This is a genomic window from Ruegeria sp. HKCCA0235A (assembly GCF_013033235.1).
Lineage (GTDB): Bacteria > Pseudomonadota > Alphaproteobacteria > Rhodobacterales > Rhodobacteraceae > Ruegeria.
In genome coordinates, this window is sequence record NZ_WQDQ01000014.1 from 57,672 (window position 1) to 104,359 (window position 46,688).

Sequence of the window (46,688 nt, forward strand, 5' to 3'; positions counted from 1 at the left end):
AGAGGCGTAAATTTTGCCATCCTGATACCACCCGACGGTCAACATTAGATTGCGCAACAGAAACAGTCCGGCGATCACCGCAACAGCTGTTTGTTGTGATCGCAGCCTGGCACTGGGATTCAGCGACAAGCTGGCGGCCAGAAGGGCCAGCATCAGAAGCGGGATCCGTTCACTCAGATGTCCGACGCCGAACAAGTTCGGAGGGATTATCAAGATCAGCAAACCGCACAGCGCCACGGCAAGCTTCATACGCCGGTCGATCCGCCATATCCCGGTGATAAGGCCACCGATCAGCACACCCCATAACAGGAGGCCAAAACCCCAGTCGAATGTGCGCCATGTGGATTCAGCCACGCGCAGGAACCCGTCGACGCGCAGATAGGCCTCGGTGCTCAGACGCGCCCATAATGTTCCTTGCTCGGCATGAGCCAGTAGGTTCGAGACAGGCGTGGCGACGCCTCCACTTGCGGTTTTCGTTTGCAGGAAGATCACGGCCGGTGCGACGGCGATCAATGCAAGCCTTGCGGCTTTGCGCATCAAAACCGACAGCCCCGGATAGCCTGATCTGAGCGCAAGCGACAGTTCGACCATGCCCAGCAGCAGCCCCCACAGCGCAAAGGCCAGACCGTGAATAAAGAAAAGAAGCAGCCCCAGACAGGCTGTAATGGTCAGTTGCCGGACGGGCCGGTCCTGTGCCGCAATCCAATAGCCGGTTGCGCCCAGCAGAACCCCCAATCCAAGCAGAAAATTCGAAAACCCCCAGATCAGGATGTGGTTATACGCGACCAGACCGGCCAGAAACACGGTCAGCACCGAGAGATGCCCATGCAGAACACGTGACAAATACAGGATACCCGCAAACGGGGCCGCAATGATCAGACCGGCGATCAGCTTAGCACCCAAAAGCGGGGGCAGCACTTTCATGACACCTGTACCCAGAACATCCAGCCCGAGATTGGGCAGCAATTGCCAGGCGGCCTCATAGTTCTGTTGCAGTATGGCCGAGTCCGGAAGATTGGCCAGAATGTAATAGCGGGCGATATGGGCGTAGAAATCCGTCAATGGCAGAACGGGTGTCACGCATAGAGGAATGAGGCTGGCAAGCAGAGTCAGTGCCAGAACTGGTCGCAGAGAACGGCTTTGGGATGTCGTAATCATTTCTGCCGCAGGCACTTTTCCAACCACACACTAAAAACTAAAAAACTGTTTCATCAGGTATCAATAACACATCATTATGCAATCTATTTTTCTTGCCGCAGTCCCTCGAAACCCGTCCACGACGATCTGGCGTCAAAGGCTTGGAAGCCCAAACACTGACCTCCCTTCTTAAAATGGTACAAAACGCGGCAGACGGTTCAGGCTTGGTTCCATGAACCTCTGCAACCTTGCATCCGCATCCGCTTCGGTTTCACCGGGCAGGATGGGGGTCACAAACCGGACCAGAGCGCCATCGGTGCGCCCCATGGTGAAGCCGTCCTGAATGACGCTCATCTTGGCGCGGAAATCATTGACCATACGCTTGCCGCGCTGCTCGAACCAGTAATAGACCAGCTGTTTTGACAGCTCTTTCTGGATCACGGCGCGGTTGACCGTAAAGCTGCCATAAGGCGTGTTGCCCGGGTTGATCTCATAAGGTTCAAGGCTGAAGATTTCCCAGCCGCCCACCGGCAGGCACACTTCGGGCGAATGGATGCCGTCGCCGTCGGTCTGCTTGTCGTAAAAGGCCACGAACATGTTCACGAAGTCGCCCGATCCGGTATTGATATAGGTGGCATTGAGGTAATCGCTGGCCCCCAGAACCTGTTCAACCTGTGGATCCAACGTGGTGGGCGACCCGGACCAGGGGCCAAGCTGCCGTGGATAGAGAACAAACGGGTCACGTTCCACAGGCCGCACTTCGGAAGCGGGCCGCAGGGTCCAGGCGGTTGAAACCGCAAGCGTCAGAAGGGCCGCAACCGCCAGCGCCACCGATGCGCGAATGCCAAAGATACGCAAGGCAACAGAACCCAGCCCCTGGGTATCCAGATCAATGGTCTCGGCAAAGGGTTGCGGATTCGGCGCCAGGCGCTGCAAGCCGATGGCCATCAGGAACAGAATGGCGACGCAGAGCAGGAAGATGATCCAGCCTTCAAAGAAATGCATGAAGCCTTCAGCCTGCTCTATGCCGTGCTGATTGACCAGCACGCCGATCACGCCAATGCGGATCGAGTTCATCAGCACGGTCAGAGGGGCGGCCGAAACCAGCAAAACCACCTTGTGCCAGATCGGGCCACGGTAAAGCAGGGCAAAGAGATACGAGAAGCTCAGGATCGGGAACAGATAGCGCAGCCCGGAACAGGCCTCGGCCACCTGCAGTTTGTAGACCCCCAGATCGATGATGTTGCCTTCGATGAAAACCGAAACACCGGCCATCTGCACGAACCAGACGCCCAGCTCGGACGAAATCCATTGCAGGAAGATCGTGAGCTTCCAATAGACGAACTGCGGCAGTGGCAGCATAAACACCAGATGCAGCACGGGAAGCTGGTGGTATTTGCCCCGCTGCCAGCCGAACACGGTCAGCATGACGCCGCCCACCCAGATGATCATGGCATAGGTGACGATATCGGGAATACGGGCCAGGTTGCCCAGAATGGCAATGAGCAGGGCCGCGGCAATCACAAGCACGCCCGGCCAGCGATCATGCACAACCGGGTTGGGGGGCGGCATATCCCGCAATTCACGCAGGAACAGATACAGCGAGATGATCGGGATCAGCGGGCCATGGCTGTATTCGGGGGTGCTCCAGGCGGCGCCCAGAGACACGATCCCGATCCAGAAGACGGGTACCGATCCAAGCAGCAGCAGGACAAACCAGAACAGCCCGACGGTGTTCATGACCGGCAAGCCTCTTCTGGCCGCTTCAAGGATACTACTGCGGCTGTTTTTCGAATCGAGGTGATGCATCACGGTCCATCATGCACAATAAGGTGCGGCCTGAAATTATGACGGCTCAAGCTCCCGCTATTTTGATCCGTTTTCGGGACATTGGGCGCGGGATGTCCTGATTGTCGATATCATGAACCGCGTGAATGAACGTCAGGGTTTGAGAGAAAAGCGCCGGCCCAAAGTCAGAAAGACCGAGTTTGAAGTTGCCTTAAAGCCGTTCTGATCGTCCATTTCATATTGGTACCCCACGTTTACGGCCCAGTCTTTCGTGACCGCCCGTGTATAGGACGCACTGAACGTACCGCGCTGGCGCGGGTTGGGTTGACCGGTTCCCTCGTCTTCCTGGTCGATGTAATCGATACTGAAAGACAGCCCCGATACCGGGTTGATGAAATAGTCATATGTCAGAAACACCAGTGTTTCGCGTGTTTCTATGCTCTGCGTACTGGTGCCGACCCGGCGTTGCACCGTTGCCCCGATCCGGGAACTGGCCAGCTGATAGCTGTAGTCGAGCTGCCCGATCGGTGTGACTTCGTCGAATGGTCCTCTGGTCAGGCCCACGTTGAAGCTCAACACGCCGTTGGCGCGCTGAAAACTGCGGCCGGCCGTTGCGTTTATCCGTGACCCATTGACCCCGAATGTCTGGTCAATCTGAAAATCCGCCGAGCCGTCTGGCAGGGTTTTGCTCCATGCGAAATCCCAGACGAAATCCTCGGTTACGGTGTTTGTATTGGTTGTGCGCTGCGTGTCATCCACCTGACTGTAACCGATATTCGCACTGACGGTAGTGACAGGGGATACGTCATAGGTCCCGCCAACTGTCACAACCGTCGTTTGCTCATCGGTTCGCACGTTGTCCTCTGCCGAGAAATCAGTGTAGCCGAGACGCAAGTTGGCCTGAAAAACCGGTGACACCCGCAATGTCGTGATCGCCGTGTAATTGCTTGACTTGTTGTCGAACAGGTTCGGATCGATTGTGTTTGTATAAGTGCGTTCGCTATAGCTGTAGATGAATTGGAACCCGATTGGATCATTCAGGCCGGTTTGCCAATTCAGGTTGCCCAAGGAGTTGACCTGATCCCCGATGGTTCCGATCACATCGGCGGCATCAATTCTGCCATCCAGATTGGTGTCGGTCAGTGAACGATTAAAAGCCAGATCCTGTTCGCGGTAATCCAATAGCAGGTCAAGCTGGCTGTTCTGGCGCGACCGCTGATACGACAGGCGGGCAGACGGGTCCGCAAAGCTGGAATCCGTCCCGATAATCGGCTCATTGGCGATCCGGTACAGTCCGGAAAGGTCAAGAGCCAATCTCGAATCCGAGGTCTGCTTCAGAATACCCAATGCCAGCGTATTCTCCCACCAGGTCGTGGACCCAAGCGAAGGATCGGTCAGGCGAAGATTGCTGTCATGTCTGAGCGACGAGAGATAATCTAGGGTCACACTCAGGCCGGTCCCGGTCCCAATCTGCTGACCGGTCGGCAGGCCGACCCTTCGGGCCGGGTTTCGTTGTGCCCGTTGTGCGATCAGTTGCTGGCTGGGTGTCTGCTGCACAACCGTCGGTGCGACGGTTGTCTGCTGCACGGATGTTTGCTGTGTCGAGGTTTGTGTTTGCTGCGCAGTCGTTTGCTGTGTCGAGGCCTGCTGCCCGACAGCTGGTGTAAACGAACTTATGACAGCGATCCCGCCCCCCAGAATGGTGGACAGCCTGCTCCTGGATTTCCCCACCTGTATCAGCCCCTATTCGAACAAGCGGCGTGCTGGTACGACAACAACGTCTCCGGGTCTAAGCACTGTATTGCCTTGGATGCCACCGCCCGAGCCTTTGTAGTTATAGGTGTATTTTCTCATCACGCCTGTTTTACTGTCAGCCCGGCGCAATTCGATGCGCTTGCGAGCCGCGAAATTGGTCAGGCCACCGGCCTGAGCCAAAACCTGGAGAATTGTTGTGCCTTCGGTTGCCAGATGCTTGCCGGGCACATTGACCTCACCCATGATGAAAACATCGATGGTTGGTCCGGATGCGGCCTGTCCGCCCAGAAGCGGCGGCGGAGCCAGCGACGCCACTGAAATAAAGACTGTCGGCGGCGTATTGAAATTCGAGGCCAACGCCGATGAGAGCGACGCGCTTAATCCGCTGGTCGACTGACCGGCCGCACGGATCGAACCGGCAAGCGGAAAGTTGATGGACCCGTCCGGCAGAACCAGAATGGTCCGATTCAGGGTGGGATCTTCGAGAACTTCAACCTGCAGCGCATCACCCGGTTGGATTTGATAGGATTGCGCCCATGATGCGGTGGCCACGATCATGGTAATGACAAGTGCGGTCAAGGACCCGATGACTGTACGCATATTCAAATCTCTCACTTTTTCCTACTTATGCCTTCTCACAAGCTGCAAAACAATCAGCAGGGAGTCTGATACATACAAGATGCGGCAGAAATGCAGCGGCGGCGCGCGTGCACTCTGTGCGCTTACTGACCTGCGTTGCTCATCGTGACCAGCCGTTCGATCTCGGCCTCTATGGATGAGGCAATCTCAGCCGAGGCTGCCCCGGTCGCTTCAGCTGCACGAAAACTGCGCAAAGCTTCTTCGTGCCGGTCCAGAGCGGCGTATGTTTTGCCCAGATGGTACAAGACCAGAGGATGCCCAGAGAAAACCTGTGCCGCAGATTCCAGGTACTGGACGGCCTCTTCATAATTGCCGACCTGATACGCCACCCAGCCATAGGTATCTTGAAAGGCGGGCTCTTGCGTGCCCCGCAGACGCTGCGCCAAAACATGCGCTCGTTGCAGGCTTTCGGCATCGTTGCGCTGGGTTGTCAGCAGGCTGGCAAGGTTGTTGGCAACCAAAATCGACTGGCCACTGAGGGGGTAGAGCTTTTCGTAAACGGCAATGGCCTGCTCCATATCGCCGGCCTGTTCGTGAAGCGCTGCCTGCACAAATAGCAGATCGGGATTTTCGGGCAGGGCAATCAGTGCCTCGGCCAGGACATCCTGGGCTTTTTCGATATTGCCACGCTCGGCTTCCAGCATGTGAAGCGCGACCCATGCCCGTGTTATGTCAGGGCGCTCATCGATGATCGCGCGATAAATCTGTTCGGCCTTGTCAAGTTCCCCTTCTTCCGCCAGCGCACGTGCCTTTACAAAGCGCAATGGCAGGGAATCCGGGGTTTCCGTAAGTTTCTGATCGATCCGGGCAAAGGCTTCTTCGTGTTTGTCCTGAGCCAGCATCAGTCGGATAACCGCGATATCAGCGGGCAAGCCGAATTGGGGATCTGCGGCCAATTCGTTGAGAAATTCCATCAGGTCGTCAGAGCGGTTCTGGGAGGCCAGCATGTATGCCCTGAGCTCGTTCGAAAGGCGTTGCGCGTTGGGGTCTGTCAGCGCTTCGAGCGACTTCAGAACAGCTTCAAGGCGGTCCCAATCCTGCTGACGCATATAGGTTTGGGCAAGCAGAGACAGCAGGTCCGGATTTTGCGGGCTTTTGCGCAAGGCATCCAGCAACACGCTCTGGGCAATTTCCAAGTCATTTTTTGACAGCAGATATTGACCATAGCGCGCAGCCTCGGTTCCTGCGTTCTGGGACATCTCCGCAGCCAGGGCAAGCATTTCGCCCATCAGTTCGCGATCGCCGTTGCGCTCGTGAGCATTGGCCATAAGGGTCATCAATTGCGGATCGCGGGGGGTCTGGCTCAGGGCTTCGCGCAGCAGGATAATCGCATCACCGGTCTGATTATCCTCAATCAACCAGGCAGCCTTGAACTTGAGCGCCCCCACCTGTTTCGGATCTTCTTCAAGAATCTTTTCGACCAAAGCGCGAGCTTCTTCAGATTCCCCCTCGCTGAACAGCATCCGGGCAAATTCTACTTCGTTTTCCCGGGTTTGTGCGGTTCGCTCTGCATCTGCCAGAAGATTGCGCATTTCAGAAAGCGCGGTTTGCGTGTCCCCGCTGTGAAATTTCAAAGTGGCCCGCCATGCGCGGAGCTTTGCGGCGTTTGTACTATCCTGCGCGATGATTGCATCAATTTCGTTGATAGCGGCTTGGGGACCGCGATGGTCGTTCAGGAATGCAATAAGGCGTTGAGTTGGCATGTGATCTTCGGCCTGAGGGTCGATCTTCCCGCGCAGAATATCCTCAGCCGCATCCAGCTCGTTCCAGTCGATGTAATGCTGAACCAGCATCGCCTCGACGCCCTCATCCTCGGGGTAAAGCTGAAGCATGCCTTTGAGCTGCAACGCTATCTCTTCGTGTTTGTTCTGAGCCTGTAGGGCACGCAGTCGGATCGCGTACAAATTGTCCTGCTTCGGCACTACGGCCAGTGCGGCATCAATCTCGTTGACCGCATCATCCCAGAGTTCGTTGCGGACAAGCCAGTCGATCACGATTTTCCGCGCGCTCATCAGATCGGGTTTTTGGTCGATCATTTCGCGTGCGGTCCGAATGATGGAATCCGTTCTGGCCACATCCCCGTTACGGATCGAGTCGGTATAGGCCAGGCTGTTATTGATGGACTCGACCTCTATATTGTCGGGTTCCAGTTCGGCGGCTATCGCACCATGGCGTCCGACAGCGTCCCAGTTGCCCAAGTCAAACGCCATCTCGGCCAGTGCGAAGTGGCTTTCGAAATTGTCCGGGTATTGTTCGACCAACAACAGGTACTGGCCGAATGCGACTGGGATGTTCTCTCGATCACGCTCAAGCCGGGCATAGGTCAGGCGCGCCTCCTTGTGCTGGCCGTTCAGTTTGAAGACGTTGCGGAATTCGACCAGAGCGCGCTCGACGTCGCCCTCTTCCAGCAAGGCCAGCCCGGCCTGATAATGTTTCTCGGCCCGCTCTTCAGCGGTGTCACAGGCACTCAGGAACAGGAACGCAGCACACAGAAGCGATGCAAGACGTGGGAGACGAGAAAAGACGGACTGGTTCATGGGTAGGTTTCCACACGATCTGGGCGCAACAAGGATACAGCCATCCCAAAAGGCTACAAAATGACCGTTTCAGCAACCGGTCCCGCGCAGAACCGCAAAAATTGTCCGAAACAGGATATGCATGTCCGTCTTGAGCGACATATCCTTCCAGTATTCCACATCATGCTGCGCGCGCTCGGCGAATGTCGAGTTATTCCGGTTGGAGACCTGCCATGAGCCGGTAATCCCAGGGCGCATTCTGTAGTACATGTTGTTTGGATAAAGCTCTTTCTGGCAAACCATCATGGGGCGGGGGCCAACCACGGACATTTCGCCAACGAAAACATTCCAGAATTGCGGCAACTCATCCATCGAGGATTTGCGCAGGAATGTCCCGAACTTGATGATGCGCGGATCATTCCGCAGTTTCTGGTCGCGATTCCATTCCTCACGGGCTTCAGGGTTTTCTTTCAGATGTTCTTGCAGCACATTTTCGGCGTCATGCACCATTGTGCGTAGCTTGATCATCTTGAACGCCTTGCCGTTCTTGCCCAGCCGTTCCTGCCGATAAAACGGAGTCACGCCCTGGAATGCCAAAAATGCGGCCAGCATAAGAACAAAAGGCACAACGAAAGGTGCTGCTAGCAAAGCGAACGCAATGTCAAAAAGACGCTTGCCCACACTTCTGTACACCCCTCGACACGGCAACGGAGTGGGTACAACAGAAATACCGGAGTAGCCCGCGCCAGCGTTGGCCACTTCTTTCGAATGACTTGTCACTATTTAAACCCCCAACACACACAATTACTCACGAACCACTCACCAAACTTACGAACCGAACACGCTCGACCTCAACCACATATATTTAAAATCTTATATTTTTATACCACTTCGACCCTGCACTTACTCACTTGCGAGGCCGCTTTCCCGTATCCAACTGTTAACAAATTCCACCTGCCTTGCAAAACATTAATGCTGGCGAACGTGTTCTCTGGTCGCTGAATACAGGTGCTTTTTTACAGTATCGTGAAGATGCGATCAGCTGATTGGCCGCAAATTCATGAACTTTCGTTTCCCTGTGGGACACAATGGGCGAAAATTTCACCCTTTAGGTTTGATTTCCGCCCTTAGAATCTTTTTTAATGTGTGATCACATCAGGTTCTGGTCGCCTCTTTTTTGGTCAACCTAATAAGGACACAACGGAAACAATCGCACCGATCACTTCAGATTGAGAAAGCGGGAAGGTCAATTCACCGCGTGTGCAGTTTAGTGGTGCCTGCTATCTTGATTTTGTGACAAACTAGTACCCAAGTACTTTTTGTTTATGTGATGTGTTCGTTGTGTAAGGGATTTCTGGTGGTTCAGAGTATGAGTTTGGATAATCTCCAGGGGGCCAGTACGAGGTTTGACAAGGCAGAAGGCAACCGAGGTGCAATGGCGTCCAGCGACGGGTTTTATCTAGATTATTTCGGGCTTGACCGACGGCCCTTCACGCTGCTTCCGGATCCCGGATTCATGTACTGGTCGCCGCTGCACAAGCGCGGTTACTCGGTCCTGCAATTCGGCATCATGAGCTGTGCGCCCATCACCGTGCTGACCGGGGAAATCGGGGCCGGGAAAACCACCCTGATACAGCATCTCCTCAGCGAGATGGAGCAGTCGATCACGGTTGGGCTGATTTCGAATGCGCAGGGCGGTCGCGGAGAGCTGCTGCAATGGGTCCTGCACGCGCTGGGTCTGCCGATCGAGGCGGATGCAAGCTATGTACAGATATTCCGGGCGCTGCAGGATTTCCTGGTCGCGGAATATGCCGAGGGCCGGCGGGTGGTTCTGATCTTTGACGAAGCGCAGAACCTGACCGTCGAAGGGTTGGAAGAAATCCGGATGCTGACCAATATCAACTCGAATACGGATGAGCTGATTCAGCTTGTTCTGGTTGGTCAGCCTGAATTGCGCGACATGGTTCTTGATCCCAAGATGCGCCAGCTGACACAGCGCGTTGCCGCAAGTTTTCATCTTGAACGGATGGATGAGTCTTCGGTCAAAGCCTATATCAGACATAGGATGAAAACGGCTGGCGGTTCAGGCGATGAGTTCACCGAAGAGGCCTGCAAGCAGATTTTCACACAAACGCGCGGTGTTCCGCGACTTGTAAATCAGTTCTGCGACTTTGCCCTGCTTTATGCCTGGACGAATGAGGCCGAGAAAGTGGATGAAGAGGTTGTGGAGCAAGTGGTCAAAGATGGCGTGTTCTTTGGCGGAAACTCACTCGAGAAGGAGCTGACAGTCTGATATGGGCCCGGTTCGCTATTACTTTTCCATTTTCCTGAGGCGGTTTCCGTATTTTCTGATCGTCGCGCTCATTGTCTCTGTGGCATCGATCATCATAGCACGGGCGCTGCCCCCGACCTACCTGTCTCAGATGCGCCTGATCGTGGAATCGCCCCAGATTCCAGGCAGCCTGGCCGCGAGTACTGTGACCACACCTGCAGCAGAGCAACTGCAGATCATCGAACAGCGCCTGCTGACCCGGCCGGTCCTTCTTGATATCGCCCATGAATTTGAGGTTCTGCCTGATCAGGACGAGGCAACCCCCGATCAGATCGTCAACGCCATGCGCAAGAGCACCTCGATCTGGATCACCGGGGGTCTCAATCAGGCCAATCTGATGACAATCACCTTCGAGGCGCGCAGTGGCCAGATTGCGGCAGGTGTGTTGAACAGATACCTGACGGAAATCCAGAAGCTGGATGTCACCTATCGCAAGGAACGGGCCACAGATACCCTGGCTTTCTTCGAGCTCGAAGTAGAACGGCTGAGCGACGAGTTGAGCCGGCGCAGTGCCCGTATCCTTGAGTTCAAGAATGAAAACTCCAGCGCCTTGCCCGACAGCCTGCAATTTCGGCTGGCGCAGCAGGGGGCATTGCAGACCAATCTTGAACAGACGGATCAGCAGATATTTTCGCTCAAAGCGCAGCGCGAAAAGCTGGTCAATATCTTCAGTTCAACCGGTCAGGTTGTCGGGGTATCCCAGCAGAACCTGTCCCCTGCGCAACAACAGCTGAGCCAGTTGCGGAATCAACTGGATAATCAGCGTGTGATTTATTCCGAAAACAACCCTCAGATTAAGCTGTTGCAAGCCCGGATCGAAAAGCTTGAGGAAGTGGTTGCCGCCGAACAGGCAACAAACCCAGCCCCGGTTGATGTACAAACAGGCAACTCGGCCCTTGATCTGCAACTGGCCCAGGTCGACTCGCAGATTTCGGCGTTAGAGGATCAGAAACGGGTTATGGAAGACCGTCTTAACGCTCTGACGTTGACCATCGATCAGACGCCGGCCAATGCCATCACACTGTCTGAACTGCAGCGCGAACATGACAACATCCAAACCCAGTACAATGCCGCAGTCAGCCGTCTGGCCGCAGCCTCGACCGGGGAACGGATTGAGGTCACGTCCCAAGGGCAACGTATTTCCGTCATTGAGCATCCCTCTACGCCAAGCGAACCTTCGAAACCCAACCGCCTGATGATTGCCGGAGGGGGATCGGCCTTTGGTATCCTGCTGGGGCTGGGGCTGGTGGTTTTGCTGGAGGTCCTGAATCGGTCCGTGCGTCGGCCCGAAGACCTGATCAACAAGCTTGAGGTCTGGCCGATCGCCACTATTCCCTATGCTCCATCACGCGGTGAAGTGTTGATGCAGCGCGCGGTATGGGGTGGGATCATACTGGCTATTCTAATCGGAGTGCCAGCCGGGGTCTGGGCGGTGCATACCTATTACCTACCCCTCGATCTTATTACCGAGAGAGTGATGGATAAACTGGAGACATACTGGTGAGTATTGTTTCGATTGATTTGGTGAATGTGTGATGGACCGTCTTCAGAAAGCGATTCAAAAGGCGCGCGAGGAACGGCAGAGCCGCGAAAGCCCGCCGCCGGTCATGGAACAACCGCCCCGTCACGCCCCGTCAGAAGACGCTTGTGACGCCCGGTGGCAAAGCGTGCCCGAGATACAGATCGACCCAAAGCTCGCAGTGCGCAACCGGCTTGCATCGCTTGCTGGCGGCGGAGACGCCACCCCCTATGACATGTTGCGGACCAAGATGCTGCAACAGATCTTGTCCAACAAATGGCGCAGGGTGGCATTGACCTCCCCGTACAGCGGGTGCGGCAAAAGCACGACGACGGCCAACCTGGCGTTCAGCCTGGGGCGGCAGGAAGATCTGCGGACGATCGTGATCGATTTCGACATGCGGCGCAGGGGGCTGGCCGAGATTCTGAAGCAAACCGGCAACCACAGCATGGCCGACGTCATTCAGGGGTCGGTGCCGTTTCACGAACATGCGCTGCGGTATGGCAAGAACGTGATCTTCGGGCTGAATTACACGCCCACGCGCAATCCGGCGGAGATCTTGCAAAGCCGACGGGCAATCGAATTTCTCGAACAGCTTGAGGCGGATTACAAACCCGACGTCATTCTGTTCGACACGCCCCCCCTGATGATGAGCGATGACAGCCACGGCTTTCTCAGGAACGTCGATTGTGCCCTGCTTCTGGCGGCCGCCGAAGAAACCAGCATTGACCATATTGACGTTGCCGAACAGCAACTGGCGGAACTGACCAGCGTCATGGGGATCGTGCTGAACAAATGCCGATACATCAGCGGGACGTTTGGCAATGAGTACGGATCCTACTGATACGGCCCCGGCCGATGCGGTGATCATTCCCCATTACAACGATTTGCCCCGGCTGGAACGATGTCTTCTTGCCCTGAGAGAGAACGATCTGACGGCAACTGAAATCGTTGTCGTTGACAACAACTCTCCGGTTTCGCTGGATACGATGCGCCAGGCCTTTCCCGAGGTGCATTTCGTGGTGGAAACCCAAAAGGGCGCGGCCCATGCCCGCAATCGCGGAGTTGCAGAAACCAGGGCGCCCCGACTGTTTTTCATTGACGCCGATTGCGTACCCGCGCCGGACTGGTTGAGCGTCGGGCGTCAGGTCGCGGATCAGGCCGATCTGATTGGTGGCCGGGTAGATGTCTTTGACGAAACCCCACCCCCGCGCAGCGGCGCAGAAGCGTTCGAGGCTGTTTTTGCATTCAACTTCCGCAGGTATATCGAGGTTCAGGGGTTTTCCGGCGCCGGCAACCTGCTGACCCGACGCGATGTGTTCGATGCAATCGGCGGGTTCATCAACGGTGTCTCGGAAGATCGGGAATGGACCATGCGCGCGGTCGCGCGCGGTTATAGCCTGATCTACCGGGACAACTTTCGTGTCAGCCATCCATCCCGGCAGAATTGGCCCGCGCTCAAGGCCAAGTGGCGGCGCACGACACAAGAGGCGTATCTGTTGCACGGCACCAATCCTGGCGCACGTCTACGGTGGGCAATCCGTGGGTTGGCCATGCCCGCCAGTGCGATCGTGCATACACCAAAGGTTATCTCCAGCGGCAAACTGGCCTCGGCAGGCGAAACCTGGCGCGCGATTGCCACGTTGTTCCGGCTCAGATGTCAGAGGATGATCTGGATGCTGCGCCAAGCTGTGGGTGGCAACATCTGATCGGAGCAAAAGAAAAGGGACCGTGAAACGGCCCCTTGTCTGTCAGGTTTGTGTGTAGCTCAGGCAGCCGCCCTACGACGGCGCGTCAGGGCCAAACCGCCAAGTGCGGTCAGAAGCAGCAGACCACCGGCTGGCAGCGGAACCGGAGCCACATCGAAATCAAATGTAACCGGCACCGGCTTGCCACTGGCATCGGTTGCCCCTGTAGAGTTGGCCCAGCTAAACACCAAATTCTGGCTCAAGGTGTTCGGGCTGACGCTGCTGAACAGCGTGCTGAGTGTCGTCTGAACACCACCCAGAACCGACGTCGATGCCAGCACGTTGGCCGGATTCAAGGCGTCGACCCAGCTCACCGTCAGACCTGTGAACGTGCTCAGCAGATTGATGGTGATCGAAGCGTTCGCAACACCAAAAAGAGGATCAATCGGCGACTGGAAGTTGATCATGTAAGCCCCGGGTCCACCCATCGTGGAAACGGTACCGGAGAAGAGCGTGTCGGAGGTGATGTCATATCCACCCCCCGGCAGAGGACCACCACCCGCTGACACCGAGGTCAGAGCGCTGGCCGATCCGGCCATCATCACAGCAGTAGCAAGCCCCGCCGCCATCATTTTAAAAGTTCTAAACATACAAAGTCCCACCTTTGATTTTTATACACACAACCCGCTCGAAATCTCGGCAGGGCACCTACTGCAATCATTAATAATTCATTTCTATTTGATTGCGAAGGATTTTTCGCTGGATTGTGGCTTTTTCTGGGCGAAAGACCACTTTCGGGGGCACAATAAATGGCTGAAATTCAGTTTGTTTCTCAATCGTGAACCGGAGTCACCCGAATAAGGCGAATCTACGTCTTGAAGACATCGCGGATATTCAAGGAGTCCAAGATGTTCTGATAGCCCCACTTAGGTCATACTGACAAATGGCGAAATGCGAGCCCTGATAATATCACGCAGGCCCTTTGGCATTTCGCTTGCAGGACCTGCCGGCTATGAGCGTGCCGCAACAAGCCTGCCGTTACGAAATTCCTTGCGCAGATGCTGGGTGTCAATGCCTTCGCATCATCCGCGGCAACATCGACAGGCCTCGAACAGAGTCGCAGCAACCTCCAGATGCACCAACGCATCTACTTGCGAGCGAAAGGAAAAAGTGGTGTTTCGATGGTGCGGCTCATTGACGGATTTATAACATCCCACGGTAGATCGAATTTGTAACACAACCACCTTATCCTGTCATACTCTCCAATAGGACGCCGGGGATGATTTTAGAAATCCGTATTTTCTAAAATTGTCCTCGGAACAGTTTTGCTCTAGGAGGCCGAAAAAAGGGTCTCGCGCCTTTTTTAGCCAGCAGGCGTAAGTGCCGATGGACCGGCGCAAGGCAATCACGCGCCGCATGGGTTGCCCGAATAGCGTTCGTCACATGCCCCGCTAAAGTTCATAATGGAAATTTCTGCGCGTTTCAGCGCGCTCGATTTCACGCCTGGTTTTTGGACAGCGCGCCACGTGCGGCGCATACGTCTCCCTTATCAACTGTAACAAAGTGTCCGAGAATCCGGGAAAGTGCTGCGCCGTCCTAGGATCAGGACCCATTGATTTCAGCCGCTGTCTATGATTCATCACGTCCAAAACAAGCGGTGAACATGTCTGGCCGCACAACGAGAAGATGGCGCGCCTGATAGGCCGCACCAAGGGTGGCATGAACACGAAACTGCACGCCATCTGCAACAGCCAAGGGCGTCCGCTGAACCCACATCATCACCGCCGGACAGGTCAGTGATTATGTCGGTGTGCTTGCCTTGCTTGGTACCGGACATAGAAGACGACTGCGAACAGGATCACGCCGCTCGGATATTGTGCACCTTTGAATGAGGTCATGAACTGGCTTTCGACTTGAAAAAACAGAAGATCAGTCACCCGCTGGCGGCGCGAGCGTCAATGGTCAAAAGTTTGCAACACAACCTCCTTCAACGCATCTGGCAAACTCCGGCACAAATGAGTAGAAGCGATCTTGTTTTTTAAGTTATGGAAGCCGCTGCATGGAACATCTTTCGTCCCACCACAGCCAAGTGGTCAATGTCCAGCGCCCAAAGTACTTTGTGGACATTTCCGGCACCCTTGAACATTCGAAACGAAGCGATTTTCTGACAGGCATTCAACGAGTGGTGGTGACGGTGGCAGCGCAGCTTGCAACCAAGCTTCCTCCGGAGCAGTTGTATCTGTCCTGGTGCGACAAAGAGACGAAAACGTACCACTGTCTCCGTTATGATGCGCTGTCGAAGGATACCGGCATCCTGACGGCCCCGATCCTGCGCAGGCACTTCTTTCCGGAATTGGCGGTCCAAGACCTCGACTCCCTGCTGGGAAAATACAGCAAGCGCCCTCTCAAGCGGCGGTATCACATCGCGCGTCTCGACCTGCTTGCACGCAGGGGGGACGAACGGAGTTTTAAAAAGCGCGGCACAACCCTCAAGGAATGGGCAGAATTGCGCGCCAAAATGAAACAGGCGGCGGATCTGCGCAAATCGGGTCAGCCTTTCGCCGATATCTACGCCCCCCGCGATCATGTGCTGCAACTGGATCTGGCCGTGCAGGACTGGCAAATGCGAATCCTGGCCGAACTGGGGCAGCTTGAGGTGATGAAACATCTGCTGATCTACGATCTGATCCCGCTCGACGTCCCTCAAGTGGTCAGCGGGGACGCGGCGCGCAACTTCCTGTCCTGGCTGGACGAGGCGGTGAACCATGTCGACGCTTTCCTAGTCATCTCCGAGTTTTCGCATACGAAGTTGAAAGAATATCTGGAGAAGACCGGACGCCCCGGGCGCATCACGACCCTGCCCCTGGCGCAAGACCGCCTGCCTTTGCCCAACACATCGAAAGACGAAGACGACGATCCTGTCTCTCGCCAGATGGCGGAATTGTATCCTCTGGCCAGCCGGCTTCACGGAAAGGGGCACGAGGAAACCGAGCTGTTCTGCCGACCCTTTGTGATCTGCGTCGGCACCATCGAGGCGCGCAAGAACATCTGGCGCATCGCCATGGCCTGGAAGCAATTGGTCGAGGAAGGAGAGCGCGACGGCAAACGGGAAATACCCACTCTCGTGTTCGTCGGAAACACCTCGCACATGCCGAAGGATTTCAAGCAATTCATGGAAGGCACCGGGGGGTGCCACGGCTACATCCGCATTGTTTCCGGACCGTCGGACGATTTTCTCGAATTGCTGTATCAGCACTGCCTGTTCAGCGTTCAGGTCAGCCTTGCCGAAGGCTGGGGGCTGCCTGTGGGCGAATCCCTGGCCTATGGCCGCACTGCGCTGGTGGGGCGTGCCTCTTCCTTGCCAGAGGTCGGCGGGGATCTCGTGGAATATTGCGACACCGAAGACATAGACAGTATCGCCGATGCAGCCAGACGCCTGCTGGACGCCGATCATAGGGCAGCGCTCGAAGCGCGGATTTCTGAGGCAACGTTGCGCAGTTGGAGCGATGTTGCGGATGACTTGCTGCGGTTTGTCGAAGCGGACAAGGTGCAGGTAGCCCGCCTGCCTCAACAGCAACCCTCTCAACAGTAATCCTCAAAAAGGCAGATCGACATGTTTAAATCACGGAAGAAAAAACGCGCAGCCATTGAGGCTGCTTTCAACAAGACCATCGACGCGGCGGCCTCGCAGGCGGCGACACAAGCTGCAAGCGAAGCCATACAGCCGGACAGGGTGAATGCCGTGCTTCACGATCTGGTGGCCATGGTCAAGCCCGACGGCCAGCCCAACATCAACGCCTTGTGGCACGAACTCAAAGAGCTCAACGCGATCAAGTGGTCGGTCAAGCAGCAGGGTTACGCGATCGGACGGCAGGTTTTCGAGCATACCAAGACACTGCCCGTTCCCGACAAGCCAGAGGCATTCACGCTGGACTGCAAGCCTTCCACACAGGCGGATGTTCAATCACCCTGGTTCCTCTATTGGATGGACCAGTTGCAATCCGCCCCGCTGCCGCATCGCAAACTTTGGGAATTCGCCTGGATTCTCCAGAATCTGCACGGCCACGGGAAACTGACTGCGGGACAGCGCGCATTAGGGTTCGGATGTGGCACAGAGCCATTTCCATCCTACTTTGCCAACCTGGGGATCGACGTTGTTGCGACCGATCTCGCCCCCGAGGAAGTCCATGGTCGCGGCTGGGCCGAAACCGGCCAGCACACCGCGAGCCTGGATGCCATCTATGAGGCAAAACTGGCCCCGCGCGAGGCCTTCGACCGTCACGTATCGCTTGATTACGTCGACATGAACGACATCCCGGCAAAATACGACGGGCAGTTCGATTTCTGCTGGTCCATTTGCGCGCTGGAACACCTCGGTTCGATCAAGAACGGCCTCGACTTCATCGAAGCATCGCTCAACACGCTCAAACCGGGCGGGATCGCGCTGCACACGACGGAATTCAACTATACCGAAATCGATCTCACCACGGATAACTGGCAGACCGTCCTGTTCCTCCGCCGTGACTTCGAAGCGCTGGCAAAACGGCTGAACGAAGCCGGGCACACGGTTGCTCCTTTGAACTTCGACGTAGGTCACGATCCGCTGGATTGCTTTGTGGACCTGCCGCCTTTCGAGTTCGATAAATTCATGAACTACCAGCCCGACGATTCCAGTTACCGCGAAGGTCACCTGAAAACGAGCGTTGATGGTTTCCCGTCAACCTGCTTCGGCTTTGCCGTACAGAAGAAGGCATAGCCCTGAACTTGTGGCCCGCAGGCATCGCATGAGTGTCTGCGGGCAGTACCAGGGTCAGGATGCATTGATTGCGTAATCCTGACCCCAACTCTGCACCCCATAAAAGCCCGGCCGCCATGACGATGTCTGCGCATGCCATCCATCTGTCAGCCGCAGGGCTTAGGGTCGTCTACCCGGCACAACTGCCGTTCACTATTCCGCGCCCCCGTTCAGGGCGCCCTTGATGCGCACGGCTTTTGGCAACGCCTGATAAGCCTCGCTGCACATCCATGTGTAGAAAACCAAATGTGGGACTGCGTCGTCCTGCATGACCCAGTTGCGGAACATGCGACGTGGCGCACCACTGGTGTGAAACAGAATACGCCGAAAGATCTTCTTCGGTGTGCCTGTTCGGTCAAAAACCAGCATTTCCCACCAAGGGCGCGGACGCCGTTTCATCAGGTCGGACACGACCTCATAGCGCTGCTCAACAGCGCGGCAATGCGCCGAAAGGTCGTTCAGCACCTGACGGTGCCGTTCCACTTCTGCCAAGGCCTGACGCGTGCTGTTCGGCGTGTATTGGTCGATGGCAACATTCAGGGGCGGGAAGAAGCGTTCCGCAAGCTCTGATTTTTCCTCCGCGACATAGTAGCGGTTCAATCCGTCGAAATAGGCGAATTGGTATCCCGCCTCCAAAAGCAGAGGATCCCATGCATGGTGGTTCTGCTCCGTGCTCAACGGCACAACGGCCTCTGCCACAACGATCCAGGGGCGGTGGCGAGTCCAGTCCGCACTCCGGATCACGGCCTCTTCAGCGCCTTCGACATCGATCTTCAGGAAGTGCACCTCTTGCCCTGCGGGAACATGTGCATGCCAGATATCCGCCAGTCGCCGGGTCTGAACCTCCAGCGCTTCGACATCCCAACCCTTGTCGGCATGGGTCTCGGCAATGTCTTTGACAAGCGTCGTCAGCCCCGTATCGCGGAGCAGGTTGAGCGTCAGCGTGCCTTCTGTATCACTCACGGCGATATCGAGATTTATGTCGCGGGGGCGCAGTTCCTGCAGGCGCGCAAAAGCATCGGGGTTGGGTTCCAGGTTGATACCGTTCCAACCCGCATCATAGAAGATCTTCGTTATGGACTCTTCGACGGGGTCAAAGGCACCAATGTCGATGTAGAATCCCGCCTCCACTCCTTGCAGGGTACGATGCAAAAGGATGTCTTCCGCGCCGTGCGAATGGGACGATATGATCTCTGTCATGTCACTGAGTCCGCCTGTCTGTTGCTAGTGTTTTGAGGACGTTTTCCGTTTCGAATCCTTTACATGGTTTGGATACTTTCGAACAGGGACAGAAAACTTGTTCTGCCACGCTGCACGGTGGGCTGGCTTGGCGCGACGCAGATTGTATCGGGTGGCATCTTCTTGCGCATCCGTTCACCGCAAAGCACAGACATGCGACCGCGCGTTCTTGAAGCGGGAAACAGTGGGGTCTGAGCCCCAAGAGAACACTGATCGAGGTCATTTTTAAGGGAGTGATTTCAAGCTGAGTTTTGGACAATACTCATTTTCCTGGTGTTATGCATTCTATATTGCCTATTTTGGTTTTTCATTATTAAACTCGATAAGTACCCCTTATCATGTATACTTGATTTCCGCGCAAAACCGGCCCAGATTAGAGGCCATGACCACCCCTGCCCCCTATCTCCCGGCCACCTCCCCTGCCCTGTCGCAGGCGGATCAGGACGCGTTGACAGACCTTTATGTGCGCGGCACACCCGCCAATACCCTGCGCGCCTATGAGCGCGACCTGCTCTATGTGACCGCCTGGAAAACCGCCCGCTTTGGCACTGCACTGGACTGGCCGGAATCCGAGGCCACCGCGCTGGCCTTCATTCTCGATCATGCCCGTAGCCTGGGGGATGCACCCACCGACGATCCGGCGCGTCAAACAGCTGAGGCGCTCATTGCGCAAGGGGTGCGCAAGTCGCTGGCCTGCCCTGCCCCGTCCACGCTGGATCGGCGCATCGCCTCCTGGCTGGCGTTTCACCGGATGAAGAACCTCGCCAGCCCGTTTGAGGCGCCGCAGGTGAAACAGGCCCGGTCCAAGGCGCGGCGCGCGGCGGCACGCCCCCCGGCTCCAAAATCCGCCCACCCCATCACCCGGGGCGTGCTGGAACAGCTGCTCGCCACCTGCCGCGGCACCCGTCGGGACTGCCGCGACCGCGCCATCCTGATGCTGGGCTGGGCCAGCGGCGGTCGGCGCCGGTCCGAGATCACCGCCCTGCGACGCGAGGATGTGTCCTGCAAAGAGTTCGAAGACAAAGGGCTGATCTGGATCTCATTGCTGGAAACCAAAACAACGGCAAAGGGCGAGACACCCCGGCTGGTCCTGAAGGGACGGGCCGCGCAGGCGCTGATCCACTGGATCGAGGTAGGAGAGATATCGGACGGGCCATTGTTCCGCCCCATCTCCAAGGCGGACCGGGTGCTGAACCGCCGCCTGTCGCCAGATGCGATTGCGCAGATCGTCAAACACCGGCTGAAAATGGCCGGGCTGCCCGAAGATTTCGCCTCGCCTCACGGGTTGCGATCAGGGTTTCTGACACAAGCCGCCTTGGACGGCGCACCGATCCAGGCCGCAATGCGCCTGTCCCTGCACCGCTCCATGGCGCAGGCACAGAAATACTATGACGACGTCGATATCTCTGAGAACCCGGCAACCGATCTGTTGGGGTGAGCCCGCTTCAAGCCCGGATTATCACAATCCCCTGCTGGCACCGTGAGATTCTACAAGATTTTTTTATTGCATCACACCCCTGCCAAATGGAACCCTGATCACAGGTAAGTACAGGTGTTCTGTTTATGTTTGAGATTTTGTTGCGCGGTATTTCAGTTGTCTTGCTGCTCTTTCTGCCAGGTGCCTGGATTGCGTTCTCCCGATTGCTTCGAAATGTGGACATCTGGGATCGTTTTGGTGTTTCGTTTGCTCTTTCGATCCCAATGTCTTGCGCCCAATACCTGGCGCTGGCCTATGCAGGTATGGGAACGGGCACGATCCCCTGGGCCATCCTGACAATAAACTTGGGATCCATTTGGTTCATCATGCGATCCTGGCAGTGGGTACCGCTCCAGAACTATCGCCTGATTATTCCATCGACATTGGTGTTGCCGCTTATTGTACTCGTCGTACATGCAAATGCGCCCTACGTTTATCAGTGGTCACATACATTTTTACACGCAGATTTAATCTATGCCCTGATAGAAAATCCAACAGCACCAGAAGAATGGCAATTGGCCGGGCTGGGCACGGGATATCCATGGTTTGGCCATCTGCAAAGGGTCTTGCTTGGGCAGGTTCTCGATCAATCGCCGATAAATGCATATTTGTGGATAAACCCGGCAATGGCATTTGGCTTTGGCGTTTTGTCCATTCTCGTCGTTAGGTCTGTCGGCGGTGGCCCTGTGGCAATGCTGCTCGCCCCGATCCTCGCAGCCTTATCCACAAACCCGATCGGCGTGCTTGGCAGAGCAATTTCTTCGTCTCTCTGGAACGGGGCCGAGCGTTACCATCATTTCATCGGCGACGCGCGCTACGATGCTACAGGCCTGAAATTCCTGTTTCTGAACACAAACCAGCTTGGGTTGATCCTGATGCTGGCAATGCTGCTGACTATCCTGCGCTCGGCAACCAATTCCAGCCCCAAGACGGCTATTCCGCTTTGGATTTTGTTCCTGGTGGGTATCGGGTTGGTTTACCCCCTTTATCTTCCGGCAGCAGCGACATTTCTTGGGGCCGCTGGCATTATGTGGGTTCTGGATCAAACACAGACTATGAAATCGCGCCTGAAAAACGTCTCGCTCTTATACGCTTCCGTCTTGCTGGGAACGGCCTGCACCTATTTCCTGGTGACGGCCCAGACAAGCGATCGCGTGGCAGGAGCCGGGATTGAGCTTCATGTTCCCGGTCAGATCTGGCGCCATGGCGTGGCCGCGGCAACCGGGCTTTTGATTCCTGTTGCTGCATGGGTGTTCGCACTGATGAACCGGGGCATCATGCCGCGTGAACAGCTTACTTTCCTGACTCTCGCGGCATTCGCAGCAGGTTCCATGGCGGTGCTTCTGCATGTTCCCAACTTTCGCAACGAATACAAATATGTGATGGTCGCCTCCCTATGCGGCCTGCCTTTTGTCGCCTTGTGGTCAGAGTATCTTTGGCGGAAATCGAAACGACCCTGGGCGCTAGGCGCACTTCTTCTTCTGATAGTGGCCGGGGGTTTTGCGACCGCCTATCCCAGAACCAAAATGTATGAACCGCCGTTTCAGGTAACCTTTTCCGGTGAAGATCAAAGGCTGACAGATGCAGAGGGCCTGGGGGATGCTTTGGCCGTCATACGTGACCGAACCGAACCGGGCATACCTACATTGGTCGCTGCCACACCCCTGCACATCACGCCGTTCACGCGCCGTCCGGTTTACATCCTATACGATGACGACACCTACTTGACAGGCCTGGGAATGAAGACTGGCTATCTGCTGCAAGATGTCAAAGGATTTGATCCGGCTTTGCTGACGTCCAGGCAAAACCGTCTGGACGCATTTTTCAACAGCGAAGTATCACAGGACCGGGAACAGGCTTACAGTCTGATCCGTAGCGAGCTGGGCGAACCGTTTACGGTTTTGTCGGACAATGTTCATCAGCCTGCATTGCTGTCTTGGATGGACAGCCGCGGCGCTGAGCTTCTGCATGCCGGCCAGCGTTACTCAGTTTGGTATCTTGAATGACAGGCGTGGCACGGAACTGCCTGAGGCGGGCACAACTCCGTCGGCTTGCATGCTCCAGATTTCAAGTCGGCCCGGCGCAAAGCTTGCAAGCCGTTCACGCTGTTTCGCGCGCGAAACATCATGTACCGCGCGCGTGCAGCCAGGCTTTCAGCTCCGCAAGAAATGTCTCGGACATTCCCTCGCCGGACAGGGTGACCTGTGCACCGTTTCGACTCTGTTTCAACTGAATGCCGCCGAATGTCTCTTTCAGGGGGGCCTTTGCAGCAGGTGGGTTTTCCCCATTCGACCCCAGGCCGCTCACTGCACGGGTCAGAGCGGAAATCTCGGCTTCCCCGCTCTGAGGCGCGGCCTTCCGCAGAGCGGTGGTGATCAAGGAAGCTGCTTTTGCCTCCTCTTTCAAAACTTTCGCAATCGACAGCCCCAACCGTTCAGGAATAGATGACGCAAAGCGCAGATGGTCATCCAGGGCGTGATAGATCGCGATGAACGAGCCGATCTTGGATCGCTTCGCCCGGCTGGCCGATGCGAACAAACCACGCAGGGCAGCGGCTTCATCCGGGTAAACGCCCTGCTCTGCCGCGCGCGCCACGATCCGGGCGCGCTCGTAATAGCTCAGCCCGACGCGGATTTCATTTTCCTCGACCATGGCCACATAGGCATCAGATGCGCTCTGCGGCTGCCTGAGGAACGCACGCACGGTCTCAAAGCGGGCCTCGCCCGTCTGCTGCGCCAAAGCCCGCAGCGCTGTCAGACGCCGCCAGCCCGAGATCAACCCGTAACGCCCGCCCTCCAGTTCCACGACCTCGATCGGGGTTTGCTGCCCGCGGGTCTTCAGGCTTTCCTTCAGCGCCTCCATATCCGCGTCATCTGCCGCCATGCGATCACGCACCAAATAGGTTTCCTCGATGGCGTCCAATGGCAGATCCTGCACCAAGCGCCCTTCGGCCCGCGCGGCACGCAATTCTCCGGACAGCTCTTCCAGCGCCGCCTGAGCCGCCGTGGCCCCGGCCACCTGCGCAACCGGCGGCGTGGTCCGGGGGGCGTCTGTGGGGAACATCGGGTTCACCCCGGGGGCAGGGCGGTTGTCTTCCAGATAATCCGGCCGGGCAGGGGTCAGTCGTTTGCGTTTTGCCATTGGTTTCTCCTTTTCCTGCGCGGATCAGACTCGGTTTCGGGACGTGACAGGCGTGTTTCGCGCGCGAAACATCGCGCTCAGAGCGACAATTCCGGTGTTCCCGCCTCTTCGGCCTGCCGGGCCCGTTCTTCGCCCCGCCAGACGCCGATCAGCAGCTTCTTGAACGAAGCATAGGTGGCATCAAAGGTTTCCCGCCCGCGCACATAGGTCTCGCGGTTGAAATCGCGGTAATCGGCCTCGTAGATACCGTTGACCTGTTCCCCCGCCTGACCGATCAGCGCCGTGTAGCCCTGCCAGTGCGGCGACAGGGTCCGGCCCAGATAGGCCTGCATCAGCCCGGCCAGCTCCGCCTGCTGGCTGCCATCATAGCGGGTGATGATCGTGCGCACCGCATCCCACTGAAACGCCATCTCGGGCCGCCCCAGGGCGCGGGCGGCCATGTTCTCGCCATCCTCGATGGACTGGAAGGTGGAATGCAGCATGTCAAAGAAGCGCCCCGTGGAGTCGAACTCCAGGAACGAGGCCCCCATGGGCACCAGAAGGATATCCGAAGCCGCCAGCCCGTTGATCGTCAGATAGCCAAGGGCAGGGGGGGTATCGATGAAAATGATATCGTAATCGTCCAGCACCCCATCCTCGTCCAGCGTATCCGTCAGCGCATCCCACAGCTTCCAGCTGCGGCCCTGCATCCGCCAGACCGGGATCTGGAATTCCGCCCAGTAGAGGTTCAGCTGCGCTCCGATCAGATCGATATTCGGCCAGTGAGTGGTTTGGATCAGATCGCGGCTGCGGGTCTTCAGCGCCTCGGACAGGGTATCATCGATCGGATGCGGGGCCTCACCCCGGTCAAGACGCCCCTGATTGTCGCGGCGCAGATGGGTGGCGTAGTGGCGGGCGAGCAAGGGGAACACCGTCTGCCATTCATCGCTGACTTTGCCGCCAAAGATCGACGTCATCGAACCCTGGCTGTCCAGGTCGATGACCAGTACCTTGTAACCGTCCAGAGCCGCCGACATGGCCAGATGCGCGCAGGTCGAGGTTTTGCCAACACCGCCCTTGAAATTGGCCACGGACACGATCTTGGCGGGCAGACCCTCGGGGCGGTAGGGGCGGTATTCTTTTGCCTTGGATCCTTCCGAGGCGAAATGTGCTCGCAGCCGCAGAACCTCATCCAGCGTAAACCACTTGGCACCGCCTTCGGTTTCGGACTGCCCTTGGGGCAAATCCGGATTGCCTTTCAGGACCCGGCGAAAATGAGCGGGCGCGACAGGGATCAGATATTTGGTGATTTCCCAGGTCGAAAACAGGCGCAGCTTTTTCTGACCGTTTTCTTCCAGCCCCCGGTTCGCCAGGTCGCTACGCCCCCGCGCACAGGCATCCGCGATTTGCGAGAACTCATGTGTTCCAGTTGGGTCGCCCAGTTCAGCATAGGCCAGATCCGGGTCGATATTGAAATACGGGGGAAGCCCCTCGGACGTTGCTGCTCGCATTGAAATGCTGCCTATGTGCTATGTTTTCGTCAATATATCACAAAAGGAGGCATGTGAAAGCATTATGAGCACAAAACCGGATTTTCTAAGCAAAATTAAAGGGTAGAAAGCCTTCGAGACGCTGCTTTTGGGCGTATAGCAAAAAAATGTTCAGTTAGAATCCTGTTATCTTATCAGTTACGGCTGAATTTGAGTTCTATTAAGTATAAGAAAAAAAAGAGGTTTTTGTATTTCTCGCAGATCACAGTGAATCTGATCCCACGATAGGGTGACTCTGATCCCACGTTGCAGTGACTCTGAACCCACGTTCCGGCGGCTTTACGCCTCCTGTGGATAACTCTACGGTGAGCGTCAATAAAACCACGAACAAAGATTCGGGCAGGACATATGGGCAGGGCAGTATGAGCGGGTCAGGGGCGTTGTTGCCTGACCGGCACCCAACGGGCGATTTTTTTGTATGCGATATCTTCGATGCGCTGCCCAAGACAGATATGGGTTCGATGGAGCATCCTATGTTTTCGCTCTCGACCCGGCCGGACCGGCGCATCCTCAATTACGAACATAACGGGGTCCAGATCACGGTGACGCCTTCGGTGCGCGGTCTGGCGACGATCCACGACAAGGACATCCTGATCTTTTGCATCAGCCAGCTGATGGCGGCGATCAATGCGGGCCGGACGGTCAGCCGGGTGTTGCATCTGAAGGCGCATGATCTGCTGGTGGCTACCAACCGCGAAACCAGCGGTGACGGTTACAAGCGTCTGCGCGAAGCGTTCGAGCGGCTGGCCGGCACAAGGATCACCACTAACATTGTGACGGGTGAAACGGAAACCACCACGGGGTTCGGCCTGATCGAGAGCTGGGAAATCGTGCGTCACACAAGGGCGGGGCGGATGGCCAGCGTCAGCGTGAAACTGTCGGACTGGCTGTTCCGCGCGGTGCTGGCGAAATCGGTGCTGACCCTCAGCCGCGATTACTTCCGCCTGCGCAAACCGCTCGAGCGGCGGATTTATGAGCTGGCACGCAAACATTGCGGGCGTCAGCCCGAGTGGCGGATCTCGGTCGAGGTGCTGTTGAAAAAGTCCGGCTCGGCCTCACCCCGGCGGGTGTTCCGCAAGATGATCCGTGACATGATCGCAGCCGATCACCTACCCGATTATGAGATGACCGAAGAGCCGGACGACCTGATCCGGTTCTCGCGCCGGGGTCAGGTGGTCGAGGGGCCGGACAAGCCGATCCTGCCGCCGCAGGCGCTGGAGGAGGCCAGGGCGATGGCGCCGGGCCGCGATGTCTATGCGCTGGAAGCGGATTGGCTGGCCTATTGGGCTGCATCGGGTCGCCCACAGATCAGAAACCCGCAGCGGGCGTTTCTGGGCTATGTGGCCAAAAGGGTCGCCGGACGGGACTAGGCGCTTAGCTGGAATAGGCGGGGTTTTGTTTCTGCACGCGTGTCTTCACGATTTTGACAGCGCCGATAACAATGAGGGCGGCAATGATGAACAGCCAGCCGAAGAGGATGTAGCTGCCCAGAGCCATCAGGATGGACGCACCGGAAATCAAAGCAAACCCGCCGGCGCACAGGCCAACTAGAATGGCTATCCCGATAATTCCAATCATCTTCTCCAAGTCCTCCGGCTATGGTCTTGGTCTGGTCAAACCCAGGTGGGCGCCGTCATGCCATTGAGCAGATGCCCAAAATGATTCCGCGATGAAATCATGGCAAAACTTTGAACCACCAGAGGTTAAAATTTGGTTATTTTTACCGGAAGGAGCATTGCTCCACTACTCGTGCGACACTGCTTATAATTTATTGAGACATGAATATGTCTGAACAGATAGTTCCTTAAAACTTTTGTGACAGCAATATAGAATGCCGACGACCCCAGAAAATGTGCAAAGGCCCGCCTATGACACAGTTTTGTCAATCCGCGATCATTTGGATGGAATGGCAGACTCGCGCGCTTTGGCCATTGAATGATCAGAGGTTTTGGGGGGTCACATCTTGACCAGCCGTCCGTCTGCCACCCTGATCCCCTGCTTTTCAAAGACGTTGCGCGTATCGAAGACCAGCGCGGCCTCGCGCGCGACAAGACCATAATCCGGGGCGCTGTGATCGGTGATTACGGCCACCGCCGCATAGCGTTTCAGGTTGTCCGCCGTCAGCGGCTGGGAGGTCCGGCCCGCAAGCTGCGGGTATTCGCTACCTTCGGGCAGGCGGGGGAAATACGGATCGTGATAGTCAACCTCGGCCCCCAGCTTCTCCAGCTCGTCCAGCAGCACCAGCGCCGGGCTGCGGCGGGTATCCTCGACATCGCGCTTATAGGCGATGCCCATCAGCAGAATGCGCTGTCCGGTCAGGGGCTGTCCGGTTTCCGCCAGCGCCGAGCCGTTGCGCGCGGCCAGTTCCGCCGCCATCCGTGCCGCCAGCATCGAAGGGACCGCGTCATTGCTGGAGCGGGCCAGATTGATCAGCGGCGTATCAGATCCTGCATCCGCGGCGCGCCAGGCCAGATAGGCCGGAGACACCGGGATGCAGGCCCCACCAATTCCAGGACCGGGATAGAAGGGCATGAAGCCAAACGGCTTGGTCGCCGCGGCCTCGATCACTTCCCAGACATCCACGTCCATTGCTTCAAGCGCGGTCTTCAATTCGTTGACCAGCGCGATATTGACGGTGCGAAAGCTGTTTTCGACCAGCTTCACCGCTTCGGCGGTGGCGGCCGAGCTGACCGGCACGGCGCTGGTGACGATGGCGCGATAGAAATCTTCGACCAGTTGCCGCGATTGCGGATCGTCGGCACCGACCACTTTCGGGATGCTGTGCGTGTCGAACTTGTCATTGCCGGGGTCTTCGCGCTCGGGCGAGAAGGCCAGGAAGAAATCGGAACCTGCCCGCAACCCGCCCGCTTCGAGGATCGGCTGAACCAGCGTGGTCGTGGCTCCGGGCCAGACGCTGCTTTCCAGCACCACCATCTGACCGGGGCGCAGATGCTGTGCGATGGTCTGCGCGGCGGCGGCGACAAAGCGCATGTCGGGATCTTGTGCGTCGGTCAGCGGGGTCGGCACACAGATCAGGATGATATCGGCCTCGGCCAGTGCTGCGGCGTCCTGCGTTGCGCGAAAGCGCCCACTCTCTACCGCGTGTGCGATCCGGTCGGATGCCAGATAGGAGATGACCTGATCGCCCTGATTGATCCGCGCCACCCGGTCGGGGTTGAGATCAACGCCGGTGGTATCAAACCCTTCATCATAAGCCGTCAGCGCCAGCGGCAGGCCAACATAGCCCAGCCCGACCACGGCAACCCGCGCATCGCGCGCCGCGATAAGCTGCTTGAGGGACTGATGGTGCGAGGTTTCGTAGTTCATAATCTATCCTGATCGTACAAAGTCACACTGAATTAAAATTAGCTTAGCAGATTGGAAACCTTCTCTCTTCATCGGATAGGACAGATCGGGAACGAAGCCAACTAATTTGTCGTTCCCGGCAAAGACCCGGAATGGGTGTTTCCAAAAACAAGGCAGTCTTGAATCAGCGTGCCGATTGTTTTCGCATATGCTCGATCCATTCGTCGAAGGAAACACGAGGCACATACCCGATCTGATCCTGTGCATATCGGGTTGAAACCTCTGGCTGACCGGCAAAAAGCCTGCGTCCCGCCATGTCAGGCATCACGGGCCGGGGTTTTGCCAGCCGGGCCTGAACGGACCGTGCCCAGTTTGCGGCGGCCTCGACCCGGCGGCGCCCGACAAGGCGGCGCAGATGCGCGCTGAGCTGCCCCGCCAGAGAGGGGCCTGAGGGCGCATTGCCATTGGGCGACGGCGGCGGGGTCGGGTTCGCAGCCGGATCAATCCGAACCTCTCCGCATCCGGCAAGGTGGGCATAGCCTTCGAAAAACGTCTTCCATCCCAACATGTCCGGCCCGCTGATCAGGTATCGCTCGACCCCGGTCCGGGGTGATGAGGCCGCGCGCAGGGCGGCCTGCACCACGTCATCGACATGCACGGCCGGGCATTGTCCGGGCGGGTCGGGCAGGATGATGCCGCCCCTGCGCATCATCGCCAATGGCCCGTTGGTCCAAAGCGCACTGCCGGGCCCATAGACGATGGTCGGCTGCAAGATGGCGGCATCGCATTTCCCCTGTAACAGTCTCTGTTCCATCGCAATTTTGGCACCGCGATAGCTTTGCACATCTTCCGGCGTGATCGGGTTGCGTTCGGTGATCGGCCCGTTGGGCCAGCTGTCATAGACCACGGCGGAACTCAGATGCACGATACGGTTGCAAGACCCGTCTTCGGCGGCTTTGGCAAGCGCGTCGAAGGCTGCAAGGTTGTCCGCGCCGGGGGCCCGGAAATCGTAAGCCAGATGAAACAGAGCCGCCGCACCGTCCAGCGCCTGCGTCAGAGCCGGGCCGGGGTGCAGCCGGCAAACCAGTGCCTTTGCTCCGGCCTGTTCCAATGCGGCAGCCCCGTGGCGCGTGCGCAGCAAGGCGGTCACGTCACATCCCAGTTTCAGCAGCGCATCGATCAGGCGCCGGCCGATGAAACCGGTGGCGCCGGTCACGACCACGCGCTGGCCTGCAAGGCCGTCGCCGGGGCGGGGGTCCACGTGTTTTTCGGTCATGTCCGCAGGTTCAACATTCTTAATGCGTTGTGCAACAATTCAGCCCTTTTTCCAAAACTGTGCAGGCCCGGCCTGTCAGCGCACCATAGCGGTATCTACCATTTGGTGGCCACCGATCCCTATGCTAAGCCTGTGGCATTAGAGTGGATTCTGTTGGTACGAGGGTTATTCATGCAAATTTTGATCACGGGCGGGGCCGGTTTTATCGGATCGCATCTGGCCGAGCGTCTGATTGGCAATGGGCATGAGGTGACGGTGCTGGATGACCTGTCCACCGGATCGCTGCAAAACCTGTCTTCCGTTCAGGATCATTCCGCCTTTCGTTTTGTCGAAGGCAGCGTTCTGGATGCCACATTGGTCGAGGAACTGGTCGGGGCTGCTGACGCGGTGTTTCACCTGGCCGCCGCGGTCGGGGTCAAGCTGATCATGGATCAGCCCAGCCAGTCGATTGCGACCAATGTCGACGGCACGCAGAACGTGTTGCGCGCGGCCCTGCGCCACAAGCCGCTGGTCTTCATCGCCTCCAGTTCCGAGGTTTACGGCAAGGCCTCGAAATTCCCGTTCAACGAAGATGACGACCTGACGATCGGCGCAACCAGCGTGCTGCGCTGGTCCTATGCCTGCGCCAAAACGCTGGATGAGTTCATGGCACTGGCCTATGCGCGCGAGGTGGATCTGCCGGTGGTCGTGCTGCGCTTTTTCAACACGACTGGCCCGCGCCAGACCGGGCGCTATGGCATGGTGGTGCCGAACTTCATCGAAGCGGCCCTGGCCGGTCAGCCGATTCAGGTTCATGGCACCGGCGAGCAATCGCGCTGTTTCAGCCATGTGGCCGATGTGATCGAGGCGCTTGTGCGTCTGCTCGATGTCCCCGAAGCCCGGGGGCAGGTCTTCAATATCGGTGGTGAACAGGAAGTGACGATCCGGGGGCTGGCCGAAAAGGTGATTGCCGCAACGGGCTCAACCTCGGAAATCCGGCTGGTGCCTTACGAAGAGGTCTATCCCGAAGGGTTCGAAGACATGGCCCGCCGTCTGCCGGATGTGTCCAAGCTGCGGCGCTATACCGGGTTCAGCCCGGCGCGCACGCTGGATGATATCATCGCCGATATCATGGCCGAGAAACGCGCCAAAGCCTACGCATGAAGGGCTGATCACGATGACACCGGGACAAAGAGTTGAAAAGCTGGTGCGCGACACCGCAACCGTGCTGCTGCCCGAAAGGCTGCGGAAATGGATCCGCAAACAGCAGCGGCTGCACAACCTGCAATCGACCCCCGTGGGGTCGGTGGATTTCGGCGGGCTGCGGCGGCTGTCGCCGATCAGTGCCGTGTTCGGCCAGGACCGCGATCTGCTGACCATCGAGCGCTATTACATGGAAGAGTTCCTGCAAAACCACAGCGACGACATCCGTGGCCGGGTTCTGGAATTCGGCGATCCGGCCTATACGAAGAAATTCGGCGGTGACCGGGTCACGCAGGCGGATGTGCTGAGCTATGTCGAGGGCAATCCACAAGCGACCATCGTGGCGGATATCACCGATGCGCCGCATATTCCCGACAACAGTTTCGACTGCATCATCATCACCCAAACCCTTCAGATGATCTTTGAGGTCGACAAGGCGATCGCAACGCTGGAACGCATTCTGAAACCCGGTGGCGTGGTGCTGTGCACCTCGCATGGGATGACCCGTGTGGCGCGGCGCGAAGGCGTGGATGACTGGGGCGAATACTGGCATTTCACCAGCCAGTCCAAGCGCCGCCTGTTCCGGGCGGTCTTCCCGGCAGAGAATGTCGAGGTGTCGACCGTTGGCAATGTCTTTACCTGCATCTGCAACCTGCACGGCCTTGGGGCCAGTGAAATTGCGCCCGAAGAACTGTCCACCCATGATCCCAACTATGAAATGCTGGTTCTGGTCCGGGCAGTAAAGGCGCAGTGAGCGATCTTGTGATAGGGTCCGGGCCTGCCGGGGTTTCCGTCGCCCGGGCCTTACTGGCGCGGGGGCGAAACGTCACGATGCTGGATGCCGGGGTGGAACCGGGGCCCGGGGTCACGGACCGGGTGCAGCAGATGTCCCGAACCCGCGCCGAAGACTGGAGCGCCGAGGCGCGTACAGCCTGGATGGAGCCTCAGTTTCAGGCCCCGGAAGGCGAGGTGTGGCGCTATGGAACAGGTTATGCGCTGGCCTCATCTGCGCGCACACTGGCGGAAGGGGCGGATTGGTTTGCTTTGCGCGCGTCGCGGGCGGCGGGCGGGCTGTCCAATGTCTGGGGCGCTGCGGTCTTGCCGTATCGGCAAGCGGATATCGACGACTGGCCCATAACGACCGACGATCTTGCCCCACATTACAGGGCGGTGGCGGATATAATGCCCGTGTCCGGGCAACAGGACGGGCTGCAAGACCTCTTTCCCGCCTGCGATATGACAGGCCGAACACCCGTTCCACCAACCGCGCAGGCCAAGATGCTGCTGGCCCGTTCCAGGCAGAAGGCGAAGGCATTGCAGGGGGCTGGGATGCATGTCGGTCTGGCGCGGCAGGCGGTTGGGCCGGGCTGTCAGACCTGCGGGCTGTGTCTGCACGGGTGCCCGTGGTCGCTGATCTGGTCTGCAAGACAAACCCGCATGGCGTTGCAGGCAGAGCCAGGCTTTGCCTACCGCGCGGATCACGTGGTGCGGCAGGTCCGCGAGGAAGGCGACGAGGTTGCCGTCACTTTGGCAGATGGCAGCGATGTCCGCGGAAACCGGGTGTTTCTGGCCGCCGGGGTGCTGGAAAGCGCGCGTATCCTGTTGGCGTCACCCGGCTTGCGGGGCATGGAGCTGGTGTTGAAAGACAGCCAGCAGGCCTTTCTGCCGATGCTGCACCGCTGGCGGGCGTCAAGGCGGCCCGATGTTTTGCCCTATCAGACGCTGCCGCAGCTTTTTGCCGAACTGGATGACCCGACCGTGTCGCGGCAACTGGTTCACGCGCAGATCTATACCTGGAATGAATACTATGCCCGCGATCTGAAACAGAACTATGGAAACCGGATACCCGGCAGCGGGCCGCTGCTTGAGGCGCTGGCCCGACGTCTGATCGTGGCGCAGGTTTTCCTGCATTCCGATCATTCGCATGAAATAGCCTTGCGTCTGGCAGAGGATGGGCGGTTACGCCCGGAACTGAACGAAAATCCCGCAACCGCCGAGACAATGCGGGCAGCGCTTGCGCGCTATGGCCGGACCTTGCGGGGGCTTGGTCTGACCAGCCTGTCTTTTGCAGCGCGGTTCGGGGCGCCGGGGGCCAGTTTTCATGTCGGAGGTGATCTGCCGATGTCAGATGCCCCGGGCCCGGGTGAAAGCGATGTGCTGGGGCGCCCGCATGGCGCGACGCGCATTCACGTCGTTGATGCCTCTGTCCTGCCGACCATCCCGGCCACGACAATTACATTCAGTGTGATGGCGAATGCCCACCGGATCGGAACGCTTGCACCCGAAGCCTGACATTCAGTTGATGGGCAGCACCCTGCTCAGCCCGCTTCGCACGCCGCGCATCAGTTTGCGGGCCGCCAGATAGGACCCGCCGCGCCCGGCCAGATGCGCCTGCCAGCGGGCGATGTCGGTGAAATAGAACATCTCGAGCCGGGGCAGGTCGTGGATATCATCCCCTGGCCCGGCCACGCCCAGCCTTGTGCCGACCGAGGTGTCGTAGTGCCGGGCAATCTGTGCGCGTACATTCGGGTTCGACGCGCCATAGGGCGGGGCGAAATGCCGGGCGGGTTGACCAAGCCGGGCGGCAATATCCTGACCGGATCCGGTGACTTCTTCCTCCAGGGCCTCTGCATCCAGCGTCGACAGATCGGGATGGCTGACACTATGTGCGCCAAAACAGACGCCTTCACCTGCCAGCGCCTTGACCCTGTCCCAATCCATCAGCGGGCGGGGCGGGATATTGCCCCCGGCCCAGCTGTCGGTGCCGCCCATCAGGCCCGAGGGCAGATAGACGATCGGGCAGAAGCCATGTTCGCGCAGGATCGGCCAGGCGGTATCGGCGAAATCCTGGAACCCGTCATCGAAACTGATGATGACCACACGGGGGGCAGGCGGGTTGGCCAGCGCGTCCGGCGTGACCACCGGCAGGCCGGATGCCGCCAGCGCCTGCATCTGCGCCGCAAAGATGTCGGGTGCAATCGAGGTTGGCCCCGGTGCGTCCGAGATCGAATGATACATCAGGATATCGGCCTGCCAGGCGGGCATGGGTCAGTCTTCCACCACATGGGTGGCAAAGACCTCGCGATAGCTGTTCCATTTCGCGCGGTCGACATTGCCCTTGTCGTTGATGCAATCCGCCGCGCCATAGGCCATGGCAAAGGCGTGGTGCGTATTATCGTGGGCGAACAGGCCCTGCCGTCCAAATACGAGAAATCCGTCCAGATCCGAGAGCCACTGATCGACCGTATCGAACCGGTCTTCATAGCCTACATCGTAGACCGGATAGGCATGGCTCAGCCGGCGGGTTTCGCAGCGGCGCACCGGTACCGTGACGGGCAGGCCCAGCTGACCCAGCCATTTGGTGAATTCCTGCCCCAGTTCCTCGTCGGACATGGACCACCATTTCTCATGCGGGTCGCAGGGCAGTTCGGCGCACAGAACGGTGACGCCCTTCGGCTCGCCACTGGCGTTATAGTTCTTGGGCTCGGACATGCGGCTGATCGGGATCGACAGTTCCGGGAAGTAATGCGCATCGAACTCGGTGAACTGGTCGGTCTCAAGCACCAGGTACAGCAGGATCATGCCGCGGAAGCGGATGGCGCGGGCGGCTTCGACCACCTCGGCCGGAGCATCGCCGATCAGGCGCGTCAGCCCGGTCAGCGGGATGGTCGACAGGATCAGATCGCCGGTCAGGTGCCGCTCGCCTTCTTCGGCGCGGATCGTCAACCCGGTGATGCGATTGCCGTCCCGTTCGATGGCGGTGATTTCGGTGTTGAACAGGAAGGTGGCGCCATTGGCCTCGGCACTGTTGCGCATCGCGTCCGAGATCTGCCCGAACCCCTTGCGCGGATAAAAGAACCGGCCCGCCGTTTCGCTGCGCAGCCCCGGCAGCAGGCGCAGCATCTTCATCAGGATCTTGCCGACCGAGCCGCTGCCGACCCGTCGTTCCGCCAGTTTCACCGCCAGCTTGTCCGGATCCAGCCCCCAAAGCTTGCGCACGTATGGGAAATAGAAATTGTCCGAAATCGTCGGGCCCAGCCCGTCATACAGCACGGTCGAGAATGTCTCGGGGCCTTCGCTTTTCTTGCGGAAGGGTTTCAGCACCATGTCGCCGATCAGCGACGCGGCAAAGGGTTTGGGCAGGCGCATCAGCGCGTCGGTCAGTTTCAGCGGAAAGTGAATCCACTTGCCGCCCAGCCGGATACGCCCGTGGCGCGGACGCAGCAGCAGATCGTCGCCCAGCAGGGCTTTCACATCGGCCAGAACCTCGGGCTCTGCCGCCGGATGAAACCGGTGCGAGCCATAATCGCAGATCACGCCCTCAATCGGGAACGAGGCCGAATTGCCACCCGCACTGGGCGCGCGTTCGATCACGGTCACTTTGGCCTGCCCGGTCAGGGCATGGGCCGCGGCCAGACCGGCGGGCCCGGCACCGAGGATAATGATTTCAGGCGTGTCGCCGCCTGTTGGTCGGGAAACATCCGTCACTTGCACTCTTCCTTTTGGGAATTTGCCGGGGCGCTGAACCGCATTCCGGACATGGTCAGAACCAGCGCGCCAAACCCGCCCGCTGTAAACAACACAACCTGCCAGACCAGCCCGGCGGCCACGACAGCCGGGGCGCTGGCGCCGAAGGGGGCCAGGAAACCGGCCAATGTGGCCTCGCGCAGGCCCAGCCCGTTCAAAGACACGGGCAGCACGGCGATGATCTTGGCCAGCGGCCAGGCAAAAATCCATGGCCCGGCGGCCACATCGACACCCGCCGCGATGGCCAGCCACCAGGCCAGCAGGACCAGCAACAGCTGGATCAGCACAGATGCGATGAAGGCCACCGCCAGCGTGCCGGGTTTGCGGCCCATCCCGGCCAGCGCATCGGCCAGACGATGGGCAAAGCCCTTGCCGGGCAGCGACGGGACATAGCGCCAGGGCAGGGGCAGCAGGCGCGGTAATGCAACCATACCCGCCAGTGCGGCCAGCAGGATCAGCGCCACTGGCCAGATCATATGCCCGCCCTCAGCACTCTCCCATGTCAGCACCAGGCCCAGACAGGACAGGGTCAGCAGCGCCACCATGTCGATCAGCCGGTCAACGGTTGCGCCCGCAACAACCTGCGCGCCGTCCTTCATCGCGGCCTGCGCCAGACCGGCGCGCACCGTGTCGCCGCCGATTGCACCGGGCAGGCACAGGTTGGCGGCGAGACCGGCAAAATGCGCCCGGATGGCCAGCAGGGGCGAAAGCCCCCGGTTCAGCAGCAGCCACCATTTCAGGGCCGCGCCAACATGGGCCAACAGGAACAGAACAAACACGGACAGGAAAACCCAGATCGGGATCGCCCTCAGCGCTGCCACGATTGCATCAGTTGGAAGGATCCAGAACAGGATCGCCAGCACCAGAACCGATCCGGCCAGCCGGATCAGCCAGCGCCGTTGATTTGGGTCGGAAAGCAGCTTGCCGCTCATGTCACGGTCTGAGATGCAGCCGCGAGATCATGTCGGCGATCAGCCCCAGCGACCAGATCATGATCGCCGCCAGAAACGAGAACACCGCCGTTTCGCTGAGGTTCCAGTAGAACATGTCGATAATGAACTTCACCGTTCCCAGCGTGAAAAACGCCAGCCCCAGCGGGATGAACACCCGCAGCGGATTGAACAGCGTGCTGATGCGCAGGATCAGGATGATGAAGTTCAGAAAATCTATCGGCCGGATCTTCGATTTGCCCACCCGCTTGCCGTATTCGATCGGCGTATAGATCATCCGCTTGCCGTTCGAGGTCATGCACAGCGTGATCGTGGTGGTGAACGAGAAATTCTGCGGCAAGAGCGGCAGGAACGGGACCAGCTCGGATTTGCGAAACACCCGCAGCCCGGAATTGAGGTCATTGATCTTGCGTTCGGCCAGGAACGAGGCAAAGGCGAACAGGAATTTCTTGGCGGGACGGCGCAGCAGCGGCACGTTCTTCATCGCCGCGCCCCGGTCGCCCACGACCATGTCCTGATCGCGGCACATGGCCAGCATTCCGGGCAGATAGCGCGCGGGATAGGTGCTGTCGGCGTCCAGAATGGCCACATATTCATGTTGCGCCATCCGCACCCCGCGCTTGAGGCTGGCGCCATAGCCGGAATTGACATCGTTGAAGGTGACGGTGGCACCGCTGGCCTCGGCCTCGGCGCGGGTGTTGTCCTGGCTGGCATCGTCCACCACGATGATTTCGTAGGGAATGCCCAGCGGTTCGAGATGGGTGCGTACATCCTCGACCGTGTGGCGGACGGCGTTTTCCTCGTTATAGGCGGGGATGACCACGCTCAGGCTCATGCCGGCGGTTTCCGATGCGATCAGCTCTTCGGGTGTGGTGCTGTTCGTCTCCATCGGCTCTGCGACTTTGTTCATGAAAATGAAAACCTTTTATTCACTCAATATTCCCTGCCCCAGCCCCCGCTGCAAGAATTGCGTGGCGCCTGGAACATGACGGGCATAATTCCCTGTATTGCGTATAGTATTCGAACACGTACAGACTGAACATAGACAATAAATTTGACCAAATTCGACCGTTAAGGCGTCAAGTTTGCAATTGCGCATACTGTGCGCAACAGGTGTGAGTGTTTGAGCCATGTGTCCATCGGCACTTGGCGGGGTTCGGGCAACAGGAAGGAAACGGGTGTCAGGGCGGCAGAGTTTCAGCAGCGGAGTTGCCTGGATGTCGGCCGGTATCTGGGTCGAGCAGGCGTTCAATTTCATCATTTTTGCCATTCTTGCCCGTATTTTAGGGGTCGAGGCCTTTGGTCTTCTGGCGATGGTTGCAGCCTTTGTGCTGTTTTCCGAATTCCTGGTGCGCGAAACGATTTCCGACATTCTGCTGACCCATGAGGCGCTGTCACCAGAGCGGTTGAACTCGGTTTTCTGGTTGTTGGCGCTGCTGGGGGGTATGTTGACGGTTGCGCTGTATCTGGGGGCGGGGCCGGTCTCATATTTCTACAATGAGCCGGTTGCGCGTGAATTGTTGATCGGATTGTCCCCAACGGTGCTGATGATTTCCCTGACGGCGGTGCCGGTTGCGATCCTGCGCCGGGAAATGCGGTTCCGTGTTCTGGCCATCCGTGCAGCGCTCGGCGCGGCGGTCGGAGGGGTCGTGGGCATTGGCATGGCGCTGGCGGGATACGGCGTCTGGAGCCTGGTCGGCCAGCGGCTGGCGATGACGGCCACCAATATCGTGATGGCCTGGGGGGCGGTCTCCTGGCGCCCGGCATTCCATGCGTCGCGGGATCATATGCGCAGGGTCTTGCATTTCAGTCACCGGATTCTGGGCCTGCGCGCGGCGGAACTGGCTGCGGTGCAATCGCCTGCGGTGATCATCGGCGCGATGCTGGGGCCGGTTCCGGCGGGGTATTACGCAATCGCCTGGCGCGTGATCGAGACCGCCTCGTTCCTGGTTATCACACCGCTGCGCACCGTGGCGCAGCCTGCCTTTGGTGCGGCGGCGCGCGATGGTGGTCCGGCGACGGATTTGCTGATCGACGTCATGCGCCTGACCGGGTTTCTGGCCTTTCCGGCCTTTGCCGGGCTGGCGGTTCTGTCGGAACCGGCGCTGGTGCTGCTGTTCGGTCAGAAATGGGCTCCGGCGGCTCCGGTCCTGAGCCTGATGTCGGTGTTTGGCATGTATCTGTGCGCCGAAAAGGTGCAGCAGACCTTTTGTCTGGCGGCCGGTCAGCCCGGTCGTCTGGCGGTTCTGTCCTGGGTCGAGGTGGCGCTGGCGGCGGGGGTGATTGTGGTGCTGGCCCCGTATGGGTTGCCGGTCGTCACAGCCGGTTTTGTGGCTGTCTTTCTGCTGGTCTGGCCGCTCAAATTTGCCAATCTGGGGCATATTGCGGGGCTGTCCGGCCCGGCTTTGATACGGCAGCATCTTGCGCCGCTTCTGCTGTCAGGGGGGATGGTGGCGGCAGTTCAGGGGGTCATGTGGCAACTGGACGGCTTGTCCCCGGCTTTGCTTTTACTTGCCGGTACGGTGACGGGTGTTCTGGCCTATGGTTTGCTGGCTTTTCTGCTCCAGCGGGACAGGCTGCGCCTGCTGGTTTCGATGCTTGGGCCGCAAGGCGGGCACCTGCCTGCGGCTGACACTCAAGGAATTGAGAGATAGATGAAATCGTTACGCATTTTGATGTTCACCACATTTTATCCCCCCTATTCCTTTGGCGGTGACGCCATCGGCATTCAGCGCATGGCGCGGGCGCTTGTGGCGCGCGGGCATGACGTGACGGTGGTGCATGACGAAGACAGCTATCTGATCCTGGGCGGCAAGCCCCAGCCCGAGGGCGACCCCGACGGGGTGCGGCGGATCGGCCTGCGCAGCCGCAATGGCGTGATGTCGAACCTGCTGACCCAGCAACTGGGCCGTCCGGTTGTCCATGCTGCCCGCATCCGCGAGTTACTGGCCGAGCGGAAGCCGGATATCATCTGGCACAACAACACATCCCTGATCGGCGGCCCCGGCCTGTTGCCGATGGGCGAGGGGTTGAAAATCTATGAAGCGCATGAACACTGGCTGGTCTGCCCCACCCATGTTCTGTGGCGGCATGGGCGGGAGCTGTGCGATGAGTGCCAGTGCCTGCGCTGCGTGTTGCACCACAAGCGGCCACCGCAGCTGTGGCGGTATACCGGTGCGCTGGACCGGGCGCTGGATCACATGGATCTGATCATTGCCAAAAGCGAATTCAGCCGCGCCAAACATCGTGAATTCGGCCTGCGGCAGGACATGCAGGTGCTGCCCTATTTCCTGCCCGACCTGGATCAGAGCGCCTTGCCGGAACCGGCGGCGCATGACCGCCCCTATTTCCTGTTTGTCGGGCGGTTGGAAAAGATCAAGGGGTTGCAGGATGTGTTCCCGGCCTTTGACTGCTATCCCGACGCGGATCTGCTGATCCTGGGTGATGGTGACTATGCGGATGAGTTGAAGGCACAGGCCGCAGGCAATGACCGGATCAAATTCCTGGGCCGCAAGACGCCGGACGAGTTGAACGCTTACTATCGTGGCGCACTGGGGCTGATCGTGCCCTCGGTCTGTTATGAAACCTTCGGCATCATCCTGATCGAAAGCTTCCGGCTGGGCACGCCGGTGATCGCCCGGCGGCTGGGTCCGTTCCCCGAGATCGTCGAGCGGGCAGGGGGCGGGGAACTGTTCGAAACCGAAGATGATCTGATCGCAGCCATGCGCCGTTTTCAGAACGGAGGTGCCGCGCGGGATCAGATGGCCGCAGCGGCGCGGCACGGGTTTGAGACGCTCTGGCGTGAAGATCAGGTATTGGGCCGGTTCGGCGCGGCTTTTGCGCAGGCCGCGCATCGTGCAGGGCGGGCCGATCTAGCCCATGCCTTGGAAGCTGGTGCTTTCGAGAACGGCGCGGCGGACTGACCGGGGGTTATCCCCGCCCGGCCAGTTGCCGATACAGCTTTTCAAACCCGCTATGCACATGGGCTGGCGAGAACCTGTCTTCTGCACCGCGCGCCGTGGCATTGGCGCTTAGCCGGTCATATTCGGCGCGGTCGGTGCAAAGATCGCGCAGCGCCTGAGACAGGGCATCAAGATCATCGACCGCACACAGGCGCCCGACATCGCCATCCACCAATTCACGCACACCGCCGCAATCGGTGGCGATCACCGGCAGCCCGGCGCGGAACGCCTCGACAATTGAAATCGGCAGGGCCTCCCACCGGGAGGTCAGCATATAAAGATCAGAGGCCGCAAGATAGGTGGCGACATCCGAGATCACTCCGGGGAAACGGATGATGTCTGAAACCCCGGCCTGTTCGGCCCAGGCTTCGACCTGGCCGCGCAGCACGCCTTCGCCCCCGACGACGATCCGCAGACCAGGCAGGTCTTGCCGCACACGCCGGGCCACTTCGATCATCGCGTCGAGGCCCTTCTGGTGATCCAGACGGGACAAGGACAGAACCAGATGTGTGCCATCTTCGCCCAACAGTTCACGCCGCAGGGCCGCCGCGGCGGCCGGATCGGCGGGCGGGTTGGGACGTACCCCCAAAAGCATCACCCGCGCCTTGCCGGGGTCGACCTGGCGTTCCAGCAGGGATTGCATGACGGTTTCGCTGGGGCAGATCGCCAGATCGGCTTGCTGCCGGCAAGCGCGGGCCACCGCATTGAGACGGTCGGGCGACGAGCCGTGATAGGTCATCACAATGGGGATCCCCATCCCCAGACTGGCCAGACGGGCTGTCAGAAGCGGGGCAGTTTCATGGGCATGGATGACATCGACCTTATGTGCCTTGAGCGCCCGCCGCAGGGTCAGGGCCGAGCGTACCAGCCAGTACATTCTGAGGGCCGGGTTGAGTTTGCCATTCGCACTGTGGTCGCTGACCCGGTCAAGCTGCAAAGGTACAAAGACACTGCCATCCGCGGTCTCGCCAAGCTCTCCGGGCGCGCCAGCCTTGATCACCTTGTGCCCATGCGCCATCAGGGACCCGCCCAGATCGGTAATGTGGCGCTGAATGCCGCCTCCGAATGTGAAAAACGAGCACATTTGCAGGATGCTGAGCCGTTCCTGAAAAGCCTTCTCATTCGTCAGGGGAAGTGTTGTTTCGTTTACCATATCGGTTGCCCCAGTCGGAATGTGACGGTTCTTGTGTCTGCATCCGGTTTTTGCAGATGGGCAACGATGGTGTTTTCCGTGTCCGAGGGTAGTAGCTGAAAAGGCGCTATGGCGGTCTCGCCTGTTTGCACGACCTCAAGGGATTGTACCTCTTTCCCATTGATTTCGATGGATACGGTTTCGATATCGGGTTCGCTGATCCGCAATTCGACATCAAGGGGTGTGTCACGTCTGAGGGGGGCGTGCATAAGCATCCAGACCACCGAGGGTGGGGCATCGACTGCAAACGCACTGGTTTTGGTATTAGATCCGGGGCCGAAGCGGAGAACAGCGACTGCTATGATGCCCATCACGAGGAGCAAATACGCCCACCGGGTCCACCCCATGCCGCGCCAGATCCGTTTGACCGGGCCGAGATGCGCGGCTTCGGGGGCAAGCCGGCCCGCAAAAATCAAAGCACCGGTGAGGGCAAGGCCAGTCGTAAACAGGCCAAGGATGATCCACAGCACCATTGAAAATGCTCCAGCCCAGAGGCCGAAATGCAGCATATCCATTAAAGGCTTCCAATAGGCGAGTCCGCCGACCTCATTGGGTGTATAAGCGCCCAGAACTTCGAGTGTTACCGGATCAATTGACACGTTGCCCGGCCCGAAAAAGCCCGAATGTCCTGCGACATGCCCGCTGAAGTCGAAAGCGCCAGCTTTTTTGTCGGGCAGGGTCATGATGAAGGGGTCGAACCCGGGCAGGGCGTCACGGGCGCGGGCCTCGGCCTGGTCGATTAGATCTGAACCGAAATTGACAGGCAGAACGGTTTCACGCGGAACAGGCGGTTTGGGCTGCGGATAGGTGCCCTCAAACCCCAGGCTGCCCAGTAGGAAATAGAAACTGGTAACCGCAGTCAAAATCAGAAGCGGCATTGACCAGAGAGCCGTCAGCCGGTGTGTGCTGCCCGCCCATGCGCGCAACCCGCCCGCGCGGCTGGGCCAGCGAAAAAACCCTTTCCAGAAACGCCGGTAGGTGATGAGTCCGCTGACGATCTGAAACAGCAGGATCACGGATGTAGCGCTGACCAGCATGAACACGACCCGTTTCTCGGTCAGAAAGGTATCGTGCAGGTCTCGCAGAATGTCGCGAAACCCATTGGGTCGTGTCGCCCCGACGACATCACCGGTTACTGGATTTGTCCAGAAACTGACACTTTCCCCCCATCCGGTGCGGCTGAAGGTGCGATCCGCAAACCAAGGGGTCGGGCGTTTGAACATCAGATAGATACTACTTTCGGGGTGGGTCTCTTTGATGCCATCGTAGATCGTGCCAAAACTCGCGGTGCGCTCTTCCTTGTCGATCGTGGTCCAGATGGCCGGACGGCCGATTGATTCAAGTTCAAACCCCGCAACAAGTAATGTGCCCGTCAGGAACATGAACGCGAAAAAGAGCGAAAGATGCAGTCCCAGCCAGATGTGAAGTTTGAAAAGTGAGTTTCGTAGCTTACGGTTCATCTGCGCCTTACTTGCTTACAATTGAACGAAATGTTGGCTGAAGTAGAGTTAACGGAAACAATGGCTTTAGGATATTGTTTCCATGAAAAAATGATTTCGTCTGTCTCTGTGGCGCCGCGCGCGCATTATTTCACACCATTCCTATGGGTTAAGTGTTGTGCGAATCCCGGTCTTTGCGGGATGGTATGAGTATACCCGAGTATTGGTGGGGTAAGCGGTGCCGATTGATGTTAAATGAAGATATGAAAACAATTTCCATTGTATCGCCATGTTTCAACGAAGAAGACAACGTGGCGAATTGCTATGAGACCGTAAAGGCCATTTTCGACAAGGAGCTGCCGGGTTACAGGCGCGAGCATATCTTCATCGACAATGCGTCTTCTGACCGGACCGTGGATATCCTGCGCGAGATCGCCGCACAGGATCAGGACGTGAAGGTGGTGGTCAATGCCCGCAATTTCGGGGTGTTCCGCTCAACCTTCAACGGGCTGCGTTATGCGACCGGCGACGGGATCGTCGTCATGCTGCCGGTCGACTTGCAGGACCCGCCCGAACTGATCCCCGAATTCGTCGAGCTGTGGGAAAGCGGTTATGACGTGGTGGCCGGCGCCCGCAGCACCCGCGAAGAAGGGTTCGTGATGCGCAACGCACGCGGCCTTTTCTATCGGATCGTCAATGGCCTGTCGGATGTCTGGCTGGAGCCATCGGTCGGAGAGTTTCAGCTGATCGACCGCAAGGTTCTGAAGGCGGTGCTGGCGCATAAGGATCACTATCCTTACATCCGTGGCATCATCGCAAGCTGTGGCTTTCGCCGGATCATCAAACCCTATGTCTGGAAGGCCCGTGCAAAGGGGCTGTCCAAACATAGCCTGATGGCGCTGATCGATCAGGCGTTGAATGCGATCTTCTCTTTCACGCGGGCCCCGATGCGGTTCTGTACAATCAGCGGGTTGGTGATCGCGATTGCCTGTATCCTGTTCTCGCTCATTTCCGTGATCCTGTTTTTCGTCAATCCCGATCAGGCACCGCGCGGGACGACGACCATCATCGTATCCCTGTTTTTCCTGTCGGGCATTCAGATGCTGTTCATTGGGATGCTGGGGGAATACATCACCTCGATCCATAATCAGGTGCGTGGCGGGCCCATCGTGACCGAGCAGGAACGTATCAATATCGAAGGTCCCGCTCGGGATCCGGCTCTGGCCAGAGAAGAGCATCTGGCATGATCGCACAGAAAAACGGGTGGCAAGGGCACTGGCTTGCTCTTGCGGTCTGCGCGTGTGCAGGCCCTGCCTGGGCCGCGGATGCGCCTGTCACCAACGCTACACTCGCCGAGCTACGCTTGTGGTTTATGGTTATGGCTGCGGCTGCAGTGGTTCTGATCGGGGTCTTCTGGTCGCGCGGACTACCTCTGTTCGGGGCACTGGCCGCTTTGGTTCTGCTGGGCAGTTCCGCCCGGTTATGGTTGACTCAACCGCTCTGGTTTCCGCGGCTTGAGATTGTCGCCGACCCGCCTGAAAACCTGATCATGCTTTTGATATTGGCTGCACAGGCGGTTCTTACGGGCGTTGTTCTGATGCGTCCTGCAGGCCGGGAGGCTGTCAGGGGCCTTTTCGCCGGGGCGGGGATCATCCGCCTGTTTCTTCTGATGGGTCTGGTTGCGGTTTTCTGTCTGTCCGCAACACCTTATGTGGCCTATGGCTATTACACGGCCTTCGGACTGCAGATCGGTGTCGGCGGTGCATTATCTCTTGTTCAGATGGCCACATTGGTCGCCATGTTTGCCGTGGCAGGTCCTGATCGCATCCCGCGTATCCCGGTGGCCGCTCTGGCCGTTTTTGCGACGGTGGTCAGTGCTGTCCTTGCCTGGACGGCGTTCGACCGCGTTCCCCATGTCGAGGATGAACTGGCCTATCTCTTTCAGGCACGCACCTTTGCGGCTGGTACGCTCTGGGCTCCGGTCCCGCCCGAAGCGGCGCAACCCGCGTTGGAATACTATCTTCTCGAGGTGCATGACGGCAAATGGATCAGTGTCCCGGCGCAAGGCTGGGCCATTGTACTAAGCCTTGGGGTTCTGATCGGGGTGCCTTGGGTGATCAATCCGATCCTGACTGGGATATCGGTCTGGCTGGCCCATGACATTGTCCGTCGGACCATCAGTCGTGAACGTGCGGATATGGTCGCGTTGCTGATGGCAACCTCGCCCTGGGTGCTGGCCGTGGGGGCCACGCTGATGACGCATTCCGTGATGCTGGTCGCGGTGCTTCTGGCCTGGTGGTGTCTGATCCGGGCCGGAGAAGGCGTGGCGCGGCGGGCGATCCTGCTGGCATTTATTGCCGGGCTTGCGCTGGGATGGAGCTTTGTAACCCGACCACTGGACGCACTGATTGTCGGAGGGTTGACTGGTTTGTGGCTGCTGCGCCGCCTGCCCGGAGGGATCGGGCAGGTGCTGGCCTGCGCCGTGGGCGGTGTCCTGTCAGGGTCCGTCTTTTTGCTGCTCAATTATGGGACCACCGGCGATATACTGCTGACCCCGCAATCCGATTACCTGAGCCGGCTCTGGCCCGATACAAAAAATGCGTTCGGCTTTGGCCCCAATGTGGGACCACCCGCCACAAGCTGGGGCGCGTTGGATATCTGGGTTGGCCACAGCCCGGCTGAGGGTCTGCTGAACCTGATCAACGGGATTGCCTCGCTCAATCTTGAACTTCTGGGCTGGACCTTTGGATCGCTGGTCCCGATCTGGATTGTCTTCATCTGGCGCAAGCGCCTGACCGGATTCGACCGGGCCATGCTGGTGATCCTAGTGGCCCTTGTGGGAGTGCTGTTCTTCTATTGGTTCACAGGCACTTTTTATCTGGGACCACGTTACTGGCATACGGCACTTATACCGTTTCTGGTTCTTTCAGCGGCTGGGATCGAGGCGGTCAAAGACCGGCTGCCGGACCAGTATCACGGTCGTCTGCACTGTATCATCCTGCTGCTTTGTGCAGTCTCGGTCGTCAGTTTCACCTCATGGCGTGGGGTTTCGAAATACGATGGGTACGGTGGCTTTACCGGCGACATCAGGCGTCAGGCACAGGCCGCAGAGCTGAGCAATGCTCTGGTCTTTGTTGCGACAAATGCCAATATCGGATCAGCGCTTTATCTCAACGACCCGTTCCTGCCCGAAGGCAAGCCAATTTTCCTGCGCGATATGGGACCTGAGCAGAACGCAGCCATCATCGCAGCCTTTCCCGGGCGTAAGGTTGTCTATCTGGGAGACAGCGAATAGGCCC

At 58.4% G+C, this 46,688-nt stretch carries 35 protein-coding genes and 1 pseudogene (1 of these 36 only partly in view); 17 read left to right on the top strand and 19 right to left on the bottom strand.

Features of this window, described 5'->3' with window-relative positions; all coding sequences use genetic code 11:
• The 6 genes from GOW56_RS19595 to GOW56_RS19620 all read right to left on the bottom strand — a co-directional run.
• Positions 1-1,158, bottom strand: the 5' portion of a protein-coding gene (locus tag GOW56_RS19595; RefSeq protein WP_171206930.1) for a hypothetical protein. It extends 390 nt beyond the left edge of the window; only the first 1,158 of its 1,548 coding nucleotides appear in the window; it begins with the start codon at positions 1,156-1,158; its stop codon lies off the left edge, out of view.
• Positions 1,159-1,326: 168 nt separating this feature from the next.
• A complete protein-coding gene (xrtD, locus tag GOW56_RS19600) occupies positions 1,327-2,877 on the bottom strand; it encodes a VPLPA-CTERM-specific exosortase XrtD (protein ID WP_253284308.1) in 1,551 nt (516 codons plus the stop codon).
• A gap of 201 nt (positions 2,878-3,078) precedes the next feature.
• A complete protein-coding gene (locus GOW56_RS19605) occupies positions 3,079-4,512 on the bottom strand; it encodes a hypothetical protein (RefSeq protein ID WP_171120503.1) in 1,434 nt (477 codons plus the stop codon).
• A gap of 156 nt (positions 4,513-4,668) precedes the next feature.
• Positions 4,669-5,280: a polysaccharide biosynthesis/export family protein gene (locus tag GOW56_RS19610; RefSeq protein ID WP_170346999.1), complete on the bottom strand. Its 612-nt coding sequence runs from the start codon at positions 5,278-5,280 to the stop codon at positions 4,669-4,671.
• A gap of 122 nt (positions 5,281-5,402) precedes the next feature.
• Entirely contained in the window at positions 5,403-7,856 is a 2,454-nt protein-coding gene (locus tag GOW56_RS19615; protein ID WP_171206931.1) for a tetratricopeptide repeat protein, read from the bottom strand.
• Positions 7,857-7,925: 69 nt separating this feature from the next.
• Entirely contained in the window at positions 7,926-8,615 is a 690-nt protein-coding gene (locus GOW56_RS19620; protein WP_371807922.1) for a sugar transferase, read from the bottom strand.
• Between the two features lie 589 nt (positions 8,616-9,204).
• Between GOW56_RS19620 and GOW56_RS19625 the strand changes: the two genes are divergently transcribed.
• Genes GOW56_RS19625 through GOW56_RS19640 form a run of 4 tightly spaced genes read left to right on the top strand, consistent with a single transcriptional unit; the run spans position 9,205 to position 13,395 of the window.
• Positions 9,205-10,128 carry an ExeA family protein gene (locus GOW56_RS19625; protein WP_254447262.1) on the top strand — a complete coding sequence of 308 codons (924 nt, stop codon included), beginning with the start codon at positions 9,205-9,207 and terminating at the stop codon, positions 10,126-10,128.
• Position 10,129: 1 nt separating this feature from the next.
• The gene (locus GOW56_RS19630; protein WP_171120508.1) at positions 10,130-11,671 is read left to right on the top strand and encodes a lipopolysaccharide biosynthesis; all 1,542 of its coding nucleotides are present in this window, start codon (positions 10,130-10,132) and stop codon (positions 11,669-11,671) included.
• Positions 11,672-11,702: 31 nt separating this feature from the next.
• Positions 11,703-12,530: a CpsD/CapB family tyrosine-protein kinase gene (locus GOW56_RS19635; protein WP_171172442.1), complete on the top strand. Its 828-nt coding sequence runs from the start codon at positions 11,703-11,705 to the stop codon at positions 12,528-12,530.
• Complete coding sequence (locus GOW56_RS19640) at positions 12,511-13,395, top strand: glycosyltransferase family 2 protein (protein WP_171206932.1); 885 nt, start codon at positions 12,511-12,513, stop codon at positions 13,393-13,395. The genes GOW56_RS19635 and GOW56_RS19640 overlap by 20 nt, the downstream gene beginning before the upstream one ends.
• A 59-nt stretch (positions 13,396-13,454) precedes the next feature.
• On the opposite strand, the gene GOW56_RS19645 is transcribed toward GOW56_RS19640, so the two are convergent.
• Positions 13,455-14,024, bottom strand: coding sequence for a VPLPA-CTERM sorting domain-containing protein (locus GOW56_RS19645; RefSeq protein WP_171206933.1), 570 nt, complete (start codon positions 14,022-14,024; stop codon positions 13,455-13,457).
• A 1,042-nt stretch (positions 14,025-15,066) separates the two neighbouring features.
• On the opposite strand from GOW56_RS19645, the pseudogene GOW56_RS19650 reads away from it, so the two are divergent.
• The 3 genes and pseudogenes from GOW56_RS19650 to GOW56_RS19660 all read left to right on the top strand — a co-directional run.
• Positions 15,067-15,199: pseudogene (locus tag GOW56_RS19650) on the top strand (IS5/IS1182 family transposase); the annotation flags it as partial.
• 234 nt (positions 15,200-15,433) lie between these two features.
• On the top strand, positions 15,434-16,966 hold the full coding sequence (locus GOW56_RS19655) for a glycosyltransferase (RefSeq protein ID WP_171206934.1): 1,533 nt from the start codon (positions 15,434-15,436) through the stop codon (positions 16,964-16,966).
• A gap of 21 nt (positions 16,967-16,987) precedes the next feature.
• The gene (locus GOW56_RS19660; protein WP_171120520.1) at positions 16,988-18,130 is read left to right on the top strand and encodes a cyclopropane-fatty-acyl-phospholipid synthase family protein; all 1,143 of its coding nucleotides are present in this window, start codon (positions 16,988-16,990) and stop codon (positions 18,128-18,130) included.
• Positions 18,131-18,322: 192 nt separating this feature from the next.
• Here GOW56_RS19660 and GOW56_RS19665 read toward each other — a convergent pair whose 3' ends face one another.
• On the bottom strand, positions 18,323-19,369 hold the full coding sequence (locus GOW56_RS19665) for an FkbM family methyltransferase (protein ID WP_171206935.1): 1,047 nt from the start codon (positions 19,367-19,369) through the stop codon (positions 18,323-18,325).
• A 421-nt stretch (positions 19,370-19,790) separates the two neighbouring features.
• Here GOW56_RS19665 and GOW56_RS19670 point away from each other — a divergent pair, with 421 nt between their 5' ends.
• Together GOW56_RS19670 and GOW56_RS19675 are read left to right on the top strand one after the other, a co-directional pair.
• Positions 19,791-20,846 carry a tyrosine-type recombinase/integrase gene (locus GOW56_RS19670; protein WP_171120525.1) on the top strand — a complete coding sequence of 352 codons (1,056 nt, stop codon included), beginning with the start codon at positions 19,791-19,793 and terminating at the stop codon, positions 20,844-20,846.
• Between the two features lie 125 nt (positions 20,847-20,971).
• On the top strand, positions 20,972-22,891 hold the full coding sequence (locus GOW56_RS19675) for a hypothetical protein (protein WP_171120527.1): 1,920 nt from the start codon (positions 20,972-20,974) through the stop codon (positions 22,889-22,891).
• A 118-nt stretch (positions 22,892-23,009) separates the two neighbouring features.
• Here the strand turns inward: GOW56_RS19675 and GOW56_RS19680 are convergent, their stop codons facing one another.
• Entirely contained in the window at positions 23,010-24,026 is a 1,017-nt protein-coding gene (locus GOW56_RS19680; RefSeq protein ID WP_171206936.1) for a ParB N-terminal domain-containing protein, read from the bottom strand.
• Positions 24,027-24,103: 77 nt separating this feature from the next.
• On the bottom strand, positions 24,104-25,516 hold the full coding sequence (locus GOW56_RS19685; RefSeq protein WP_171206937.1) for an AAA family ATPase: 1,413 nt from the start codon (positions 25,514-25,516) through the stop codon (positions 24,104-24,106).
• 401 nt (positions 25,517-25,917) lie between these two features.
• On the opposite strand from GOW56_RS19685, the gene GOW56_RS19690 reads away from it, so the two are divergent.
• Positions 25,918-26,925 (top strand): replication initiator protein A, encoded by a 1,008-nt coding sequence (locus GOW56_RS19690; RefSeq protein WP_171206938.1) that lies wholly within the window; start codon positions 25,918-25,920, stop codon positions 26,923-26,925.
• 4 nt (positions 26,926-26,929) lie between these two features.
• Here GOW56_RS19690 and GOW56_RS19695 read toward each other — a convergent pair whose 3' ends face one another.
• The 3 genes from GOW56_RS19695 to GOW56_RS19705 form a co-directional block, all read right to left on the bottom strand.
• Positions 26,930-27,142, bottom strand: coding sequence for a hypothetical protein (locus tag GOW56_RS19695; RefSeq protein ID WP_171172364.1), 213 nt, complete (start codon positions 27,140-27,142; stop codon positions 26,930-26,932).
• 369 nt (positions 27,143-27,511) lie between these two features.
• The gene (locus tag GOW56_RS19700; protein WP_171206939.1) at positions 27,512-28,882 is read right to left on the bottom strand and encodes a nucleotide sugar dehydrogenase; all 1,371 of its coding nucleotides are present in this window, start codon (positions 28,880-28,882) and stop codon (positions 27,512-27,514) included.
• Between the two features lie 163 nt (positions 28,883-29,045).
• Positions 29,046-30,137, bottom strand: a complete 1,092-nt coding sequence (locus tag GOW56_RS19705; protein ID WP_171172368.1) for an NAD(P)-dependent oxidoreductase — start codon at positions 30,135-30,137, stop codon at positions 29,046-29,048.
• A gap of 171 nt (positions 30,138-30,308) precedes the next feature.
• On the opposite strand from GOW56_RS19705, the gene GOW56_RS19710 reads away from it, so the two are divergent.
• Genes GOW56_RS19710 through GOW56_RS22135 form a run of 3 tightly spaced genes read left to right on the top strand, consistent with a single transcriptional unit; the run spans position 30,309 to position 33,611 of the window.
• Positions 30,309-31,280 carry an NAD(P)-dependent oxidoreductase gene (locus GOW56_RS19710; RefSeq protein ID WP_171120554.1) on the top strand — a complete coding sequence of 324 codons (972 nt, stop codon included), beginning with the start codon at positions 30,309-30,311 and terminating at the stop codon, positions 31,278-31,280.
• A gap of 13 nt (positions 31,281-31,293) precedes the next feature.
• Positions 31,294-32,073 carry a methyltransferase domain-containing protein gene (locus GOW56_RS19715; RefSeq protein ID WP_171120556.1) on the top strand — a complete coding sequence of 260 codons (780 nt, stop codon included), beginning with the start codon at positions 31,294-31,296 and terminating at the stop codon, positions 32,071-32,073.
• Complete coding sequence (locus GOW56_RS22135) at positions 32,070-33,611, top strand: GMC oxidoreductase (protein WP_171206940.1); 1,542 nt, start codon at positions 32,070-32,072, stop codon at positions 33,609-33,611. Before GOW56_RS19715 ends, GOW56_RS22135 begins: the two co-directional genes overlap by 4 nt.
• 3 nt (positions 33,612-33,614) lie before the next feature.
• Here the strand turns inward: GOW56_RS22135 and GOW56_RS19725 are convergent, their stop codons facing one another.
• Genes GOW56_RS19725 through GOW56_RS19740 form a run of 4 tightly spaced genes read right to left on the bottom strand, consistent with a single transcriptional unit; the run spans position 33,615 to position 37,706 of the window.
• The gene (locus tag GOW56_RS19725) at positions 33,615-34,364 is read right to left on the bottom strand and encodes a polysaccharide deacetylase family protein (protein ID WP_171206941.1); all 750 of its coding nucleotides are present in this window, start codon (positions 34,362-34,364) and stop codon (positions 33,615-33,617) included.
• A 3-nt stretch (positions 34,365-34,367) separates the two neighbouring features.
• Positions 34,368-35,807 carry an FAD-dependent oxidoreductase gene (locus tag GOW56_RS19730; protein WP_171206942.1) on the bottom strand — a complete coding sequence of 480 codons (1,440 nt, stop codon included), beginning with the start codon at positions 35,805-35,807 and terminating at the stop codon, positions 34,368-34,370.
• Entirely contained in the window at positions 35,804-36,778 is a 975-nt protein-coding gene (locus tag GOW56_RS19735; RefSeq protein ID WP_171206943.1) for a lysylphosphatidylglycerol synthase transmembrane domain-containing protein, read from the bottom strand. The genes GOW56_RS19730 and GOW56_RS19735 overlap by 4 nt, the downstream gene beginning before the upstream one ends.
• A gap of 1 nt (position 36,779) precedes the next feature.
• Complete coding sequence (locus GOW56_RS19740; protein ID WP_171206944.1) at positions 36,780-37,706, bottom strand: glycosyltransferase family 2 protein; 927 nt, start codon at positions 37,704-37,706, stop codon at positions 36,780-36,782.
• Positions 37,707-38,013: 307 nt separating this feature from the next.
• Here GOW56_RS19740 and GOW56_RS19745 point away from each other — a divergent pair, with 307 nt between their 5' ends.
• Together GOW56_RS19745 and GOW56_RS19750 are read left to right on the top strand one after the other, a co-directional pair.
• Positions 38,014-39,450, top strand: coding sequence for a lipopolysaccharide biosynthesis protein (locus GOW56_RS19745; protein ID WP_171206945.1), 1,437 nt, complete (start codon positions 38,014-38,016; stop codon positions 39,448-39,450).
• Entirely contained in the window at positions 39,451-40,719 is a 1,269-nt protein-coding gene (locus GOW56_RS19750; RefSeq protein WP_217358844.1) for a glycosyltransferase, read from the top strand. It begins immediately after the preceding gene.
• Between the two features lie 7 nt (positions 40,720-40,726).
• Here the strand turns inward: GOW56_RS19750 and GOW56_RS19755 are convergent, their stop codons facing one another.
• Positions 40,727-41,911, bottom strand: coding sequence for a glycosyltransferase family 4 protein (locus GOW56_RS19755; RefSeq protein WP_171206947.1), 1,185 nt, complete (start codon positions 41,909-41,911; stop codon positions 40,727-40,729).
• Positions 41,905-43,410 (bottom strand): PepSY domain-containing protein, encoded by a 1,506-nt coding sequence (locus tag GOW56_RS19760; RefSeq protein ID WP_171120396.1) that lies wholly within the window; start codon positions 43,408-43,410, stop codon positions 41,905-41,907. Before GOW56_RS19760 ends, GOW56_RS19755 begins: the two co-directional genes overlap by 7 nt.
• 242 nt (positions 43,411-43,652) lie before the next feature.
• On the opposite strand from GOW56_RS19760, the gene GOW56_RS19765 reads away from it, so the two are divergent.
• On the top strand, positions 43,653-44,636 hold the full coding sequence (locus GOW56_RS19765; protein ID WP_171120574.1) for a glycosyltransferase: 984 nt from the start codon (positions 43,653-43,655) through the stop codon (positions 44,634-44,636).
• Positions 44,633-46,684: a glycosyltransferase family 39 protein gene (locus tag GOW56_RS19770; RefSeq protein ID WP_171206948.1), complete on the top strand. Its 2,052-nt coding sequence runs from the start codon at positions 44,633-44,635 to the stop codon at positions 46,682-46,684. Before GOW56_RS19765 ends, GOW56_RS19770 begins: the two co-directional genes overlap by 4 nt.
• The last annotated feature ends 4 nt before the right edge of the window (positions 46,685-46,688 follow it).

Bases quoted from the DNA above. Each gene is read 5' to 3' on its own strand.
- xrtD (WP_253284308.1), bottom strand. From the start codon at position 2,877: ATGAACACCGTCGGGCTGTTCTGGTTTGTCCTGCTGCTGCTTGGATCG.
- GOW56_RS19610 (WP_170346999.1), bottom strand. From the start codon at position 5,280: ATGCGTACAGTCATCGGGTCCTTGACCGCACTTGTCATTACCATGATC.
- GOW56_RS19615 (WP_171206931.1), bottom strand. From the start codon at position 7,856: ATGAACCAGTCCGTCTTTTCTCGTCTCCCACGTCTTGCATCGCTTCTG.
- GOW56_RS19625 (WP_254447262.1), top strand. From the start codon at position 9,205: ATGAGTTTGGATAATCTCCAGGGGGCCAGTACGAGGTTTGACAAGGCA.
- GOW56_RS19630 (WP_171120508.1), top strand. From the start codon at position 10,130: ATGGGCCCGGTTCGCTATTACTTTTCCATTTTCCTGAGGCGGTTTCCG.
- GOW56_RS19635 (WP_171172442.1), top strand. From the start codon at position 11,703: ATGGACCGTCTTCAGAAAGCGATTCAAAAGGCGCGCGAGGAACGGCAG.
- GOW56_RS19640 (WP_171206932.1), top strand. From the start codon at position 12,511: ATGAGTACGGATCCTACTGATACGGCCCCGGCCGATGCGGTGATCATT.
- GOW56_RS19645 (WP_171206933.1), bottom strand. From the start codon at position 14,024: ATGTTTAGAACTTTTAAAATGATGGCGGCGGGGCTTGCTACTGCTGTG.
- GOW56_RS19655 (WP_171206934.1), top strand. From the start codon at position 15,434: ATGGAACATCTTTCGTCCCACCACAGCCAAGTGGTCAATGTCCAGCGC.
- GOW56_RS19660 (WP_171120520.1), top strand. From the start codon at position 16,988: ATGTTTAAATCACGGAAGAAAAAACGCGCAGCCATTGAGGCTGCTTTC.
- GOW56_RS19665 (WP_171206935.1), bottom strand. From the start codon at position 19,369: ATGACAGAGATCATATCGTCCCATTCGCACGGCGCGGAAGACATCCTT.
- GOW56_RS19670 (WP_171120525.1), top strand. From the start codon at position 19,791: ATGACCACCCCTGCCCCCTATCTCCCGGCCACCTCCCCTGCCCTGTCG.
- GOW56_RS19675 (WP_171120527.1), top strand. From the start codon at position 20,972: ATGTTTGAGATTTTGTTGCGCGGTATTTCAGTTGTCTTGCTGCTCTTT.
- GOW56_RS19680 (WP_171206936.1), bottom strand. From the start codon at position 24,026: ATGGCAAAACGCAAACGACTGACCCCTGCCCGGCCGGATTATCTGGAA.
- GOW56_RS19685 (WP_171206937.1), bottom strand. From the start codon at position 25,516: ATGCGAGCAGCAACGTCCGAGGGGCTTCCCCCGTATTTCAATATCGAC.
- GOW56_RS19690 (WP_171206938.1), top strand. From the start codon at position 25,918: ATGAGCGGGTCAGGGGCGTTGTTGCCTGACCGGCACCCAACGGGCGAT.
- GOW56_RS19700 (WP_171206939.1), bottom strand. From the start codon at position 28,882: ATGAACTACGAAACCTCGCACCATCAGTCCCTCAAGCAGCTTATCGCG.
- GOW56_RS19705 (WP_171172368.1), bottom strand. From the start codon at position 30,137: ATGACCGAAAAACACGTGGACCCCCGCCCCGGCGACGGCCTTGCAGGC.
- GOW56_RS19710 (WP_171120554.1), top strand. From the start codon at position 30,309: ATGCAAATTTTGATCACGGGCGGGGCCGGTTTTATCGGATCGCATCTG.
- GOW56_RS19715 (WP_171120556.1), top strand. From the start codon at position 31,294: ATGACACCGGGACAAAGAGTTGAAAAGCTGGTGCGCGACACCGCAACC.
- GOW56_RS19725 (WP_171206941.1), bottom strand. From the start codon at position 34,364: ATGCCCGCCTGGCAGGCCGATATCCTGATGTATCATTCGATCTCGGAC.
- GOW56_RS19735 (WP_171206943.1), bottom strand. From the start codon at position 36,778: ATGAGCGGCAAGCTGCTTTCCGACCCAAATCAACGGCGCTGGCTGATC.
- GOW56_RS19740 (WP_171206944.1), bottom strand. From the start codon at position 37,706: ATGAACAAAGTCGCAGAGCCGATGGAGACGAACAGCACCACACCCGAA.
- GOW56_RS19745 (WP_171206945.1), top strand. From the start codon at position 38,014: ATGTCGGCCGGTATCTGGGTCGAGCAGGCGTTCAATTTCATCATTTTT.
- GOW56_RS19750 (WP_217358844.1), top strand. From the start codon at position 39,451: ATGAAATCGTTACGCATTTTGATGTTCACCACATTTTATCCCCCCTAT.
- GOW56_RS19755 (WP_171206947.1), bottom strand. From the start codon at position 41,911: ATGGTAAACGAAACAACACTTCCCCTGACGAATGAGAAGGCTTTTCAG.
- GOW56_RS19760 (WP_171120396.1), bottom strand. From the start codon at position 43,410: ATGAACCGTAAGCTACGAAACTCACTTTTCAAACTTCACATCTGGCTG.
- GOW56_RS19765 (WP_171120574.1), top strand. From the start codon at position 43,653: ATGAAAACAATTTCCATTGTATCGCCATGTTTCAACGAAGAAGACAAC.
- GOW56_RS19770 (WP_171206948.1), top strand. From the start codon at position 44,633: ATGATCGCACAGAAAAACGGGTGGCAAGGGCACTGGCTTGCTCTTGCG.